This is a genomic window from Shimazuella sp. NTD250, assembly GCF_059510375.1.
The window spans coordinates 57,672-115,342 of sequence record NZ_JCAJZS010000008.1 but is presented as its reverse complement, the minus strand read 5'-3'; the positions used below and the strand labels follow the sequence as shown (position 1 = coordinate 115,342).

Here is a 57,671-nt window from a genome sequence, read left to right as displayed (position 1 = left end):
GTCGGTCCTTCATCCACATAAGCTTCTTTTACAACTAAGTTACCTTGATTTAAGTTAAAGTTATGCTCAGCATTTGCTACAGCAGAACTCAGTACTTTCTCGATAACTGGAGATGCAGCACGAGGTGTGAATTTTAGAATCGCCGCTGCTTCATCAATCGATTTACCACGAATCAAATCGATAACCAGACGAACTTTACGAGGAGCGATTCTTATGTTTTTAGCAACTGCAAATGGCGGGAAAACGAATTTCGTTGTACCACCTTTGGTAGAAGTGATGATCAAACCTAGTTCTGCAACATCTTTTGCTACGGCTTCCTCAGTTGCCTTGATGCCTGCATCTTGTAGACGCTCAGTCAACTCAGCAACGCTTGCGATGTCATGTTCTTTAATCAACTTTCTAATCTTGCGTTGGCGTACGACGTTCATGTTTACCCTCCTTTCTTTACATAAGAATAATTAGCGCTTGCGAGTTTTCTTATCGTCCCCAGCGTGTCCCTTATACGTACGGGTAGGAACAAATTCGCCGAGTTTGTGACCTACCATATCTTCGCTTACATATACAGGCACATGTTTACGTCCATCGTGAACAGCAAATGTGTGACCGACAAAATCAGGGAAGATGGTAGAGCGACGAGACCATGTTTTCACGATCTTCTTTTCGTTTTTCTCGTTCAAAACCTCTACTTTTTTCAGTAGATGAGCATCTGCAAAAGGCCCTTTTTTCAGGCTACGACCCATGCGATACGCCTCCTCTCATACCATAATCATCCAACATATCGCTCCCACGAAAGGTCCCTTCCGCGGGATAGGAAGAGGTTATTATTTTTTCTTGCGACGACGAACGATAAATTTGTCCGAAGCCTTGTTTTTCTTACGAGTTTTGTAGCCAAGAGTTGGTTTACCCCAAGGAGTCACAGGAGACTTACGTCCGATAGGAGCACGACCTTCCCCACCACCGTGTGGGTGGTCATTAGGGTTCATAACAGAACCACGAACAGTTGGGCGAATACCTTTCCAACGGCTACGTCCTGCTTTACCTACTGTGATCAATTCATGATCGAGGTTACCAACTTGACCGATGGTAGCACGACAGTCTGCAAGGATCATACGTGTTTCACCAGAAGCCAAACGAATGATAACATATTTTCCTTCTTCGCCTTTGTGTGCACCTTTACCCAACAACTGAGCAGAAGTACCAGCAGCACGCACTAACTGTCCGCCACGACCTGGTTTCAACTCGATGTTGTGAATCTCTGTACCAACTGGAATATTGCGTAGTGGCAATGCATTACCCACTTTGATGTCGGATTCAGGGCCAGACATGATTTCAGTACCAACTTTTAAACCTTTTGGTGCTAATACATAGCGTTTTTCACCATCAGCATAATGAATGAGTGCAATATTAGCAGAGCGGTTTGGATCATACTCGATCGTAGCTACTTTGCCTGGGATACCATCTTTGTTCCGTTTGAAATCAATGATACGGTATTTACGTTTATGTCCGCCACCTTGGTGACGCATCGTTAAACGACCTTGGTTGTTACGACCAGCTTTTCTCACTAAAGAAGTAGTAAGAGATTTCTCTGGTGTAGAAGTGGTAATCTCTTCAAAGGTAGAACCGGTCATATGACGACGTGAAGGTGTAGTTGGTTTATACTTTTTAATACCCATTTGCTATTTCCCTCCTTTACCCTTTGGATTTCTAGCTCTCAAATATTTCGATTTGCTTGCTGCCTTCAGCAAGTTTTACAATTGCTTTTTTCCATTCTGGTGTCCGACCGGAGTAACGACCATAGCGCTTTGTTTTGCCTGGTACACGCATTGTGTTTACACGGTCCACTTTCACATCAAAAATGGCTTCTAATGCCTGACGTATTTGAAATTTATTCGCACGAATGTCAACTTCAAATACGTATTTTCCTTCTTCCATCATGGCAGTCGATGCTTCTGTTACGATGGGTCGACGGATAATGTCACGTGGGTCCTTCACTGGCCAAACACCTCCTCTACACGACTTACTGCGTCAGTAGTAATGATCAACTTGTCATGTGCTAACACGTCTAATACATTTACTCCTTCAGCAGCAATCAATTTCACACCTGGGATATTGCGAACAGCACGAACTGCACCGTCTTCCAAATTATTGGTTACAACTAATGCTTTCTTTTCAGCGCCCAAGTTTTTCAAAACTTGAACCATTTCTTTTGTTTTTGGAGCAGATAGTGTTAATGCATCCAAAACAACTACGTCTTGATCTTCTACTTTAGTAGATAGAGCAGACTTGATTGCAAGACGACGAACTTTTTTAGGAAGCTTGTAAGCATAGCTACGAGGGGTAGGTCCAAAAACAGTACCACCACCAACCCAAATAGGGGAACGTGAGCTACCTGCACGAGCACGTCCTGTTCCTTTTTGTTTCCATGGCTTTTTACCACCACCGCGAACTTCGGAACGATTCTTTACATCGTGAGTTCCACTGCGCAAGGATGCTTGTTGCATCACTACTGCATCATGAAGTACAGCTTTGTTTGGGGTAATCCCAAATACTGCGTCAGCCAATTCTAATTCGCCAACTTGGGAACCCGTTACATCAACAACTGATACCTTTGGCATGATTGATCCTCCTTTCTGATGTTATTTAACGCCTTTTGCTGTGGAACGAATTACTACATAACTGTTCCGAGGTCCAGGTACGTTTCCTTTAATAAGCAGCAAATTCTTTTCAGAATCCACACGAACCACTTGCAGGTTTTGTGTTGTAATACGCTCTCCACCCATACGACCTGGTAAGGTTTGTCCTTTGAAAACACGGTTTGGAGCAATAGCACCTAAAGAACCGGGTCCACGATGATAGTGGGAACCGTGACTCATAGGTCCGCGGCTTTGGTTGTGACGCTTGATCGCCCCTGCAAAACCTTTACCTTTTGAAGTACCTGTCACGTCAACAAGCTCTCCTTCAGCAAAGAGATCTGCTTTGACAACAGTACCTAGTTCGTATTCTTCTGGGTTCATCCCGCGGATTTCTTTGATAAAGCTCTGTGCTTTCGCATTTGCTTTCTTCGCATGTCCAAGTTCAGGTTTGTTGGAACGGTGTTCCTTTTTTTCTTTAAACCCTAGTTGGATCGCTTCGTATCCGTCGGTTGTTTCATCTTTCCTTTGAAGAACAACACATGGTCCAGCTTCAACAACTGTTACTGTTACTGCTGTTCCATCTTCACGAAACAATTGGGTCATCCCAATCTTTTTCCCTAGAATTCCTTTCAATTGTTACACCTCCTGCCATTTTGAAATGGATAAATTATAGTTTGATTTCAATGTCGACGCCGGATGGCAGGTCGAGTCTCATTAGCGCATCAACTGTTTGTTGAGTAGGATTCACAATATCAATCAAACGCTTATGCGTACGCATTTCAAACTGTTCGCGTGAATCTTTATATTTATGAACCGCCCGTAAAATGGTATAAACTGCTTTTTCCGTAGGTAGTGGAATCGGACCTGATACACTTGCTCCCGTACGTTTTGCAGTGTCGACAATCTTCACTGCCGATTGATCCAAAACACGGTGGTCATACGCCTTCAACCGAATGCGAATCTTTTGTTTTGCCATCTTTAACCCTCCTTCGCTCATTTTGATAAATGAACTTCTCCGCGAAAATTTTCCGCCCGACCATGGCAAAGGGGCCGGGTGTGTCGGCAACCTTCCGCATCATCGCTGTTCACAGTACAACACCCGCTATTATATAGAAAAAGCAAATGGGATGCAAGAAAAAAAATAGCTTTCCTACTATTGGATAATATTTGCTAGTAGAAACCTCTTTTGTTGATGCACCAAAAGTTCACTTATTCATCGGTATTTTGAAAAGCCTAATAAGTAAAACATCCCATTCATGCAAATTTTTCTGTTGTCCTTTACACTAAACATTATTTACTTTCTAAGTACCTTATACAGGTAATATTTCCATATAACTCCAAAATTCTAGAAATCTCTGATTCTACATCCACTATGGCAATATCTGATTTATTTGACTAATTTTCTTGGAAAGTATATTCTAACTTTAGCAAAATAAAGTATCACAAAGGAGCTCCTATGCCAGCCGAAAAGAGACTAAATGAATGTGTGGTTACGTATAAAGACCAAGACACAAATGCCTTATATGTTATTCTCGATAATGGTGGCGTTTTCGAAGAACAAGCGGAAAACGTCTATAAAGCTACGACGGGACGTCTCTATGTACACTGTGTAAAATCAGATTTTAAACTATATCCAACTGATGATGAACCTGTTTTGGTACAGGTTATCAACGACTAAAATATATAAGTGATACGGGGCATTGATTAATCATGCCTCTTTTTTTATCATAGGAGATCACCTCATGAAAAGGATTGGAGCCATATTCGGACTCTGGGATCTGTATCCTGCATTTCAAGGTTATCCGTTCTATTTTTATTTCACGAAGGCCTACTAATATGCTGATTCTTCTAGTATGAAGGATGTGATGATAAGAAAAAAGCCATGATTCGTTTCATCATAGTCTGAAACTACGGCCACCTGTTTTCACAAAAATTCCTTCATTAACCTCACTTTAAGATCTTCAATCAACAACAATATATGATGTATTCCTCCCTTTACCAATCGAACGAATAGCACCTTTTTCCACAAGTCCTTTTAAAATTTTCACCGACAAACGTGGACAAGTGACACTGCCTAAATCGATTTTAGAGTTATTCCATCTGAATGAAGGAGATATATTGGAATTATCTGTCAATGAAAATGGAGAAATAACGATTACCCAATGATTCAAATTCCTGCTGATCAACAATGGTTTTGGACAAAAAAATGGCAAACAATGGAGAGAGAAGCTGACGAAGACATTCAAGCAGGGCGCATGAAATCGTTTAAAAATATCCATGATCTGATTAATGACTTGGAAAGTGATGAGGATTAGATTCGATGATTTTTGAACGAACGACTCGCTTCAAAAGAAGCTATAAAAAGTTAGATAAACAAACACAAAAAATCTTGAATCAAGCACTAATCATGTTAGCTGAAGATTTCACGCATCCGTCTCTACGGGTAAAAAAAATGAGAGGTTATCATCGCCCTAATGTCCGGGAAGCAAGTGCCAACATGGACTTGCGAATCACATTTGAAATCGAAAAACCTAATAAGCTCATTTTACACAACTGTGGCCATTACGATGAAACATTAAATCATCCATAGCTAGTCTTACCCTAGAAACCATTCATTCTCATCTATCGAAAAATTGTTAATGTAAATGAAGAATGTGTGGTCACTTATAAAGACTATTCTCGACAATAGTGGCGTTTTTGAAAAACAAGCGGAGAACATCCTAATAAAGATATGGGACACCTCTATGTAAATTTTGTATTTTAAACTATATCCAACAGATGAGAAGGCTAGAATGTTCGTCAAATCCTTTCATCTAGGACTACTATCATTAATCATATATAAACAAAAAAGCTGTCCTCCCACCCTAATAGGAGAACAGCTTTTCTAGTGTAATACATTCTATCTATTTTTCAATTACAGTAACTGCACCAGCACCAACGGTACGTCCACCTTCACGGATGGTGAAACGAGTTCCGTCTTCGATAGCGATAGGAGCAATCAATTCAACTTCCATCTCTACGTTATCTCCAGGCATACACATTTCGGTACCTTCTGGAAGTTGGATAACACCAGTTACGTCCGTTGTACGGAAGTAGAACTGAGGACGGTAGCTAGAGAAGAAAGGAGTATGACGTCCACCTTCTTCTTTGGAAAGAACATAAACTTGAGCTTTGAATTTGGTGTGAGGTTTCACACTACCTGGTTTTGCAAGAACTTGACCACGTTGGATATCTTTACGTTCTACCCCACGAAGTAGAGCTCCGATGTTGTCACCAGCTTGAGCGGAATCAAGAAGACGACGGAACATTTCTACACCAGTTACAACAGTTTTACGAGTATCGGTGATACCGATGACTTCTACTTCTTCCCCAACTTTTACAGCACCGCTCTCTACACGACCAGTAGCAACAGTACCACGACCAGTAATGGTGAATACATCCTCAACTGGCATCAAGAAAGGTTTGTCAGTGTCACGAATTGGTTCTGGAACATAAGCGTCAACAGCAGCCATCAATTCAAGAATTTTGTCAGCCCATTCTCCACTAGCTGGGTTTTCAAGAGCTTTCAAAGCAGAACCTGCGATTACTGGGATGTCATCGCCAGGGAATTCGTATTCATCAAGAAGTTCACGAACTTCCATTTCTACCAATTCCAATAGTTCTTCGTCGTCAACCATGTCTACTTTGTTCAAGAAAACAACGATGTGAGAAACACCAACTTGGCGAGATAGCAAGATGTGCTCACGAGTTTGTGGCATAGGACCATCAGCAGCAGATACTACCAAGATAGCTCCGTCCATTTGCGCAGCACCGGTGATCATGTTTTTCACATAGTCAGCATGTCCTGGGCAGTCAACGTGTGCATAGTGGCGGTTGTCTGTTTCATACTCTACGTGTGCAGTAGAGATGGTGATACCACGCTCTTTTTCTTCAGGAGCTTTATCGATTTGATCATAAGCAGTAGCAGTAGCGCCACCTTTTTGAGCAAGAACAGTTGTGATTGCAGCGGTAAGAGTTGTTTTACCATGGTCAACGTGACCGATTGTACCAACGTTAACGTGTGGTTTTGTACGTTCGAACTTGGCTTTTGCCATTTTAGGAATCCTCCTTCAAAGTAAGAAGAGTAATTTTTTATTTTTGGTACATTGATTTATAGGAAGCTAGAAGAGTGTGCTCTGCTAGATTCTCTTAAATTTATACAGTAGTAGCTTTTTTGATAATCTCTTCAGCTACACTTTTTGGAACTTCTTCAAAGTGGTCGAACTGCATGGAGAATACTCCGCGACCTTGGGTACGGGAACGTAGGTTAGTAGCATACCCAAACATTTCAGCGAGGGGAACCATTGCACGAACAACTTGTGCCCCACTGCGAGCTTCCATACCTTCTACACGGCCACGACGGGAGCTAGCATCACCCATCACATCACCCATGTATTCTTCAGGTACAGTTACTTCAACTCTCATGATTGGCTCTAAGATTACTGGATTACATTTAGCTTTTGCAGCTTTCAAAGACATGGAACCAGCAATTTTAAATGCCATCTCAGAGGAGTCAACATCGTGGTAAGAACCATCAACTAGTGTAGCACGCACGTCTACCAATTGGTATCCGGCGAGAACTCCGTTGAGCATGGATTCCTCAATACCTTTTTGTACAGCTGGGATGTATTCTTTTGGAACAACCCCACCCACGATTTTATTGACGAATTCAAATCCAGCACCTTCTGGTAATGGCTCATACTCAATCCAAACGTGACCGAATTGACCTTTACCACCAGACTGACGAATGAACTTACCTTCTACTCTAGCAGAAGAACGGAATGTTTCTTTGAAAGCTACTTGTGGTGCACCCACATTTGCTTCAACTCGAAACTCTTCTTTCAAACGGTCAACGATAATCTCAAGATGAAGCTCACCCATACCAGCGATAATCGTTTGACCTGTATCCTCATCTGTATGCGTACGGAAGGTAGGATCTTCTTCAGCCAATTTTGCTAGTGCTACACCCATTTTATCTTGGTCTGCTTTTGTTTTTGGTTCAATCGCAACTTCGATAACTGGCTCTGGGAAGGTCATAGATTCAAGAATGATTTCATTCTTTTCATCAGAAAGGGTATCCCCAGTAGTAGTAACTTTTAGTCCAACTGCTGCAGCAATATCTCCTGCAAATACTGTTCCAATTTCTTCACGGGTATTAGCATGCATCTGTAAGATACGTCCAACACGTTCCCGTTTTCCTTTGGTTGTGTTTTGCACATAAGAACCAGAATCAAGGGAACCAGAGTATACACGGAAGAAAGTCAATTTCCCAACAAATGGATCTGTAGCAATTTTGAATGCAAGAGCAGAGAAAGGCTCTTCGTCACTGGAGTGACGTACTGCCTCAGTACCATCTGGAAGTTCCCCTTGGATAGCTGGAACATCAAGTGGAGATGGTAGGTAAGCTACTACTGCATCAAGTAGTGGTTGTACCCCTTTGTTTTTGTAAGAAGAACCACATAGAACTGGAGTAATCTGTACTTCACAAGTTCCTTTACGAAGTGCAGCATTAATCTCTTCTACGGTCAATTCTTCCCCTTCTAGGTACTTCTCCATCAAATCATCATCGAGTTCAGCAACAGCATCGAGTAAGTTGGAACGATACTCTTCTGCTAGTTCTTTGTACTCTTCTGGGATTTCTCTTGCTTCTGAAGTTGTCCCTAGATCATCGGTGTAGATGATAGCTTTCATGTTGATCAAATCGATCATGCCTAGAAAAGTATCTTCTGCTCCAATTGGTAATTGAATTGGCACAGCATTCGCGGATAGACGATCCTTCATTTGTTCCACAGAACCAAGGAAGTCTGCACCAATGATGTCCATTTTGTTGATATATGCGATCCGCGGTACATTGTAACGATCCGCTTGACGCCAAACTGTTTCTGATTGAGGTTCTACTCCGCCTTTTGCGTCAAAAACCCCAACTGCTCCGTCTAATACACGAAGGGAACGCTCTACCTCTACGGTAAAATCAACGTGCCCCGGAGTGTCAATAATGTTAATCCGATGTCCTTTCCACTGTGCAGTTGTCGCAGCGGAAGTAATCGTGATTCCACGTTCTTGTTCTTGTTTCATCCAGTCCATGGTAGCTGCACCTTCGTGCACCTCACCAATCTTATGAACACGACCAGTATAAAACAATACACGCTCGGTAGTGGTTGTTTTACCCGCATCGATGTGAGCCATGATGCCGATATTTCGTGTATTTTTCAAGGAGAATTCACGTGCCATGAGAAACTTCTCCCTTCATATAACCTCAGTAGTTGATCTTTCCTAGCGCATAGCTTGGAAAGGAAATTACCAGCGATAGTGAGCAAACGCACGGTTTGCTTCTGCCATCCGGTGTGTATCTTCTTTCTTCTTGACAGCTGAACCACCGTTATTAGCAGCATCAAGGATTTCGTTAGCAAGACGTTCTTGCATACTCTTCTCATTGCGAAGACGTGCATAAGATACTAACCAACGAAGTCCTAGACTTGTACGACGCTCAGGTTTAACCTCGATTGGTACTTGGTAGTTAGCACCACCAACACGGCGTGCCTTAACTTCCAATACAGGCATGACGTTTTTCAAAGCTTGTTCGAATACTTCCATTGGGTCATTTCCAGAACGATCTTTGATCAACTCAAACGCATCATATAGAATACGTTGTGCCTTCCCCTTTTCTCCATCGTACATAAGACGATTGATTAGACGGGTTACGAGTTTGCTGTTGTAAATTGGATCTGGTAATGCATCACGACGTTCTACAGGACCTTTACGTGGCATTGGATTCCCCTCCTTTTCTCTATGGATGTACTTTTAACGAATTATTTTTTCTTCGCACGTTTTGTACCATATTTGGAACGACCTTGTCCACGGTTTTGTACACCTGCGGTATCCAATGCACCACGAACGATATGATAACGTACACCAGGTAGGTCTTTTACACGTCCGCCACGGACTAATACTACGGAGTGTTCTTGCAGGTTGTGACCTATTCCAGGAATATAAGCAGTTACCTCAATACCATTGCTCAAACGAACACGAGCATATTTACGTAATGCAGAGTTAGGTTTTTTAGGTGTCATCGTTCCTACACGAGTACAAACTCCACGCTTTTGAGGTGAACTTTGTGGGGTGCTCTCCTTGCGGAAACTGTTAAAGCTCAATTGCAATGCAGGAGATTTGGACTTTACGATCTTATTTTTACGTCCTTTGCGTACTAACTGATTAATTGTTGGCATCTCTTTCCACCCCCTCGATTTGAATTTAATTTAAAACAACAGATCCAGGTGGATCGTAATTTGCGAAAAAAATAGAGTAACCATTAGAAACATATATCGTATATAGTCGACATCTACACGATAAAAGCTCTAAAGTCATCTTCTAGTCTTTCAAAATGGCTACCGCAGCTGTACCTACTTGAATCCCACTAGCTTTACCTAACTCCCTCATGGAAGCTACATATGTATAAGCTATTTCCTTTTGCTCACAGAGTGATTGGATAGGGTGAGTAAGAATGAGATCAGCATCTTCGGCCAATACGACAAATGATACCAGTTGTCGGTCAATCGCTTTTCTCGTTTGTTTAACACCAGTAACGAGCCTTTTTGCTTGTCTCACTTTATCATAAGACATAGATACAGCCCTCCAAAGTGATACTCATACAAGCACAGGAGAAATCTTACCATCATGACACACAAAAGTCAATACTAGAATGAAACAAAATTATTAAAGCAAAAAAAGAGAACAGAGGCCCGATTTAGACCTCTGTGTATTAGTTGCGATTAGTCTATCAACACAGTTTCTTTCTCATCAGTCGTTTCCGCTACTTCATTCGCCAATTGCACATCTAATGTACGATAGCGGTTCATACCTGTACCTGCTGGTACAAGTTTCCCGATGATGACATTCTCTTTCAAACCTAGAAGTCGGTCTACTTTTCCTTTAATTGCTGCATCAGTAAGAACACGGGTTGTTTCTTGGAATGAAGCAGCAGATAAGAAGGATTCTGTTTCTAGGGATGCTTTGGTAATACCTAAAAGAACAGGTCTTGCTACTGCTGGTTCACCACCAACCAATAATGTTTTTCTGTTCGACGCTTCGTAGTCATGGATATCTGTTACAGATCCTGGTAGTAGGTCAGTTGTTCCAGCATCTGTGATACGAACTTTCCGCATCATTTGTCTGATCATTACTTCTACGTGCTTATCGTTAATTTCTACCCCTTGGAGGCGGTATACTTTTTGTACTTCTTGTAAGATATACGCTTGAACACCCTGCACACCTTTGATCCGCAGCAATTCTTTTGGATCGATCGAACCTTCTGTGAGAACATCTCCAGCAAACACTTCGTCGCCTTCCACCACTTTCAAACGAGAACCATATGGAATGGTGTGTGTTTTGCTTTCCACATCTCCCTCGATCTCCACCTCGCGGCGATCTTTCACTTCACGAATTTCGATTATTTTTCCATCGATTTCCGCAACTATGGCTTGACCTTTTGGATTTCGGGCTTCAAAAAGCTCTTGAATACGAGGTAGACCTTGGGTGATATCATCCCCTGCAACCCCTCCAGTATGGAAGGTACGCATGGTCAACTGGGTTCCTGGTTCCCCAATAGATTGAGCCGCAATAATACCAACAGCTTCTCCGATCTCTACTGGTGTTCCAAGTGCTAGATTTCGACCATAACATTTTTTACATACGCCATGTTTGGTTCGGCAAGAAAGCACCGAGCGGATCACTACCGTTTCAAGACCAGATTCCATGATTTGAGTTGCTGTTTCTTCATCGATCAATTCATTGCGATTGATGATCACATGATCCGTTTCAGGATGGCGAACGGTTTGGAAACTAACACGCCCGACAATGCGATCGTATAAATCTTCGATAATTTCATTGCCATCATGGATTCGTTTCACGAGCAATCCTTTATCCGTACCACAATCCTCATCCCGTACGATAACATCTTGAGCAACATCAACCAATCGTCTTGTCAAATAACCAGAGTCAGCAGTACGTAAGGCAGTATCCGCTAGACCTTTCCTCGCACCGTGAGTAGAAATGAAATATTCCAATACAGTCAGACCTTCACGAAAGTTGGTACGAATAGGTTGTTCGATAATTTTACCGGCTGGGTTGGCCATCAAACCACGCATCCCTGCAAGCTGGGTAATCTGAGAAACGTTACCTCGCGCACCAGAGTGAGCCATCATATAAATTGGGTTGTATCTACCCATGTTGCCCATCAATACTTCTGTGATACGATCTTTTGCTTTACTCCAAATGGAGATAACACGCTCATAACGTTCATCATCCGTGATCAAACCACGACGATATTGCTTCATAACTGTTTTCACTTGGTCTTCCGCTTCTGCCAAAATATCCTTCTTCGCTTCTGGAACCATAACGTCTGATACAGACATTGTAATCCCTGCTTTGGTCGAATAAGAATATCCAAGTGCTTTTACACGGTCTAAAATGACAGATGTCATCATGGTACCAAAACGGCGGAAACATTCTGCGATAATGGCACCTAGATCCTTTTTAGTCAATGCACCAGGCTCATCCAATTTTTGAATAAACTCAGGGATATTTACTCCTTTATCATAGATGAAATATTTTTCAGGAGTCGCAGTAAAGTTATTCTTACCAGGTTCATTAATATATGGAAAATTCTCTGGCAAAATTTCATTGAAAATTAATTTACCTGGTGTTGTTACGAGCAAAGATGATTGTTGTTTCTCCGTAAAAGTCGTTTTGTTAAGTGATTTTACTGGAATAGCAATTCGAGTATGCAAGGTGACATATCCATGATGATATGCACTGATTGCTTCTGCTATAGAGTAGAATACAGTACCTTCGCCTTTTTCACCTGTTTTCTGTATGGTTAGGTAGTAACAACCTAATACCATATCTTGCGAAGGAGTAACAACAGGTTTTCCGTCTTTTGGATTCAGGATGTTTTGTGCTGCTAACATCAAAAGTCGAGCTTCTGCTTGAGCTTCTGCCGACAATGGAACGTGTACAGCCATTTGGTCACCGTCAAAGTCAGCATTATAAGCCGTACAGACGAGCGGATGCAGGCGAATCGCTCTACCTTCGACCAAAATGGGTTCAAATGCTTGAATACCTAAGCGGTGAAGGGTTGGAGCACGATTTAAGAGTACAGGGTGTTCTTTGATGACTTCTTCTAAAACATCCCAAACTTCTGGATGTATTCTCTCTACTTTCCGTTTCGCACTCTTGATATTATGAGCTAGTCCTTTGGCTACTAACTCTTTCATCACAAATGGCTTAAATAGTTCCAAAGCCATCTCTTTTGGTAGACCGCACTGGTACATTTTGAGGTTAGGCCCTACTACAATAACGGAACGTCCGGAATAGTCAACCCGTTTACCCAATAAGTTTTGACGAAAACGACCCTGTTTCCCTTTGAGCATATGAGATAAAGATTTCAATGGTCTGTTCCCTGGACCTGTAACTGGACGTCCACGACGACCATTGTCGATTAGAGCATCTACCGCTTCTTGTAGCATACGCTTTTCGTTTTGCACGATAATATCTGGCGCACCAAGGTCTAAAAGACGTTTCAATCGATTGTTCCGGTTGATAACTCGGCGGTACAAATCATTCAAGTCAGAAGTAGCAAAACGACCACCATCTAGTTGAACCATAGGGCGAATTTCTGGTGGTATAACAGGAAGTACATCCATGATCATCCAATCTGGGCTATTGCCAGATGAACGAAATGCTTCCAACACTTCCAAACGTTTTACCGCACGATTGCGGCGCTGCCCTTGTGCTGTTTCCAGTTCTTCCTTTAGTTGTTCGACTTCTTTATCGAGATCGATTGAAGCAAGAAGGCGTTTGATCGCCTCTGCTCCCATCATGGCTACAAAACCATTGCCATATTTTTCACGGTAACTACGAAATTCTTTTTCTGACAACAGTTGTTTCTTTTCGAGAGGAGTAGCACCTGCATCTACGACTACATAAGAAGCGAAATAGATAACTTCCTCCAAAGACCGTGGTGACATATCCAATACCAATCCCATACGGCTTGGAATGCCTTTGAAATACCAAATATGTGAAACAGGAGCAGCCAGCTCGATATGTCCCATACGTTCACGACGTACTTTTGCACGAGTAACTTCTACACCGCATCGGTCACAGACTACACCTTTGTACCGAACACGTTTGTACTTTCCGCAATGACACTCCCAGTCTTTTTGTGGACCAAAAATTTTCTCACAGAACAACCCTTCTTTTTCAGGTTTTAATGTTCTGTAGTTGATTGTTTCTGGTTTTTTGACCTCCCCACGAGACCAAGACCGGATCTTTTCAGGAGAGGCTAAACCTATTTTCATATATTCGAAGTTATTAACATCGAGCATCGGGCTATTCCTCCCTTAGGATTCCATGGTAGAGCGAGTTTCCTGCTCATCCAGTTCAAAACCAAGTCGATCGCTAGAGGGCTCATCTTCATCATCTAGCTCACGCATTTCGATCTCTTCTTCGTTTTCGGCCAAAATCTTGACATCCATTCCAAGACTCTGAAGTTCTTTAATCAATACTTTAAAGGACTCAGGAACACCTGGCTCTGGAACATTTTCACCTTTGACGATAGATTCATATGTTTTGACACGGCCTACCACATCATCCGACTTCACTGTCAAAATTTCTTGCAAGGTATAAGCAGCACCATACGCCTCAAGTGCCCATACCTCCATCTCCCCAAAACGTTGTCCACCAAATTGCGCTTTACCACCAAGTGGCTGCTGCGTAACAAGGGAGTATGGTCCAGTGGAACGAGCATGGATTTTATCGTCTACCATGTGTGCCAGTTTGATCATGTACATCACACCGACTGTAACACGGTTTTCCATCGGCTCACCAGTACGTCCGTCATAAAGAACAAATTTTCCGTCTGCATTCAGACCCGCTTCTACAAGTGTTTCAAATACATCACTCTCATGAGCGCCATCAAATACTGGAGTCGCAATATGCAAGCCTAATGTTTTTGCAGCCATTCCGAGGTGCACTTCTAAAACCTGTCCGATGTTCATCCGTGATGGAACTCCAAGTGGATTAAGTACGACTTCAACTGGCGTACCATCGGGCAAGAATGGCATATCTTCTTCTGGCATGATCCGGGCAATAACCCCTTTATTTCCGTGACGGCCAGCCATTTTATCTCCTTCGGAGATCTTTCTCTTCTGAGCGATATAAACACGCACAAGTTGATTTACACCAGGTGGCAGTTCATCTCCATTTTCCCGGGTAAATACTTTGACATCCACTATGATTCCATCTTGACCGTGAGGTACACGCAAGGAAGTATCCCGAACTTCACGTGCTTTCTCGCCAAAGATTGCATGTAATAGACGTTCTTCCGCAGTCAGTTCGGTTACACCTTTAGGAGTTACTTTCCCAACTAAGATGTCACCAGCTTTGATCTCTGCACCGACACGGATAATTCCACGTTCATCGAGGTTTTTCAATGCTTCTTCCCCAACATTAGGAATATCTCTGGTGATCTCTTCTGGCCCAAGTTTCGTGTCTCTTGCTTCTGATTCATGTTTTTCGATGTGAATGGAAGTATAAACATCTTCTTTTACTAGCTTTTCACTTAAGAGAATCGCATCTTCGTAGTTGTAACCTTCCCAAGTCATGAATGCAACGACTACATTTCGTCCTAGTGCCATTTCTCCTTGTTCCGTAGAAGGACCATCAGCAAGTGTAGCTCCAACCTTAACACGCTCTCCCGCTTTAACAACTGGGCGCTGGTTGACAGAAGTACCTTGGTTAGAACGGATAAACTTGCTCAAACGATAACGATCCAAGTCACCTTTTACCAATCGACCATCGACTTCTGCTTCATGACGAACCAAGATTTCATCTGCTGTAACTCTTTCAACTACACCAGAACGGCGAGCTAGAATCATAACACCTGAATCCACTGCAGATTTATACTCCATACCAGTACCGATAAATGGAGCTTCTGGTTTTAGGAGTGGTACAGCTTGACGTTGCATGTTAGACCCCATCAGAGCACGGTTAGAGTCATCGTTTTCTAAAAATGGAATACATGCTGTAGCAACTGAAACTACCTGTTTAGGAGAAACATCCATGTAGTCAACACGATCTTTTGGCACAGCAATCGTTTCATCCCGATAACGAACGGTCACGGAATCTTGGAGAAAGTTACCTTCTTCATCAATCTGTGCATTCGCCTGAGCTACATAGTAGTTATCTTCTTCATCTGCAGTTAAGTAATCAATCTTGCTCGTCACTTGACCTGTTTCTGCATCTACACGGCGATATGGTGTTTCAATAAAACCAAATTTATTAATTCGTGCATAAGTAGATAGACAGTTAATCAAACCAATGTTAGGTCCCTCAGGTGTTTCAATAGGACACATTCTGCCATAGTGAGAGTGGTGAACGTCACGAACTTCCATCCCCGCACGTTCCCGAGTAAGTCCACCAGGTCCTAAAGCAGATAGCTTACGTTTGTGGGTCAACTCTGCTAATGGGTTTGTTTGGTCCATAAACTGAGACAACTGACTGCTACCAAAAAACTCTTTTATTGAAGCAATCACTGGGCGGATATTGATTAACGCCTGTGGCGTAATTGCATTTGCATCTTGGATGGACATTCTTTCTTTCACTACACGCTCCATCCGAGATAAACCGATACGGAATTGGTTTTGCAGGAGCTCTCCAACTGAACGAATACGACGATTACCAAGATGGTCGATATCATCGGTCAAACCAACCCCATGAAGGAGATTGATAAAGTAGTTGATAGATGCAATGATGTCTGCTGGTGTAATATGTTTGATCTCTTGATCTACTTCTGCATTGGAAATAACTTTGATTATTTGATCATCATTCGTAGCAGAGTGAATATTTACAGATTGTAGGCGAACCAAACCTTCTGTTGCTTTTGGCTCCATTTGAACTCCACCTCGAACGGTATATTCTTGTAGTCCAAATGGTGTTTCACCTACTAGATAAGGGATTACTTTATCTAATAAACGTCTTTCTAATAATTGACCTGCTTCTGCCAATACCTCGCCAGTCTCGCTATCTACGATATGCTCTGCTAGTTTTTGATTGAGAAGTCGATTTTTGATATGTAGCTTTTTATTCATTTTATAGCGTCCAACATTCGCAAGATCGTAGCGTTTCGGGTCAAAGAAACGAGAATATAACAGGTCACGAGCATTTTCTGCTGTTGGAGGCTCTCCAGGACGCAGACGTTCATATATCTCAATGAGTGCCTTTTCTGTATTTCCTGTATTGTCTTTATCGAGTGTATTGCGAATATATTCATCTTCCCCAAGAAGATCAATAATTTCCGCATCTGAACTATATCCTAAAGCGCGCAAAAGAACCGTTACAGGGATCTTTCTGGTACGGTCTATCCGAACATAAATAATATCCTTCGCATCTGTCTCCAGTTCCAGCCATGCGCCACGATTTGGAATTACTGTGGCAGTATAAGTTGGTTTCCCATTCTTGTCTAATTTCGTGCTATAATACACACTAGGTGAACGAACAAGCTGGCTGACGATAACACGTTCTGCCCCATTGTAAATAAAGGTGCCTGTCTCTGTCATCAAAGGAAAGTCACCCATAAATACTTCTTGTTCTTTTACTTCGCCTGTCTCTTTGTTGATGAGACGCACTTTTACACGTAATGGAGCAGCATAAGTAACTTGGTGGTCCTTTGCCTCCTCCAAGTTATACTTTGGTTCGCCTAATTTGTAATCAATGAATTCAAGAACCAAATTCCCCGTAAAATCCTCAATTGGAGAAATATCTTGAAACATTTCACGCAGCCCTTCTTCTAGAAACCACTCGTATGATTGTTGTTGGATTTCTATCAGATTTGGCAACTCTAGTATTTCATTAATTCGAGCGTAACTTCTTCGTTTACGTCGACCGTACTGGACAAGTTTACCTAGCAAATCGAGCTCCCCCCTCATAAGCCTATCCAAGAGAACCAAAAGAAATGAGTAAAAAAATACCATAGATGATACCAAAATAAAAACCTATTAACCTATCATAGCCAAGAAATAGGAAAAATAAACCAACACAAAACTGTTTAACATTCCAAAAGGATTTCTGCAAGTTATAACACTAGCACAAGCAATTATACGTGTCAATTGTTTTTTGCAAGAAATATACAATAACCTTTTTTCTGTGTTACTTGCTCAACGTGATCATATAATCGAACTAGCTCCTCTTTTGCAGAAGCTGCACCTTGTTGTTTTCGGATTACGAGCCATAGAGCGCCGTTATCTGATAGGTGTTTTCGCGCTTGTTGAAATAATTGATAGACAAAGGCTTTTCCCACTCGAATCGGAGGGTTACATAAAATCGCATCAAATTTTTGATCATTTAATTGTTCGAATCCATCACTTACTTTTACGGCAATTTGACTCAAAACTTGATTAATCCGAGCGTTTTCTTTTGCCAAAACAGTAGCCCGCTCATTTATATCAACCATCTGCACTTTTAAAGAAGGATAGGCTTTTGCAAGTGCGATACCAACAGGACCATAGCCGCATCCTAAATCTAAAATATGTTCTTCACCTGTTAGCTGGGTGGATTCGATCAATAATCTACTACCAAAATCTATTCCTTTTTTAGAGAAGACACCAGCATCCGATTGGAAAGATAGTTCATTCCCACACAACTGCGCTTTAATCCACCTATTTTCATGCTTTGATTCTGGTTTCGAAGAATAGTAATGATTAGACACGTGATCCCCCCAATAGGAAAAATAGACTCGCCAGTATTCGGCGAGTCCATTATCTTACTTCACTTCAACGCTAGCACCAGCAGCTTCGAGTTCTTCTTTGATTTTGTCAGCGTCTTCTTTGGATACTCCCTCTTTAACTGGAGATGGAGCACCATCTACAAGAGCTTTTGCTTCTTTCAAACCAAGACCAGTAATTCCACGTACTGCTTTGATAACTCCAACTTTGGAGGAACCAGCGCTTGTTAGAATTACATCAAATTCAGTTTTCTCAACAGCGCCTTCAGCTCCACCGCCGCCGCCACCTTGTACAACAGGTGCTGCTGCAGTTACTCCAAACTCTTCTTCAATTGCTTTTACCAATTCGTTTAATTCTAGAACGGTCATGTTCTTTACCGCTTCTAAGATTTGTTCGTTAGACATGGTAGAACCTCCCAATATATTTATCAGATTTGATTTGTAATTTTAATTCAATAATTTTGCTAGCAGAAAACTATCTTTCACGCTACTACTCTGCAGAAGCAGCTTCTGGCTGCTCCTGTTGTTCTGCAACTGCCTTTACAACATAAGCAAAGTTGCGCACTGGAGCTTGTAGTACGGAAAGAAGCATAGAAAGCAGACCTTCGCGAGATGGCAGAGAAGCGATCTCTTTTACTTTGTCAGGTCCAACTACTGCACCTTCTATGATACCGCCTTTGATTTCAAGATTTTTGTGCTCTTTTGCAAAGTTATGGAGGACTTTTGCAGGAGCAACTACATCTTCTTTACTAAACGCGATAGCAGTAGGCCCAGAAAGAAATTGATCCATTTCAGCAAGTCCAGCTTCTCCAGTCGCACGACGTACCAATGTATTTTTCAATACTTGATATTCTACACCAGCTTCTCGCAACTGTTTGCGCAGTTCTGTTACCTCTGCAACAGAAAGACCACGATAATCAGTTACCACTGTACTCACACTAGCGCTCAATTTTTCTTTTACCTCAGCTACTACTTGTTGTTTTTTCTCAAGTACTTTAGACATTCAAGACACCTCCTCGGGTGGAGTAAAATTCGTAAGCGCAGACTTACAGGCAAAAGAAATAGCCTTCGCAGACGGACGAAGGCCAGTGGCTTTCACCTCGGTAGGAAATTAAGCGCTATTGCGCACCTACTGTCTACGGTAAGAAAGATAGAATCATCTTCTTATTTTGTTAGAACAGTTCATTTGCCGATTAACGAGCGGTTAATGTAGAAGAACTCACTTGAACACCAGGGCCCATAGTGGAAGAAACGCTGATGTTCTTCATATAGGTTCCTTTTGCAGCAGCTGGTTTTGCTTTTGCGAGTGCATCAGACAAAGCTTGCAAGTTTTCGGAAAGTTGCTCAGTGGAGAAAGACACTTTCCCGATTGCTGCATGAATATTTCCGGCTTTATCTGCACGATATTCAATTTTACCAGCTTTGATCTCATTAACTGCTTTTTCTACTTCAAATGTCACGGTACCTGTTTTTGGGTTAGGCATGAGACCTTTTGGTCCAAGGATTCGTCCAAGACGGCCAACTTGTCCCATCATGTCAGGAGTAGCTACTACTACATCAAACTCAAGCCATCCTTTTTGGACTTTGCCAACTAGCTCTTCGTCTCCAACAAAATCAGCTCCAGCAGCTTCTGCTTCTTTCGCTTTTTCCCCTTTTGCAAATACAAGTACACGTTTGGTTTTCCCTGTTCCGTGAGGTAAAACCACTGCCCCTCTTACTTGCTGATCCGCTTTTTTCGTGTCAATTCCAAGGCGGAATGCAGCTTCTACTGTTTCGTCAAACTTAGCAGCAGAAATAGATTTTACCAGTTCCAATGCTTCGACTGGTTCATAAACTTTTTCACGATCTACTTTTTGGATCGCTTCTTGATATTTTTTCCCATGTTTTGCCACTTTCATAACCTCCTAATGTGGTGATAGCGGAAAATCCTCCCACCAGACTAATGATACGCGGCTGGATCATCAGTCTTTGATAACAATACCCATGCTACGTGCCGTACCTTCAACCATGCGCATAGCTGCTTCAACATCAGCTGCATTTAAATCTGGCATTTTCGTTTCAGCGATCTCACGAACTTTATCACGTGAAAGTGTAGCCACTTTGTTTCGGTTTGGCTCGCCGGAACCTGACTCAACCCCTGCTGCTTTTTTCAAAAGTACTGCAGCTGGTGGGGTTTTAGTCACAAATGTAAAAGAACGATCTTCATAAACAGTAATTACTACTGGAATAATTAGACCAGCTTGTTCTGAAGTACGTGCGTTAAACTCTTTACAAAAGCCCATGATGTTAACACCAGCTTGACCTAGAGCAGGCCCAACAGGTGGTGCTGGATTTGCTTTTCCAGCTGGGATTTGTAGCTTGACCACTTTAATCACTTTTTTGGCCATGCTTCTTACCTCCTTCAAATGTGGTAGCCCTTCCCATAAAATTATGGGGATATAGGGTCGCGGGTTTCACCCTCCCACGGTAACAAAAAACCGATCAGGCAAACATCTATTAAAATAACATAATATAACGCAAAAGAAAAGTTTTTTTGTTTGTTAAAGTTTTTCCACCTGTCCAAAATCAAGCTCCACAGGTGTATCTCTACCAAACATATCCACTAATACTTTTAGCTTTTCTCGATCTGCATCTATGCCTTCGATCTCACCAACTAAATTTTCAAATGGCCCTTCGATTACTTTCACACTTTCACCAAGTGCAAAATCAACGATTGCTTGAGCTTCTTCGACTCCCATTTGCTTAAGAATGGCTTGGACTTCATCTGGCAAGAGAGGAGTTGGTTTGGAGCCTGCACCAGCAGAACCGACAAAGCCAGTCACACCTGGAGTATTACGAACAACATACCACGAGTCATCAGTCATCACCATCTCCACAAGTACATAACCAGGGAAAACTTTACGCATGACAGTCTTTTTCTTTCCATCTTTATGCTCGATTTCTTCCTCCATCGGCACCATTACACGAAAGATCTTGTCCTGCATACCCATGGAGTCTAATCGCTTCTCCAAGTTTGTTTTTACTTTGTTTTCATAGCCGGAATATGTGTGCACCACATACCAATTCTTTTCCATACAACTAGGGAAAAAAACCCCTGTCCCCCCTTATGACGTCCATCTTACTTCTTAGTTATCAATTGGATTAGCTGTGCGATTCCCATATCTATGAGGAAGAAAAAGATGGTGAGGATTACAACAGCAGCAATCACAACAGTCGTATATTTGACCATCTCTTTGCGAGTAGGCCATTTTACTTTCTTAAACTCTTGGTAACTAGAGCGAAAGAAGCCAGTTGTTCCACTGACACTTTTCTTTATTCCACGTCCAATATTTGTGAGTACAGCCATCTATCTTCCCACCCCAATTTACTTCGTTTCCCGATGTAGCGTATGTGAGTTGCAACGGGGGCAATACTTGCGGAGTTCCATACGGTCTGGATGTTTCCGTTTGTTTTTGGTTAGCGCATAGTTGCGTTCACGACAATCCGTACATGCAAGCGTAACATTTACTCGCATATTAGCACCTCCTCTTCATTCGTGTTTTCATAAGCGCGATATCGATGAATACTCCCAAAACCTAAAAAGGTGTAGGTTTCTAACGTATCAAAACGTTAGCGGAGTTGACACGTTGACGGACTGGTTACCGTCCAACCCCTCTATCTCATTGGTCTAGCCTTTGAGACTGCTTTTATTCCCTTAGCCAAAATGAATCACATCAAAGTGTGTCTAGGCTAATTTATTTGTGGGGAATCTCTGTACAATTAGATAGAAAATACCCAAGTTAGGTTAACATAATAGCGTTCTCAGGTCAAATGTCAATAGCAACCTATTTACACGGCATCCACATTCACAATGAATGCTCCCCACTTCTGCTACGCTTAGAAGTGGGAATTCCCAACTTCTTTGATAAAAAATAAGGAGACTGGTGTTCTACCCCCGTCTCCGCTCTAAAACCTTTTGATTGATTACTGCTACTGAGGTCGGATTATTTATTTGACAACTCCACACGGCTAAAGCCGTTGGATTCTTGGGACGATAGCCTCATGACTATTTTTTACCAAGCTAACCCCGTGTGCCCCACGGTTTACGTAAGTTGATTTCTTTTTTGCCGCGAACAACTTCGTTTTCGTCTGCTGCGACTAGACATATATCACCATGCGAACTTTCGTTTGTAAAATTGCTTTTTTCAAAAGTTGGACTTGTGAAGAAAAATTCTTCCCTTTCATCCAACGCTCGCTTTCATACCGTGATTTAATTCTCGCTCGCAATGCTATAAATTAGATACTTTTCTCACCTGCAAAGAAAGGAATTTGTCCTTTTTTGTCGAATGTGTACAACATTGAAACTAACTGTTTTAAAGTGAGATTTCCTCAATATCTAAATACTTCTCTAACTTTCGTTTCACTCGCTGCAAAGCATTATCGATCGATTTGACATGTCGATTTAAATCGACTGCGATTTCTTGATAGGATCGACCATCTAAGTATAGCATAAGTACCTTACGCTCTAGATCGCTTAAAATCTGGGAAATCTTATCTTCAATGTCGCTATGCTCTTCTCGATTTATATATATTTCCTCTGGATTGGTACGCCCACCAGTCAAGGTATCATAGAGCGTCCGATCGGAGTCATCGTGACTTGGCTTGTCCAATGATACATACGAATTAAGCGGAATATGCTTTTGTCTCGTTGCCGTTTTGATAGCGGTAATGATTTGTCTTGTGATACATAGTTCTGCAAACGCTTTAAAAGAAGCTAACTTGTCCCCCCGGAAATCGCGAATGGCTTTGTATAAACCTATCATACCTTCTTGCACGATATCTTCGTGGTCCGCACCAATTAAAAAGTACGACCGGGCTTTTGCTCTAACGAAGTTTTTGTACTTATGAATAAGATACTCTAGAGCTTCCTGGTCTCCTACACGTATATCTCTAACTAGTTCCTCATCGCCCAACTGATGGTAGAGAACTCTCCTATCCAAATCTCTAGGACTGCTAGATAGTAGGTCAATGCTCAAAATATTTCCCCCTGACCAAGTCGCATTTCAAAATGGCAGTTCTTATTATATTGAATTGAAACAAAAACGTCAATTTTTCATCTATTTTTTTCTGCGCAATTTTTCCAGTTTATACCTGAGTGCTTCAGGAATACTTTCCCATAAAGGATTTTTTGCTGCTTTTGGTGTATGTTTAGATTGAAGCTGATTTGCTATTCCAGTCTTTGACTTAGCGAGCTGCTCGAGAAACTCCCGAGCAGAAATACGATAGGCACCTTGTCCAAAAACCATGCGCTGTTCCAAAAAATCGGAAGTAGCTACATAAATATGACGCTTGTCATCCTTATATTTACTAACAAAATGTTCAATCCATGCATCTGCTGTCTCTTCTTTATTGGTAAACACAATCTTGATTCTTTTTTCAGGGTCCTTCTCTCGTAGACCCTTCATCCGATATGCGTCAAACACAACAAATGTCTTCATCCCGGAAACCGCTTGATACTCCATTAAATCATGAATTAATTCTTCACGTGCAACTTCTATATCCTCACTATACATGGAATTGGCACGAATAATGTTGTATCCATCGACTACCAGCCATTCTTCCATCCTTACGCACCCTGTGTATCACGACTTTGGAGTACTTGATAAAGCATTACACCTGTGGCAACAGAAGCATTTAGTGAAGATACTTTCCCTTTCATAGGGAGATGAACAAGAAAGTCACACTTTTTCTTTAGCTGTTGGCCGATTCCTTGGCCTTCATTGCCAATAACTAAAGCTACAGGCATATTATAGTCAACGCTGTCAAAAGATTGCTTAGCTTCTCCATCTGTTCCAACTAACCAGACACCTTGCTCTTTCAGATATTCCGCTGTTCGATTGATATTGGTCACCTTTGCCACAGGAACATATTCGATCGCACCAGCTGATGTTTTTGCTACTGTTGCGGTGAGCCCTACAGCGCGTCTTTTAGGAATGATGACACCATGCACCCCAGTTGCATCTGCTGTCCGCAATACCGTCCCCAAATTATGAGGGTCTACAATTCCATCCAGCAACAACAAAAATGGAGTCTCTCCTTTTTTCTTAGCCGTAGTTAGAATTTCCTCTAACGAAGCATATTGGTAACTGCTCACTTGCGCTGCTATACCTTGGTGAGTTTGATTTTCTGCTACCTGATCGACTTTCGAACGGGGAACCCAGTGATAAGGTATTTTCTGTTCTTCCAGCTGTCGAACTAAGTCTTCTACACTCTTTTTCTTTAGTCCCTCTGCTAACCATACCTTTTCCATATCTCTACCCGCTGCGGTTGCTTCCAAAACAGCATGTTTGCCAAAAATCCAATCCGCCATTATTTGTTCATCCCCTTCTCTAATGGTCCAAGATCAATTAGCATCTGCATAATTTCTTGCAATCTATCTGCTTGTCCCATCAAATATAAATAACCAAGCAATGTCTCTAAACCTGTACCTTGGCGGTATTCTCCCACATCAGCTCGTCTAGAAATACTTGTAGTTTTGGCGTTTCGACCACGCTTGTATACCGCAATTTCATCTTCTGTCAATTGATCCATTATCTTCTGGATTGCATTTGCTTGTGCAGAAGCAGAAACATATCCAATGGCGATTTGTTGTAACTTTTGAGGTTTTACTTCTCCAGAAGCAACTAAATGGTGCCTGACATATAGTTCCTGAACTGCATCTCCAATATAAGCAAGAGTTAGTGGCGGGAGCTCATCAGGCTTACGCTTGAGAGCTCCTAGAGTACCTAGCAGAGTTTGTTCCATCATTTTTTCTTCCACCTGACACCTTGAGGTGTATCTTCTAAAATGATACCCGCAACTAATAATTGATCACGTATATCATCAGCTCGTTTGAAATTCCTCACTTTGCGTGCATCCTGCCGTTCTTGGATCAAACTTTCGATATCTGACTCCAACACATCTTCAGCATGTGTCTCCACTAAACCTAGTACACCTTCCCCATAAGTGGTAAACCAACTTAGCAAAGCATCGATTGATTCTTTACTCAAAACCGGCTGTGCCAACCATTCATTCGCCACTCGAACTGCTTCAAATAGAACAGTGATACCATTTGCAGCATTAAAATCGTCATTCATTTCTGCAACAAATTGTTCGGATAATTGATTCAATAGTGTGCTCAATGCGTCAGGAATAGTCCCAGAAAGCGAAATTTGCCGACGGTGCCGCAAATTATCTACCGCAGTCTGTAATCGCTCTGCACTTTGTTCTGCTTGTTTCATCACTTCAGAAGTAAAATTAATTGGGTTGCGATAATGAGCAGAAAGAAGGAAATAGCGAATTGCTTTTGGAGAATACATCTTACGCATATCTATGACACGCATGACATTTCCTAGGGATTTGGACATTTTTTCATTTTCCATATTGATAAAACCATTGTGTAACCAATAACGAACGAAAGGTTTATCATTTAATGCCTCACTCTGTGCTATCTCATTTTCATGATGCGGAAAGCAAAGATCGATGCCTCCTGCATGAATGTCTAGGGTTTCTCCTAAATATTCCTTAGCCATAACCGAGCACTCAATATGCCATCCTGGACGACCTGCTCCCCATGGAGTATCCCAACTAATTTCCCCTTCTTTGGCACGTTTCCACAGAGCAAAATCAAAAGGATGTTCTTTCCTTTCATTTACTTCGACTCGTGCCCCTGATTGCAGATCCTCCACCGATTGATGAGATAGTTTTCCATAACCATCTTGGCGAAGTGTACGGAAATATACGTCTCCATCCACTTCATATGCTTTACCTTTTTCGATCAAGGTTTGAATCGCATCGATCATCTGCGTAATATGCTCTGTCGCCTTTGGATGCATATCTGCTCGATGGACACCGAGTGCATCCATGTCTTCAAAATAAGCATCTGTGTATCGCTGAGCGATTTGAGCTACACTTCTCCCTGTTTCAATAGATGCTTTAATCAACTTATCATCTACATCGGTAAAATTTTGTACGTAGGTAACTTTATATCCAAGATGCGATAAATATCGTCTAACCACATCAAAAAAAACAAATACACGGGCATTCCCGATATGAATGTAATTGTAAACAGTTGGACCACAGACATACATAGAAATAGTCTTGTTCTTTGTTTCAAAAGTCTCTTTTTCTTTACTCAATGTGTTGTAAACTTTGACTGTCATCTGTTGATTTGCCCCCTGTGTGTCTCTTTAAGCCTTCTACTTCTTTGCGCAATTCATCTATCTCTTCTTGGATAACACGAAACATTTCAGCTACTGGATCGGGTATATTTACATGATCCATATCTGCTTGCACTCTAACTCCATCTTGGACAACAACGCGTCCCGGTACTCCTACAACAGTAGAATTTGCTGGAACATCTCGTAAAACTACCGAACCTGCACCTATTTTGGCACACCGTCCCACTCGAATGGAACCAAGAATTTTTGCACCAGAAGAAACCATCACATGATCCTCTAAGGTTGGATGTCTCTTTCCTTTTTCTTTTCCAGTCCCGCCCAAAGTCACTCCTTGGAAAATCGTCACATAATCTCCAATTTCACATGTTTCACCGATTACAACTCCCATCCCATGGTCAATAAAAACGCCTTTACCGACGGATGCACCAGGATGGATCTCAATTCCAGTAAAAAAACGACTTATTTGAGAAATAATTCTAGCCAAGAGGAATGCTTTGTGACGATAAAGAAAATGAGCGATACGATGAGACCAAAGTGCGTGAATGCCTGAGTAAGTAAGGATGACTTCTATTGTTGTCCTCGCAGCTGGATCTCGATCAAACACTGCTTGAATATCAGCTTGGATATTTCGTTTACAATTTCTCCACTTACTGAGAATGGACAAAATAACCAGTCCTTTCTAACAAAATAACCGCCCCTGTAGCAATGCTACAGAGACGGAAAAATCCGCGGTCCCACTCTGTTTGGAAAAAACACAGTCCCACTTTTGACTGATAACGGCAGTTACCGGATTATCCTACTTGTCTTTTCAGATAATCACTCATAGGTGCATTTCAAGCAGTCGACATAAAGCTTTGCATCAACCAGCTTCTTTCTAAAATGTCGAACTACTGTACTTTTCCTAGTCATCGTTTTCATTACATTCTATTCTGTTGTAGCTAAATATGTTTGTCAAGATTTTGACACTAATGAAACCACAGCCATGGATGCAATCCCTTCTTCTCTTCCTGTAAACCCTAGCTGTTCCGTAGTTGTGGCTTTTATATTTACTTGATCCATTTCTGCTTCTAGCAACTGGGCGATGCGTTCGATCATTTTGGGAATATAAGGAGCCATCTTAGGCTTTTGGGCAATGATCGTAGCATCTAAATTATTTAAGACATAACCTTTTTCCTTTACCATCAGCCATACATCACGGAGCAAGACAGCACTATCTGCTCCTTTGTAAGCTATATCCGTGTCTGGAAAATGCTTGCCAATGTCCCCAAGTGCAAGGGAACCCAATATTGCATCCGTTATCGTATGTAATAAAACATCTGCATCAGAGTGGCCAATCAACCCTTTTTCATAAGGAATGGAAATGCCTCCTATAATCAAAGGACCTTCGCCCCCAAGTTGATGTACATCAAACCCTTGTCCAAATCGAATCATGTTGTCTGTACGCTACCTTTCCTTCTTTTGGCCAATATTGCCTCCCCCAAAAAAATATCATCTGGGGTAGTTATTTTAATATTTGTATATTCCCCTCGAACCACTTTTACTGGATTACCGAGCATTTCCACAAGCATTGCATCATCAGTGGCTAATATATCTTGCGACTCTGCCTGCTGATGTGCCCCTAGCAGCAATTCTCTATCAAACATTTGAGGGGTTTGTATAATCCACAACTCTTTGCGATTTAATGTCTCTTCCACTAATCCAGATTCATTTACTCTTTTAATTGTATCTTTTACTGGAACTGCAAGTGTTGCCGCTGGTTGATTTTCGTTCACTGCTTGAATAAGAGCTGTTATCTCATCTGCTGTCACAAAAGCACGAACTGCATCATGCACCAATACCCACTCTGTAGGTGTTGCTGTAACACCAGCATAAACACTATTTTGCCTTTCTTTGCCACCAATCACAATTCGGTTTACTTTTTTTATATTATATTCTTGGATGAGATGCTCAACATGATTATAGCTAGCTTCATTGGTCACAACACTGATCTGTGAAATCGAGGGATGCTGCTCAAATACCTCCAATGGGTGTATCAAGATCGGCTTTTTAAGTAACTCCAAAAACTGTTTAGGAGTAGTGCTGTTCATTCGTTTGCCAATACCTGCTGCTAAAATCACTACACCAATTGCCACCGTACCTACTCCTTTTATCTATCTATTTGCACAAGAGGACTCCCATTTCCAAGGAATTGCGCTTTGCTTGGTTCGAAAATAAAAATTTTGCAATTCACCGTAATAATTACAGATAAACCCTGCCATAGCGGACCTCTAAGTCGGTGTTCACATCTATTCTAACACGCAAAGTATTCATAAAAAAAGGCAGTAACTCAACTGAGGATACCATACTTCTGACAAACATAAAACAAGCCCAGTATGCTAACTGGGCTATAAAGCACGTTCTAATAACTTCGGTTTAGCAAAAATCATACGACCTGCTGAAGTCTGAAGTACACTGGTAACTAAGACATCAATTTCATCACCAATAAACTCACGTCCACCTTCAATTACAATCATCGTACCATCATCTAGGTAAGCAACCCCTTGACCATGTTCTTTCCCATCTTTGATGACTTGTACATGAATCTCTTCACCAGGTAAAACAACAGGTTTCACTGCATTTGCCAGATCATTAATGTTTAATACTTTAACACCTTGCAGTTCACAAACTTTATTGAGGTTAAAGTCATTGGTAACTACTTTACCACCAAGTACTTTCGCCAACTTCACTAGTTTACTGTCTACTTCTTGAATATCTTCAAAATCACCTTCGTAAATCATCACTTTTACGTCCAATTCCTTTTGAATCTTATTCAAGATGTCCAAACCGCGGCGACCTCGATTTCGCTTCAACAAATCTGATGAATCAGCTATATGCTGTAACTCTTCCAATACAAAACCAGGTATTACGAGCGTGCCCTCTAAAAATCCAGTACGGCAAATATCTGCAATTCTCCCGTCAATGATGACACTCGTATCTAAGATTTTGTGTTCTTGTATAGCTGATCCTTGCTTTTCTCTTTGTTTTGCTTTATCTCTAGATTGTCTTCCTAAAGTAAAAACAGTAATTAGTTCATCACGCTTTTTATAACCTACACGAAAACCAATATAGCCGAGAAAACCGGATAGCACAAAAGGTAATATTCGTGACACTCCAGGTATAGGCAGTGAAGACAATGGCTGCTGAATTAAGAAAGCAATTATAAGTCCAAAGATGAGACCAAGCGCACCAAAAAGTCCATCTGCCGCAGGAATCTTTACTAGTCTTTCCTCAACCCATTTAATCCATGATACAATAGGGTCAGCCAACCAAATGGCTGCCACAAATAGAATGATTGCCCCAAGAATAGCTCCAATCAAATGCGGTACAGGAACTTCGCCAAAATTAAGAGGAGACCTGAGAAGCACCCCGAACAACTTTGGTCCTAAGTAATATCCAGCAGATGCTCCAGCAAGTGCGAAGGCGAGTTGTACGAAACGTTTCATCATGGGGCTTCACCCCCTCTCTTATCAACTCTAGTTGTTATCATTATAAACAAATCGTAGTCAGAATAATCGAATCCAAGAAAATTTATTTTTGTAAAATACATTTCCCTTGATCTTCAGACACAGACCGAACCTAACTAACCTTAAAGAAAAAAGCACTTGAAGTCTATACTTTTCAGAAAAAGACACGAAAAATTTTTATTGTTGCTCCTGGTTGGTCATTGCTCCGTCTATTAATTCAAAGGCCTGTTCTTCTTCTAAATCTTTTGCAAGAACAAACTCACTGATCAATATTTGCTTTGCATTGTCTAGCATTTTTCGTTCACCAGTAGACAAACCTTTTTCGCCATCTCTTTTCATGAGAGAACGAACAACTTCAGCAACATCATAGATGTCTCCTGTTTTCATTTTATCTAAATTTGCGCGGAATCTTCTGTTCCAGTTTGTTGTGTCATCATCTTCAAACTGTCTCATACGTTGCAAGACGAGCTCTACGGTGTTATCATCAATTACTTCACGCAAACCGATGGAATCCACATTTTTGAGTGGTACCATTACCTTCATATCCCCAATCGGCATCCGCATAATATAATACTGTTGACGTTCACCCAAAATTTCTCTCTCTTCGATTGACTCGATAACTCCAGCTCCATGCATTGGGTAAACCACCTTGTCACCTATGTTGAACAATTGGGCCACCTCCACAGACAATGTCTATTTCCAAGATATCACAAAGCGGGCCCTATGTCAAATCGAAACAAATAGAACATATTAGCACACTAATTAGAATGCGTCAACGATTTTTTTATGATTTTTCCCACAAGGAAAAGGAACATTTCACATCACCTTATGAAAAACCCTAAATCAGAGCATTAAAAGCGATTTGCATTCTATTTTGTAATTCATTTCTAAAAATAAATGAGAGTATGGGCTAAGTTCGACATACAATCTAGAGCAATTCATTCAAACAGGAAGAGCTCAGATACCTATGATTTCCGTTTAGTTTAGCAAACAATCTTGGAGATTATATGGAGATTCTCCCATTTGCGTTAGCAGATATTTCTAATCAAAAAAGCTTGTCGACCTCTAGTGTCGACAAGCTGATATCCTAATCTTCGACAGGCTCTTCATTTTTGTTTTGCCGTTTCTTCGTAATTGATTTTTTCAATCCGTAAAGAGCATAGAAAGCAAGTGGTACAAAGATAACGAGCGGTAATTCTGCTGGATAAAAAATAGCAGCAATTGCAATAGCAACAACAAATATAGCTGAAATCCATAGAAATGCTTTTGGTGTTTTCATTTTCTTAAATGCTGGATACTTGATTTGACTGACCATCAAGTAAGATAAAAATAACATCCCAAACACCATAATATAGTGATTATCCACATACTTATCATACAGCGCCATGGTAGCCAGTATTCCACCTGCTGCAGTAATCGGCAAACCAATAAAATACCCTTTTGGTCCCGTCTGAACATTAAAACGAGCGAGTCTGAGTGCTCCACAAATAGGAAATATCGCAGTTATAAACCATCCCTGCGCTCCAAAACCATTTAAAACAGAAACATACATAATAATTGCTGGGGCAATCCCGAAAGTTATAACATCAGATAATGAGTCCAGTTCTTTACCAAATTCACTCTGTGTGTTTAACATACGAGCTACTCTACCATCCAAACCATCTAGCAACATACCGATAATAACTGTGATAGCCGCATATTCCCAGTGGGTATTCATCGCTAATAGAATAGCCATGACTCCTAAAAATAAATTTCCCACTGTAAATAGATTGGGTAAAACTCTTGCGAACATAGTGCCTGCTACTAAAAAACAAAGAAAAATGCCTTTTCAAAATAAGCACTAAATCAAAAAGTTTATTCCTTAGGGAGGAAGACATCTTCCTAAAGTAGCAGGATTTCACCTCCTTTTCTTAAATTTGTTTTGAGTTAGGAATTTATTCTTCCCAAAACTCTCTACTTTTTATAACTGCTATTTCTACTAGTGATAGTAAATTCAATTCATTAGAGCATTTGGTTAAAGTATATGGATAAATGAGATGAAACAAGCTTTAAACTTTAGACTCTGAAATATCTTTCATGTATAAGGATTAGACAAAAACATTCTATCCCTTTCCCACATACATAAAGACATTTTATCACATTCACCAAAATATTCAATTTTAAACACAAATCTGCATAAAATCATAGATGGCGGTCAATAAACACCTGACTGCGTATTCGCTTTAAACCGTCTTGTACAGCTTTTGCTCGGACAGCCCCAATTCCTTCTACTTCGTCTAACTCTTCCATTGTTGCCAGCATAATTTGTGGCAACACTTCAAATCGCTCTACTAATTTTTGTATAACCGTACTAGGAATGCGAGGGATTTTTCCCAATATTCGATACCCTTTAGCAGATACAGACTCTTCTTGCAAATTGAGTGGACCTGTATAACCCAGCAGCTTGGCTACTCCTTGATGATCCAATAACTCATCTGCTGTTAATTGTTTAAGGGAAACAAAAACATTTTTCGGATGGTGCTGTTCCTGATCAAGGGCATAGTCTTTTACCAGTAAATATGCTTCCTGCTCCATATTGCCCATCAATTCATCCAATTGCATGCGAATGAGTCTACCTTCTGTTCCTAATTCATGGATATAACTATCAATTTCACGCTTTACGCGAAGAACCATCTCCATTCGTTGCAGGACATTCGTCACTTCGTCTAATGTAACTAATTCTTCAAACTCCAAAGCACTTAAATTGGTAGTCGCTTGATCTAAAACAGATTTATATTTTTCCAGTGTCTGTACTGCTTGATTAGCCTTTGTTAGAATGACACGAATATCTTTTAACGAATAGCGTACGGTTCCTCTATACAATGTAATGGTATTACGACGTTGAGAGATAGACACCACCAACTTACCAGTTTGTCTAGCAGTTCGCTGTGCTGTTCGGTGACGAATTCCCGTTTCGGTAGAGGGGAGTGTAGCACTGGGGACGAGTTGCGCGTTTGCATACAAAATACGTTTTCCATCATTGGATAAAATAATCGCACCATCCATCTTTGCCAATTCATATAAAAATGCAGATGAAAATGGACAATCGATATGAAAACCACCATCTACAATATCTGCAACTGCGTTATCATAACCCATCACAATGAGAGCACCAGTTTTCGCTCCTAATATATTATCCAAACCTTCTCGAAAAGCAGTACCTGGTGCTATTAGCGTTAACATATCATCAATATGTGCTGTTTTTTCCTCTCGCAACTTATTTACCCTCCCAATGCGACTTCCAATGCTTCTTTCAATGTTTTGACTCCAATTCGTGCAATTCCTTCTGGTGGATTCCATCCACGCATGTTTTTTTCTGGAATAATAACATTTGAAAAGCCCATTTGCCATGCCTCGGCAACCCGTTGTTCGATTCGACTGACGCCTCGTACTTCTCCTGTCAAGCCTATTTCCCCAATAAATAAATAATCTACCCCTATTGGACGATCACGAAAACTAGAAGCAAGACTTAAAGCAATCGCTAAATCGATCGCAGGTTCATCCAGTTTTACCCCGCCGACAACATTTAAAAATACATCTTGCTGATGGAGCGAGAAACCTAATCTTTTTTCAAGCACTGCCAACATCATGCTCACGCGGTGATGATCGACACCTGTCGCCATCCTTTTTGGAATTGCATTGCTCGTAGGTGTAACTAAGGCCTGTAATTCTACTAACACTGGTCTTGTTCCTTCAATACTAGCGGCCACTGCCGTACCAGGTACTCCTACAGGACGTCCTGCCAAAAATAATTCCGATGGATTTCCTACTTCCACCAATCCTGTCTCTTTCATCTCAAAAACACCGATCTCATTGGTAGACCCAAAACGATTTTTTACTGCTCGCAGCACCCGATATGTATGATGTCTCTCTCCTTCAAAATAGAGAACAGAATCTACCATATGTTCCAACATTCTCGGTCCAGCAAGCGCCCCTGTTTTGGTCACATGCCCTACAATAATAATGGTAACTCGCTTCTCTTTCGCAAGGCGCATCAATTGGCTTGTACATTCTCTCACTTGCGAAACACTTCCAGGTGCAGAAGTGATCTCTGGATGATACATCGTCTGAATAGAATCAATTACAACCAATTTTGGAGAACTCTCATCTACTAGTGTTTCAATAGCAAGTAGATCTGTCTCCGCAGCGATCAATAATTGATCAGACAATGCTCCCAATCTCTCGGCCCGAAGTCGTATTTGTTCCATCGATTCCTCCCCAGAGACATACAAAACTGGCATGCCGCCATCGGCTAAAAGATGAGTAGACTGTAACAACAGAGTAGACTTCCCAATACCTGGGTCGCCGCCTACTAACACCATAGACCCTGGAACCAATCCACCTCCTAGTACTCTATTTAACTCCCTCATGTGAGTATCATAACGAGGTGTTTCTAATTTCTCAACTTTCGTAATGGGTATAGCCTTTTCTTTCGACTTTCTACTCTCTCTACTCTTCGTTTGCTTGTTTCCACCTGTTATCACTTTTTCCTCAACTAAACTATTCCATACACCACAACCCGGACAACGCCCCATCCACTTCGGTAATTCATAACCACATTCACCGCACACAAATACACTTTTGCTTTTTGCCAAATTGATTCATTCCTTGTCCCATCTTTTGTTAATCATTATAGCATTGTGAGCTAAATCGTGGGGTGAAAGCGAGCGTTAGGCGAGGGGAAAGAATTTTCTTTCACCAGTCCAATCTTTGAAAAAAGCAAATTTGCAAACAAACATTCGTATGGTAATATATGTCTAGTCGCCCAGACGAAAACCAAGTTGTTCGCGGCAAAGAAGAAATCAAAATATTTAAACCGAGGGGCACGCGGGATTAGTTTGGTAATAAATAGTCATGAGGCTATCATCCCAAGAATCCAACGGCTTTAGCCATATGGAGTTGTCAAAACACCAAACACATGATGCTTTTAAAAATAACGTTGGGTGAGATAAACTATAAATATAAACCAAAGGAGGAATGAAAAAATGTTTATTGCACATTTACACTACCAAAGACCTATTGATGTAATAAATAGTCATGTTCAAGCCCATCGTGATTATTTAGACACACTGTATAGAACAGGCAAATTAATCGTTTCAGGACGAAAGACAGATCAAACTGGTGGGGTAATTGTATTTGCTACTGCTGATCGATCCAAGGTCGAAGCTATCATCGCAAAGGACCCATTCCATTCTCTTGACTTGGCTACATATGAATTAATAGAATTTGATCCAGTTAAATATGACTCTAAATTTGCAGATCTATATTTAAAATAAAAATACTATCATTTATTAAAAATATGATTCTCTTTTAAATCTATCATACTTACCGATGATTTTCAGCAACCTCTCTTTTATAGAAAAAAAAGCGGCTTTACGCCGCTTTTTTACGTTGTACTAACATTTGCTTTTTCAACGACTAATTCGCCATCTTTCAGATCAATTGTTACTTTATCTCCCCGAACAATGTTGCCTCTTAGCAATTCCTCTGAAAGTCTATCTTCTACATGTTTTTGGATAGCACGGCGTAGTGGACGTGCCCCATATGCAGGATCAAAACCTTCTTTTGCCAAATGTTTCGTTGCTTCAGGAGTCATCTCTACGTGAATATTTTGCTCTGCAAGACGTTTTCTAAGTTCTTCTGACATCAGGTTTACAATCTCACTAAGATGCTCTTCTTTTAAGGAATGGAACACAATCACATCGTCGATCCGGTTTAAAAACTCTGGACGGAAGCTTTTTTTCAATTCTTCCATCACATTTTGTTTCATCCGTTCGTACTCATCTTTGCTATTATCCCCGACTGTAAAACCAAGTTTCGTATTTTTGCCGATCGTGGATGCACCGACATTTGACGTCATAATGATGATAGTATTACGAAAGTCAACAGTACGACCCTTGCTATCGGTTAAACGACCATCTTCTAAAACTTGAAGTAACACATTAAATACTTCTGGATGTGCTTTTTCAACTTCATCAAAGAGGACAACCGAATATGGTTTACGCCGAACTTTCTCTGTCAACTGTCCACCTTCATCATAACCTACATACCCTGGAGGAGATCCAACGAGACGGCTAGTCGAATGCTTCTCCATATACTCAGACATGTCAATCCGAATCATGGCATCTTCATCGCCGAACATCGATTCTGCAAGTGCACGAGCAAGTTCGGTTTTCCCTACTCCTGTAGGTCCTAGAAAGATAAAAGAACCAATTGGACGTTTGGGATCTTTTAAGCCTGCGCGAGCGCGACGAATGGCACGCGCTACAGAAACTACAGCTTCTTCTTGACCGATCACTCGATTATGCAAGATGTCTTCCATTTTGAGTAATCTTTCTGTCTCTTCTTCTGCCAATTTTACTACTGGTATACCAGTCCAGTTTGCCACCACATCGGCAACATCTTCTGCTGTAACAGCTGAATCTGTTTTTCCTTGGTCTTGTCTCCAACGGTTTCGAGTTGTTTCTAATTCTTCCCGAAGCTTTTGTTCCTTATCTCGTAGGGAAGCTGCTTTTTCAAACTCCTGACTCTGAACAGCAGCATCTTTTTCTTTCTTCACTTCTTCCATCCGTTGTTCCAATTCTTTTAACTCTGGGGGAACCGTATAGGAAGAAAGTCTAACTTTAGAAGCTGCTTCGTCAATCAGATCAATTGCTTTATCTGGCAGAAAACGATCAGTAATATAACGATCTGAAAGTTTAACAGCTTGTTTAATCGCTTCATCCGTAATTTTCACACGGTGGTGAGCTTCATAACGATCACGAAGTCCTTGGAGAATAAGGATAGCTTCTTCTTTCGAAGGCTCATCAACGGTGATCGGTTGGAAACGACGCTCTAATGCAGCATCTTTTTCAATATATTTACGATATTCATCAAGTGTTGTCGCACCTACACACTGAAGTTCTCCCCGTGCCAATGCTGGTTTTAAGATATTGGAGGCATCGATCGCCCCTTCTGCTCCACCTGCCCCAATCAGAGTGTGCAATTCATCGATGAAGAGAATAATATTGCCTGCTTGACGAATCTCATCCATAATTTTTTTGAGACGATCTTCAAATTCCCCACGATACTTCGTTCCTGCTACTACTGTACCCATATCGAGTGTCATCACTCGTTTGCCACGGAGTGTTTCAGGGATATCCCCTTCGACGATGCGCTGAGCCAAACCTTCTGCAACAGCCGTTTTCCCTACTCCAGGCTCCCCGATGAGTACAGGATTGTTCTTGGTTCGACGAGACAGCACTTGGATCACACGCTCAATCTCTTTGCTTCTACCGATTACCGGGTCTAGGTTGCTCTCTCTAGCGGACTGGGTCAAATCACGAGCCAAACTATCCAATGTAGGTGTATTGGCACTCATTTGTGTCCCTCCTTGATGAGATGAAACTGTCTCTGTACTCCCGAGCAATTGTAAAACTTGGCCACGTGCCTTGTTCAAACTAACACCAAGGTTGTTAAGTACTCTTGCAGCAACTCCTTCTCCTTCACGAATCAAGCCGAGGAGAATATGTTCCGTGCCGACATACGTATGACCGAGTTTACGAGCTTCATCCATAGATAACTCAATTACTTTTTTCGCTCTTGGTGTATAAGCGATACTTGTTGGCTGACCGCTTCCGCGTCCAATAAGTGTTTCTACTTCTTTTTGAATTTTTTCCATGCCAAGCCCAAGTGCAACCAATGCTTTAGCTGCAATGCCATCCCCTTCACGGATCAGTCCCAACAGAATATGTTCCGTACCAATATTGGTATGACCGAGACGAACTGCTTCTTCTTGTGCTAAAGAAAGCACTTTTTGTGCTCGTTCAGTAAATCGTCCGAACATCATATCGCTTCACCTCTTCTATTTATCTTTTTACTCTCTTTCCATTCCAATTCTTTCCCGAATTAAGTCAGCTCGGCGAACATCTCGTTCTTCCGCACCTAATTTTTCACCTGCATATTGCTGTAAAAATCCTGGCTGGATCAATACCATTAATTCATTCATCACAGATGACGGAACTCCTGTCAACAAGCCCAAATCAATCCCCAAGCGAACATCAGATAGACGTCTCATCGCCTCTTTGGAGTCAATAATTCGGGCATGAGCTAGTATTCCAAAAGAACGGTTAACTCTATCTTCCAATTGGATCGAAGACATACCGAGCAATCTATCGCGAGCCTGTTTTTCATGATCGATCATTTGGCGTACTACGCCTTGCAATTTATCGATAATTTCCTCTTCCGACTGACCAAGTGTCACTTGGTTGGATACTTGGTACAAGTTGCCTAACGCTTCGCTTCCTTCTCCATAAATCCCTCGTACTGCTAAGCCCACTTGGGTAATTGCAGGAATAAATCGATTTAATTGCCCAGTCATCGCTAAAGCTGGCAAGTGGATCATCACGGATGCACGAATTCCAGTACCAACATTAGTAGGACAGCTGGTTAAATATCCACACTGTTCATCAAAAGCAAAAGTCACATGCTTTTCTAACCAATCATCTATTTGAGATGCCAACTTCCAAGCCTTCTCTAACTGAAAACCAGGAAATAAGCATTGAATTCGTATATGATCTTCTTCATTCACCATAATACTGACAGACTCATCTTGACTAAAGAGAACTGCTCCAGATGTAGATTCCTCTGCCAAGTGAGGACTAATCAAGTGTTTTTCTACCAAAACTCGCTTTTGAAGTTCGGTCAAGTCTGCCATTTCAATCAGTTCCGCATTCTCCAAAATCTCTGGAATATCATCTTTGGTCAATGCTTCTTTAATGAGATGAGTCACTTCTTCCAATTGGGAGGCGGTACTGAGCATCGGAAATGGCATTTGCGCTAAGTTACGTGCTATGCGAACTCTGCTGGAGAAGATCACATCGGACTCAGCACCTTTTACCTTCATCCATTCACTCACAGCATTTTCAAGAAATTGATTTAACGACATTTCTTATTGCCTCCTTACTCCGAGAGCCGTTCCTGTAGCGAACGAATTTGGTCTCGAAGTTGTGCTGCCTTTTCGAACTCCTCCAACTCTATTGATCGAACGAGTTGTTCACGAAGTTTTTCTAGATCTTTTTTGATTTTTAGTTCGCCTTTTGTACGTTCTGGAAACTTACCATGGTGAGTGGTAGACCCATGAATACGACGAAGAAGCGGATCTAAACGATCACGAAACGTTTCAAAGCAATCGCTACAGCCAAACCGCCCTATTTTACTGAATTGATTATACGTTAACCCACATGTCGCACATCTTGGAACGGTCTGCTGTGCAATATTGGGAGATTCACTTGATACCATATCAAAGTTTAATAATCCAGATAACAGATTATGAAACGAGAAGCCATTGTCAAATCCAGGCATATACTCGCCTTTTTCCTGTGCACAAACCTCACATAAGTGAGCTTCTGTCTTTTCTCCATTTACGATCTTCGTATAATGGAGGGTTGCTGGACGTTTTCCACACTCAGGACAAAGCAAGTTCATCTACCTCCTAACTTTCCAAACAGAATGGAGATCATCGATCGCAACATACGGGCCCTTACCTCATCGCGAATAGGAAGTGGCAGTTGGAGTGTTTCCCGGGAAATAATGCTTTTGATCAGAACTGCTTCACGCTCGGTCAACAGCTTATCTCCCACTAAACGACTGAGAACATGCTCTGCCGTCAGTTGAGGGATCGACTCTCCGATATGAAGCAATAGATCAGCAAAATACTCCTTTTGGGACTGAAGTCTCACGCGGCGAATGCGAATAAACCCGCCTCCACCTCGTTTACTCTCTACCAAATATCCTTTTTCGACGGTAAATCTGGTACTGATCACATAATTGATTTGCGAAGGAACGCATTGAAACTCATCGGCTAATTCACTTCGCTTGATCTCTACCATCCCGCTGTCACTTGCTGCTAGCATCTGTTGTAGATATTTTTCGATGATGTCCGAAATATTCCCCACACGGACACCCCCTTGCTGACTTTGACTAACTTTGACCTTACGATATTATTATACACCAACTATCCAAAATGGCAATGCTTTTTCTTATTTTGGGTCTATTTTTTGACAAATATACAAAAAAAGCTAACCCGCTCGGGTTAACTCGTTTTTCCATCATCTATATAAAAGTTCATTATTATTCGCACGGGGGCAGCAGATTGCTCGAAAGCGATCAGCGCCCCCCCTCCGGCAATAAGCCGGAGGGGTTTGACCGTGTGCGTGCGATGTGAGGAGTTGCGGTTCCTAGGCAGCAACCTTTACAGCGTCGAGGTACTCGTCCACCTGATCCCGGTTGACCCGGCCGACCTTCTCCAGCTTCTGGATCTGCTCCCCGGTGAGGGTCGGGTCCTTCTGCTCGAATCGCTTCTGGAAGTAGGAGTAGTACCTCTTCAGCGCCTCATTCTGCCGGCCGGTGAGGGTTCGGTCCTTCTGCTCGTTCCGCTTCAGGAGACCGGCGTAGTACTTCTCCAGTGCATCGACCTGATCCTCCGAGAGGATCAGGTCGTTCTTCTCGGTCCTCTTCAGAACCTCGAAGAAGTACTGTTCCAGCGACTCGATCTGCTGCTCCGACGAGCCGCCCTTAAGTTCCTCCAAGAGATAGAAGTAGTACTGCTCCTCCCTTGCTCCGTTGATCCGCCCGCTCCTCCTCAGCGAGCTGATTTGCTCGTAGGTGAGGGTCGGGTCGTTCTTCTCGAACCGCTCCATCAGGGGCAGCTCGGGACGGGCCTTGGGCTGGCGCGCTTCCTTGGGCGTTTCCAGGGAAGAAGCGGACTTCTCCCTGATCGCCAACAGTTCCTGCAGGTACTCGTTGTCCTCAAAGAGCCGCCGGTCAGCAGGAGTGAACTCTTCTTCCTCACCATCGAGAATCATCCTCGCGGCCTGCAAAGTGTGATTCCCTTCAATCTCCGCGTACTCCTCCTCGGTCAGCTCCCTGTACCTGATCTCCGCCAGATCCTTGAAGAGCTTCTTGAAGTGGTTCAGACGGAGATAGTCCAACTTTCGGGGCTTGGGCTTGTCCTGAGAGACGACGATCCGCTTCCCCTGATTCTTCAGGTCAGCGGGAGTGGGCTTCGGACGGGGGACGGGCTTCGATCCCGACTTGGTGACCTTCTGTCCGTCCCAGATCGCCTTCACTTCCTCCTGATTCTCCTCCGGGAGACCCTTGAAGAGATCCTCCATCTGCTGGGGAGTGAGGAGATCCTTGTAGAACTCCATCTGGGAGAGAATCTCCACCACGGTCTTCCACTGGCCGTGCTCCCCCCGCCTGATCTTCTCGCGACGGATCTTGACTTCCACGGGCAGATCTGTCTCGTCGACGGGCTTGACCTCGGGCTTCTTCGCCGGCTTGGGACCGGGCTTGGGTCCGGTGACCTTGGGCTCGGCTGCCTTCGGCTCGGTGGCCTTCGGCTCGGCTGCCTTCGGCTCGGTGGCCTTCGGCTCGGCTGCCTTCGGCTCAGTGGCCTTCGGCTCGGCTGCCTTCGGCTCGGTGGCCTTCGGCTCGGTGGCCTTCGGCTCGGCTGCCTTCGGCTCGGTGGCCTTGGGCTCGACGGCCTTGAGTCCCGTGGCCTTGGGCTCGACGACCTTGAGTCCCGCGACCTTAGGCTTGGCGGCCTTGAGTCCCGTGACCTTGGGCGTCTCGATGGACACCGTCGGTACGACCATCTGCACGCCGATGGACTGGGCCATCTCGCCCAGCTTCTCGCCTGCCTTGATCGTCCCTTCGAGCCACCAGATGTACTGCTGGATACCATCCTTGAGCTTATTGGCCTCGGCGAGCGCAGCTTTGAGGTTGGGGTTGCTGAACATGAGGGATACTCCTCGGGTTAGGTGCAAACGCACACGGTCGGTAAATCTTAACTTCATCTTACATTATTCGCAATTTACTGGTCAATAAAGAATAATGCTCTAAACCGCTCCATACAAAGGTTCTCAACGTCAATAAATTTGCTCCACACGAGTGATTCCTTCCATATGCTGCAATTCTTCCAACAACTCGGCATCTAAGTTCGTTCCTTTTATTTTAATTGTAAAAGTGATCTTTGAAGCATCATGACCATCTTCTTCAATTCGAAGCTTTTTAATAGAGATACTTTTGCTTTTTCCGATAATCTTTACCATCTCACTCAAACGAGAAACGTCATTATCTGTCCAAACTTCTAATACAGCTCTCGTCTTTTGGTTCCAAAACATCCGATCCAGCCATCTGCGGATAATGAGTCCAATAAATACGATCAATGTCGTAATGACTGATGGAAAGTAAAAACCAGCTCCCGTTGAAAGGCCGACAGCTGCTACTACCCAAAGTGAAGCTGCTGTAGTCAGACCGCTCACCGTAACTCCTTGTCGCAAAATAGTTCCAGCCCCCAAAAAGCCAATTCCACTGACAACTTGGGCACTGATCCGCGAAGGATCAAAAGTAAAGTGAGGAAGATGGACAAAGTCAGAAAATCCATAGATCGAAATGAGCATGATCAAAGCTGAACCTACCGAAACCAATATATGGGTACGAAAACCTGCTGGAGAATGGTTTAACTCTCTCTCCCAGCCGATTAACCCACCCATCAATGCAGCCATGAACAATCGCTCCGTCAAAATCCAATAGCTGGGGTATAAAACATCATACATACTCCCACTCTCCTTCTTTCCTACCATTATCCTTTATTAGTATATTTTTATACAAAAAAGTATTAAACATAGAAAAATTTTTTCCCTATTCGTGGTAATAGGTATTGCGTATAATAAGAATAGTGGAATCGTTAGAAGAGAATAGAGGTTAGTATGCTGATTTCTTCGAATGCGCTTTCAACAGAAGAGCTCCCTCAAGTTCACCACAATCTGCTTGTGAGAAGTGGACTCCCTCGTAGTCGGTTCCCGAAATTTGCTATTCTGTGTGAGGATCTGCGGGGAGAAAAACCCCCTATCAAAGATTCCTTCCTTGAAGCTATCGAGGAATTGGAACGCCTCACCACAGAGACAGAAGAAAAGCTACAAAAAGTACAAGAGGAACTGCAACGAGAGAAGACACCACCTTCTACTCCAAGAGAAGAACTCGAAAACGCAGAGAGAACCTACATGCAAGATCTCTTCTCGTTCCATGAACTCATCCCGCTTATCAGTGAGCTGTTCGAACAAGCGTATCGACAGCCTCTCGATGCGAGATGAAGTGACCGGCCGGGTATCTGAGGTAGATACCCGGCCGTCGGCTTTTTAAAGTAGATAAAGGAAAACAAATCCGTTATGATAGAATGGAATTTTTTTTGGCACACCATACGGCTAAAGCCGAAGGATTCTTGGGACAGTAGTCTGATGACTACTTCATTACCAAACTAACCCCGTGAGCCCCACGGTTCCATTACAGCATAGAATAGCCCTACTGCTTGGTTTTCGCATTTCAAACTATCCAAAATTTGTAATTGATGATAGTTTATCAGCAGAATGTATGTTTGTAGATATATTTTTTTAAAATAGTGTTGGATGAGAGAGTGCTGAACCCTCTCATCCAATCCTCGTTTCCATCCCACGATTCAACCGTGGGTTTTCTCACTCTCAATTCTATAAAGGGCTGAATTACTATGTCTACCAAACAAATTAAATGGCTTATCCTCTCTATCCCTACCCTGACGATTGGAGTATGGGAATATCTCCGCCACACGATCCTGCTCCCTCATGTTTCCATGGATCTTGGAAATTGGCTCTCTCCTATCATTATTTTCCTGATTACCATCGCCTTCCTCAATCCGCTCTTTCAAGCCTATGAACATTTATCAAAGCAGCTAAAACAAGAGCGGGAAAGCAAGCAGCTCATGGCCGAGAGAGAGAGGATAGCCCGTGAACTCCATGATGGAATCGCTCAAACTTTGTTTCTCTCCTCTGTGCAAGTAGAAAAATTAAAAGCAATCGCTCCTCATGAGCAATGGAGGGAACTGCAACATAGCTTGCACCATATCCAAGAATATGTACGAAGATCCATCCACACCCTCAAAACAGAATACCAATTAGCCTTATCGGCACAGCTTCAAACAAGTATCGAACAATTTCGTTTGGATACAGGAATCGATGTTCACTATAATTTCCAGTTTCAAGACAGCCACTTCTCCCAAAAAGAAGGCTGGGAACTGATAGCAATCGTCAATGAGGCACTGACGAACATTCGAAAACATGCATTTGCTACAACAGTATGGATAGAATTATCTTCCACAGAGGATAGTTGGAATTTGAAGGTAGAAGATAACGGTGCAGGTTTTGATGAACAAAAATTACAATCGGCAAATAAGTTTGGTCTTAGTATCATGAAGGAACGTGCGGAAGAGTGCGATGCGAAATTTTCTTTCTCGCGGGAAAAAAACAAAACCATCGTTCATGTTTGGAAAAGGGAGCTTTAAAAGATGAATTATCGAATTTTAATCGCTGATGATCATGAACATGCCCGTAAAGCCATGCGGATGATTCTCTCGGAAGATGACCGCTTTATCATTGTTGGAGAAGCGAAACGCGGAGATGAAATCTTACTTCTGACAGAGCAACTCATGCCAGATATGATTTTAATGGATATACATATGCCAGGCTTAAACGGTCTGGAAGCAACACGCCAAGTAAAGGAACAATTTCCGTATGTTAAAATCGTTATGGTTACGGTCTCCGATGATGTTACCAATTTGTTTGAAGCAATTAAAAACGGTGCCCAAGGGTACCTCGTGAAAAACCTCAATCCGACCATTTGGCTATCCTACTTACATGCATTGGCAACCGATACAGCCCCAATGCCTCAAGAAATCGCCAATCGAATCCTAGCCGAATTCACCGGAGTAAAATCAACGAATGACCATTTGTTGACTCCAAGGGAACAAGAGATATTGACAAGGGTCGCCCAAGGACTGAGCAATCGAGAAATCGCAAATGAACTGATTATCTCCGAACACACTGTTAAAAATCATCTCAAAAATATTATGCAAAAATTACACCTGAATAATCGAGTACAACTGACTCGTTATGCCTATGAACAAGGATTTATGGGAGGCAATACGTGAAAATAGCTCTTATGAGGGATGTTTTTTGTTCCTCTGTTTTTTACAATAATAAGGACGCTTTATGTAAAAATTGGAATCAAGATGTTTATACGTAATATTACAAAAAGAAACAAAGGGGTTCTAACGTTGAAGAAAATAGGATGGATGCTGTCATTGGGATTGTTTTTGGTCAGTGGATGTACTTTACCATCTTCCACTTCCACACCTCCAAGTGCACCTGCCTCAATCTCACTTCAGTTTGAAGTACAACCAACAAAACCAGTCCCAAATCAACCAATTACGCTGTCGGCAAAGGTAACTGGAGACAATAAACCCGTGAATGATGCGAATGTCGAATTTGAGATTTGGAATACAGGAGCAAAAAATCATTCTATGCTAAAAACAAAACGAACGGCTGAAGGAACCTATACCATCACAAATACTTATCCTATCGCGGGTAATTATAATGTCATTGTCCATGCAACAACCCCACAGGTGCATCAAATGATTTCGGAGACTTTTACAATTGGCGAATCATCAAATAAAGAACAGAGTCATCATAGTGGAGATAACGGATTGATGATGCATATCCAGCTACCTTCTAACGCCAAAAGTGGGCAGAGTACCAAACTCTTCGGGCATATCGCCCAAAACAATCAGGCCTTAACAGATGCAAATGTAGAGTTTGAAATCTGGAAAGAAGGTGAAAGCAACCACGATTTTACAGATGTCGCGGAAACAAAACCCGGTGAATACTATAGTACTTATCACTTTAAAACACCTGGAACCTATCATGTAAAGTTACATGTCGAAAAAGGGAAAATACACGACCATACCGAGCAATCGTTGACAGTTCAATAGGTATTCGAAAAAAGACCGCTAACAAAAAGTTAGCGGTCTTCTGTCAATAATGAATAGAGTAAAGCCATCCGAATCCACATACCATTTTTTGCCTGTCTAAAATATAGAGCACGAGGGTCCCCGTCTACATCAGGGGCGATCTCTTGGTTACGAGGAAGCGGATGAAGCACCATCGTATGAGAACTAAAACGACTCAACACATGTCTATCAATGACCATTTCTTTTACCTTTCCCTCACTTGCTGGCATTCTTTCTCTCTGCGTTCTCGTTTGATAAAGTACATCTACATCACTTGGTATATCACTTAAAGAAGAACATGCAATAAAACGCCCACCATGATCCTCCATATACTGAATATAATCATCACTTAGTTCTAAACCCGGCAATCCTACACCATAAATCGTTAAACCCTTAAATAAAGATAATATTTTCACCAAAGAATGAACGGTACGGCCATATCTCAAATCACCAATCACCGCAACAGACAGATGGTCTAACGATGATCGCTGTTCAAATATGGTGTAACCATCTAGTAATGCTTGGGTGGGATGTTCACCTGATCCCCCTCCTGCATTAATAATGGGGACAGAAGCTACTCTGCTCGCTTCCGCTGCTGCATCATTTTCATGGTGACGCATAACAATCGCATCCGCGTATCCTTCCACAATCCGAATGGTATCTGCAAGGCTTTCTCCTTTTACAGAAGAAGAAACTTCCTTCGCATTTTCGGTACTTATTAAACTTGCCCCTAGTCGCTGAATAGCAGACTCAAAAGAAAGCCGAGTACGTGTACTCGGTTCATAAAACAAAGTAGCCACCACTTTACCACGGAGTGAATCCTGATAGCGACTGGCATTTTTTTTGATATCAGATGTAAGAACAAACAGAGATGTTAGATCTTCTCTGGTAAATTGTGTACTAGAAATTACATGTCGCATGGAGATCCACCTTTTACTCACCAGTTATATTAATCGTTAGTTCTCCTTCTCCTCCTGGTCCAACCTTAGGTTCCATCAGGGACAGTTCAATAGAAGCAGGTTGCATTTCCAAGAAAGGAGTTTTAACTTTTACAATAGTAGTAGCAGCATATACAACAGGGTGTGAGAATAAAAATAAAGAACAAATAGCTAAGCCTAGTAGCTTCACACGCACTTTACCTTTCCTTTCTGGCAAACTATTTCATTGCCTGAGCACTTGATAGTCCATTTTGGTAGAGGCGGTTACTCGGTTCTAATTGGAGAGCTTTTTGAAAAGCTGCAACCGCTGCAGGTTTGTTCTTCACTGCCATATAGCAAACTCCTAGCTGGTAAGAATATTTCCCAACTTTAGGATCACGAACCACTGCCTTTTGTGAAGCTACAATTGCAGAATTATAGCTGCTAGGATGAGTCTTACCATTTATGTAGTAAGCTCGAGCCTTGTAATAATAGCCTTCTGCATTTGTATCATCGATTTGATTTACAGCGACAAATTGATCAAAAGCTAGATTGAGTAGCTCCTTGAGTTGTTTCGCCTTTACATCGGTTCTCAAGCTTTGATTTCGAAGTTTTTCATCTCTTTGTTTTAAATATAAAAGTCCAAGAGAAATATGATACTCGATACTCTTGTCATTCAACTTAACTGCTTTTTTCTCATTTTCCACTGCAGCTTCTATATTATTAGCTTGTAATTGAATAATAGCAAATTCATGAAAATACACTGCATTTTTTGGAGCTAGTGCAACTGCTTTTTTCATACTCTCTACAGCTGTGTTACTATCTTTTAAAATATTGTAGATTTTCCCTCGATGATAGTAAATACTAGCAGTTTTTTCATCTAGCTCTGCAGCTTTATCAATTGCTGTTTTTGCACTTGGATAATCACGTACATAATAATTAAAAACAGCAAGCTGATCAAACAACTTCGCATCATCTGTAAAATAAGCAGTTGCTGAATTCATCACGATAACGCCTGACTTATAATCTTTTTTCAATCCATAGAGATTAGCCAGGTGCACATAATACTGTTTACTCTCTGTATCCATTGCTAAGGCTTGTTTTGCAAATGTCAATGCTTTATCGATATCGCCTTTCTCATATGCCTTTACAGATTGATTATACAAACTGACAGCTTTGTTTGGATTTTGTTCGACTTCCTGTACAATTTTCGCTTCTACTAAAGGGGTAATATCTGGACCCGTTGTAACAATCAAGCGTGCTAAAAACAATAGAGCAACAATCCCAACAGCAACCCACGTCAACCATCCAGGTAACTTTTTCTTTGGTTTTACTGTGCTTTCCGCATCATTTTTTGTTTTATTGACACCAAAAGAAGCGAGCTTTGAACGTCCAGTAAAAAACTTGTCTACCAATGTATTGCCAGCTTTTTTCTGCTCATCTTTTAGAGCATCAATCCCTTTGGGCTTCTTACCACCAAATTCATGAGCCCACTTCCACAATTCATGTAAAGGTGGTCGCATCACTGGATCTGGTGAGACGCTCTTCATTATCCAAGACTCTAATTCAACTGGAGCATCAGATCGAAGCGATCGCAGTGGTCTCATCTTGTTTTTGTGCTGCTCTATATTTTCTCCTGTCAACATCAAAAACAACAACTCACCAAGTTGGTTTGCCAACTCCGCTTCGCTGTATACATTTTCCTTTTCCGAAGGTAATACAGAAGTAGGTCCACCGTACAAGAAACGAATAGTACCATCTTCATCGATGACCATGTTTTGGGGATCAATAAGGGCAAATTCACCTTGGGAATCGCACTCCATTAAGTGATCAGCAATTGTCTTCGTGATCTGAGAAACTTCTCCTAATGCAAGTGGAGCGTTTTGATAAAGGTATATCCCTAACAGGTTCCCTTCCATTTTCTCAAATACTTGATAAAGCACTCCATCTTCTACAAAGACTTCTTGCAACGGTACAAAAATACGTTCATTTCTCAAAGGTAATTTCGCAATCGTATCTTCATTTGGTTCAGATTGCAATTGTATTGCATGGATAAAACGTGTTGGTACTTCTTCAGGATCAAACGAATCATAAGTTGTGTAATACAGAACACCATCAACAAATGGAAATACACTGATTACTTGGTAACTTCGTTTTATTCGCTCTCCTTGTTGTTTTATCTGCATAACTTCCCCTCACTCTATCAAGCGGACATTTTTCATATCCCCTATTGTAACATGAAGTATCATTAAGGATGAATGTCATTTTCGTTATATCATCAGGCTATCCTAATTCTTGCAAATATATGGCAGGACAGTTATGTAAAATTAATCATATAATGATGTAAAAATATAACAATTATGCTGCTATTTTCTGTTTGAACAATATAATTTATAGTTTTCTCTGCCTGCTATATCGCAACTGCCTGCAAAATTCTTATAATAATGATAGTGAATCTTTTGTGATCATTACAACCCTACTTTTCATTTATTTTCATTCTGAATTAGTAACAGTTTTTTATTTTGAGATCGGAACTTTTAAGGGGGAACATGATGGACAAAAAAGTTGTACGTGCTTGGATATGGTATGACTGGGCTAACTCTGCTTTTGCCACTACCATGATTGCAGCTGTAATGCCTATCTTTTTTTCAGATGTTGCTGCTAAGAGCTTATCAAAGACAACTGCTACTGCTTACTGGGGTTATACGGAATCCATTTCTTTAGTCTTACTCGTTCTCTTATCTCCTATCCTTGGTTCAATTGCTGATCGAGCAGGACGAAAAAAGCAATTTCTCCGCTTTTTCACCTACTTGGGAATCGGTTCATCACTACTGATGGCTACAATTGATGAAGGTGAATGGAGATGGGCAGTTGTACTAGTGATTATAGGGTCTTTAGCCTTTGCCTGCAGTAACATTTTTTATGATGCTTTCCTGCCAGAGATAGCGGAGGAAAAAGATCGCGATATGGTGTCTAGTCGCGGATATGCCCTTGGATATATCGGTGGTGGTGTATTATTGGCACTGCAACTTGTCTTTATTCAGAAACCCGATTGGTTTGGATTAACGTCAATATCTGCAACTCAGATTGCTTTTGCATCTGTTGGTGTATGGTGGTTCCTCTTTTCCCTTCCCATATTCAGACATGTAAAAGAAAAAGAAAAAAAATCAACAGAGAGCTTCTTCCAACTGAGTAAAAATAGTACCCGGCAGGTAATCCAAACCATTAGGCAACTGCCAAAATACCCAGAACTCATGCGTTTTTTAATTGCCTTCTGGTTTTTTAACGATGGAATCAATACCATTATTAAGATGGCCACTATTTATGGAAGGGAAATTGGGATTGGTACAAGTGATCTCATTCTAGCTCTGCTCATAACCCAATTTGTTGGATTGCCTTTCACATTATTATTTGGAAAATTCGCTGGATGGTTTGGCAGTAAACGCACCTTGATCACCACAATTATTATATATTTGTTCATTGTCATTCTCGGTTATGGAATGACCACCTCTTTTCACTTTTATGTTCTCGCTATCCTAGTAGGAATGGTACAAGGAGGTAGTCAAGCTCTATCTCGTTCCATCTATAGCCAACTAGTCCCAGCCGAAAGAAACGCCGAATTTTTTGGTTTCTATGGTCTATCAGGAAAATTTTCCGCAATCTTTGGACCATTTGTCTTTGGTCTGGCGGGACAATTAACAGGGTCTAGTCGATTTGGTATTCTCTCACTCGCGATCTTTTTTGTCATCGGAATTTCACTATTATGGAAACTTAATCTAGAGAAGGGACAGCAAGAAGCAACTTCTAACTTAAGTAAAAAGTAATCTCTAAAAAAGGTCCTGATGGGACCTTTTTCTCTACCTAAATTTACTACTTCGAAGCCGCTTCTTCCTTACCACTATCGCTGTGGGCCAAACCAAAAGAACAGAAACAACTAGAGCAGCACTTGGATTATTATGAAGAACACCATAGGCGACATAGTTAATTATCAAATTCAGAACGACAATCAGTATATTTGCGAGGAAAACATGAAAAAACAACTGTGTATCCACATATTTTCCAATCCAAAATCCAACGGCAACTTGACCGATAATAAGTACTGGTAAGGTCAACAATATAAGGATCAAGCTGTAAATCAAAAACAGAATAGAAAAGTCCAGCTAGATACTCCAATGGAAACATAATGATCATTCCTAAACCACCAGCTTGCAAAATGCGCAACCGATTTAATTTCACTGCCTCTCCTCCATTTAAAAAGTTATAAAAATGATGCTCCCCTCTCAGTATAAAAAAGCATTTAAATAAATAAGATATCTATACACCTTAAGAAAAAAGGAAGCATTACCATAATTAATGGTCGCACCTCCTTTTTTTACCGTATAAAAAATCCTTTATTTACGGCGCACCAAAAGCGCCAAAGGAAATGATGGAATACAGAGAATCAAGGCTACTAGAGGCGCAAAGGCAGTAAACCAAAACGCATTTTGACCAACTATGAAACCGAACAGTACAAGGAACATAAACAATACGATATTTGCTAAATAAACATGAGAGAACAGATGGCTTGCACGTCCCCCTACCTTTCGCCCTAACCAAAACCCCATCACAAATTGACCGAACACTTGAATCGGCAAAAAATATGCGATGATTTGTTCATTTGTAAGATGTAACGGTGATACTCCTTTATAGGACATAATCGAACCTACTACCACACTTCCCAGTAACAAACTGACAAATGTTATTCCTACTGCTTGCAAAATACGAGCTTGGTTCATGCGTATAACTCCCTAAATTTCTGGCACTAATTTTGCAATAATGTTTATGAAAGTAGGATTGCGAAAATTACCAGATATCATTTTTTTGGCTGACATGACCGTAAGCAGTTTTAAGCCACTCAGCTTCCACATCAATAAGAATAACACACTCACCTTCTTGAACCCAATTTTTATGTCGCAAATATCACTTTTCATTTTTTACTTCTGTACGGAAAAAGCCTAGTTCCAATTTCCCAAAATGAGTTAAAACTAGAACAGAAATTCCCTCAGCCGTTTCAAATTTCAAACAAAAAACTAGAGGTTTCCCTCTAGCTCATGTAGGCTTTCGAACATAGTTACGATATAAGTTAATGATCAATACAATCGATAATACATAATTTACAAGATAGAAATAAAAGTTTATATTCCTGAAAAATGGATGATCTATAACAAAGTAGACAGGATTGACCATATATATAAAAGGCAGGATGGCAAATGGTAGAATAATAATAATTCCAAACCCTTTTAATTTTAAGCGAACAACCTCTAGCAAATAACCAAAATCTGTTCGTGTGCTCTTACCCATAACTGCCCATTGATAAATTCGATAGCGTGGTGTAAAAGTAGCAAAAATGTATAAGAGCGGTAGGAGACCGATCAATGAAACGTTTATCATACTAGGATTGTATTGTTGAATGAGAACTAATTCAGCAGCACTAACAAGCGCAAACAACCAACTTCCCGTGAATTGTCTCCCTTCGCGCTTTCGTATCAATGATCGAGATTCTTTGATTTGGGCAATCAAATCTTTGTCTTTGACACTTAATGCTGAAGCACGCTTCACATAAATATAAGCCATCGTTACATCTGCTTGAGAGGTTGGGTAGTAACCAGGATCTAACTGATCATGACCTTCCCCTACTTCTTTCCAAGTGCTAAAAGCAATGTCTAAATATGCGCGTACTAATTCCTTTTTGTATGTATTATTTTTAGGCTCTCGCTCCACACTTTTCTCAAGCAATTGTAGACCACTTTTGAAGTTACCATGTTGTATATAGAGAGACCCCAATTGGTATTGATACTTCATTTCAGTAGGTTTTAATGAGATAGCATGTTCAAATGCTTCTTCTGCTCGTGATAATCGGTTGCAAGATTGATACATTTGCCCCAACAAAAAAGAGTATTCCGCATTATTTGGTGCTAATTCGCATGCCTGAATCAAGTTTGTTATAGCTTCCTGTTTCTCACCTACAGCAAATCTAGCTTGTCCAAGTAGTATCCAAGCTTCTGCCCTGTCTTGTATATGCTCTGTCATTTTAATAGCAATAAACAGCGCATCTTCCGGTTGATTTGCTTTCAATAACCGAAACCCTTCTTCAAGTGCTTCGCTTATTTTTTTTTCGGGCCAGCCAATAGGATGATCTCGAAGCTGTCTATCATATATTTCTCTTTTTTCTTTATCAAGTAGAATGGCTTCAATCATCTCTAATTTGCTTAACATCTGTTCTGCTTCTTGTCGACGATTGATATGAGAAGCATTTGTACGAGCACTCCACAATCTGACTTGATGATGGATGAGTTTTTGAATCTCCTCCGAAGATGCATCTGCGGAGAGCTCTAAAAAACGATAGTAGTTCTCCATGTTGAAAATATCCTTTTTAGGCAGTTAGCTTATTGCCAATTTGGCAACACGTTTTTGTTTCTCTAGTACTTCGTCTTCTGTCAAGTTGGAAGTACGTTCAATATCTAACTCGCCAAGTAATGTACCTGCAGTGGAATCAATGACAGAAATATGAATAATCCCATCACTATCATATTCAAAAATAACTTCGATTGGAGCACCCTTTGGGTATTCAGGAAGATCAATCATACCTTCCCCAACTATTTTCACATAATCGAGGTCTACATCTTCACCTTCTGTCACTTGAATATGTAATTGGGTTTGTTGATCCACTGTAGTGGTATAATGATTGCTTACTCGGGTAGGTATTGCAGTATCCTTCTTCAATACAATAGAGTTTACTTCATTGCCACTTTCATCTAATGCGACAACACCCATGCTGTGAGAGTTAACATCTTGAACTTCCACCATTGGGAAAGCATGGTTGTCAACAAAATCATGACGTCCTTCCTTCAACATCAAGATCATTCCCTGAATGGCGGCACCTTGTGCAACAACTTCATCAGGATTGACATCAAGTGAAGGCTTCAATCCAGTAACTCGTTCAATCAATTCAGGAACAGCACGCATTCGAGTTGATCCACCAACTAGAAGAACACGATTGATATCATTCCAACCCAAATCAGCATCTTCTAATACAAATTCCATTATTTTCTGAGTTTGTTTTAGGAGATGGTGGGTTACTTCTTCAAAATTTTGGCGGGTGAGTGGAATTGTCACGTTCACACCGTTAGCAGATAGGAATACATTCGTGCGTTCTCTGGAAGATAGCGTTTTCTTGGCAATTTCTGCTTTATCTCGAAGATCTTGTTCTAGCATTGGATCTTCTAATAAATCTACTCCGCCAGCTTTGATAAATTGATCATTGAGATACTCCATAACTGCATTGTCCCAATCAAAACCACCTAAACTCTTCGCTCCACCAGTAGCCAATACTTTTAGGCCTTCTGGGCTCAAGTGCATGATGGTAACGTCAAAGGTACCTCCACCAAGATCGTAAACAAGAATGGTCTGGGTTTCGTCCATTTTGTTTAATCCATATGCAAGTGCAGCTGCAGTTGGCTCATTGATAATACGTAAAACATTGATTCCTGCGATTCGTCCAGCATCTTGTGTGGCCTTACGCTGTGCGTCATCAAAATAAGCCGGCACAGTAACAACAGCATCTTCAATTTTTTCCCCTAATAATGTCTCTGCATCTTCTTTCAAGCGACGAAGAATCATAGCAGAGATTTCTTCTGGGGTATATACTTCGGAATTTTCTGTGCGAAATTTCCAGCCTTTATCACCGATTTGTCTTTTTACAAACTGAATAACATTAAAAGGATTGGCCACCGCAGATCGCTTTGCGATGCTTCCTACAATCGGATCATCTCCATCAAACAAAACAACGGAAGGGGTAATTCTCTCTCCTTCACGGTTTGTCAATACTTCAGGTTTTCCATATTGGTTAACGATTGAGATCGCAGAGTATGTTGTACCTAAATCGATTCCTACTACTCGCGCCATCTTTTTTCACTCCTTCTTACCGCATAATGTCAGATGAACGCCAAGCTCGCTAGTTTTTTCAGAAGAAAATGAAAAGATGGTTGCCCATCTATTGGGAGAAAAAACAAAGAGGTTAGAGGGTTTCTTCATTTATAGACAGGTTGTATGTCCATACCATGTGAATCTCTCATGACTTAAAGTCACGAGACTTATCTACGAAGGTTGATAGCTAGGCTGGTTTCCTCATTCGTACAGGCGTATCCACTCCGCCTATAGCATAAAAGCCTATGAATTTCGTAAGATGTCTGTTTGTTAGGAGAAGAAATCTTTGGCGATTATCACATGTTTTCTCGCCACAAATATAAATATCCCCAACAATACTTATTCCTCTTCCCTCTTATTCTCCATAAACGATAGAGAGCAACGGCCTTATTTTGGTTGATATTTCTTTATAACTACTTTGGTTGGTCTTAAAATAACATCTTTGTATTTGAAACCATTACGAACGATGTCAACGATTTGATTATCTTCACTTGGATGAAATGTAGGTTCTATCTTCACTACTTCTTGATACTTTGGATCGAAGGTATAAGATGTGAGGATTATTGGTTCTACTCCACGACGGTACAGGATTTCCATCAGCTCACCATTTAGAGACTTCAGTAAATCTGCTAATTCAGGGGACAATACCCCAGAATCAATTGCATCTTTATAGATACTCTCCATACGATCATGAAATAAAATCAAATCAATATATAGTGGACGCAAGTGTGCAAGTTCTTGATCTTGTTTCAGATCATCCATTTCTTGATACAAGCGTTCAAAAGCTACTTCTTTGGTTTTGTCATAGCTCAACCGTTTCTCAACTAATCTAACAAGTGATGTGAAATTAGATTGTAGACCAGACAAAAAAGAGAGTACCTGTTGCTGTTGGCGATCGGGTGATTTTACCTCCTTCACTTCCTTTGAAGTTGCAGCACGATCTCTGGATAGAAAGCTCATCCGAGACGCTTGCTGACTTTTTTGCGGAAGCTGCGGAGCTTTACCGAAAAATCTCTGGCTCTCTTTTTTGGGACCCATAGATGTTCCTCCCTATTCATGAGTTTACATTTGTGATGATACTAGCCCTATTAAAACCGCAATTTTGGTCACGATCAGTCCCAACAAGATGAAAGGAGCAAAAGGTAAGGTAGTATCTTAATTCACTTTTTTACTATGAAATACCTTCCATTTCAATAGAAAAAACTTGCAGATAGATTTTGTGACAAGGATAGTATATTGATTGGCAGGAATTTTAGAGAAATTTTTAACTTAGAAAGTATTTTTTATATCGCCTCCGCTAATTGACCTATTCCCATGTAATTACCAGATAGTAGTCAATTAGTGTCACAAGACCTGTACCAATGTAGTTCCCGGAGAGGATCGACATATGAGGTTAATACAAGTCCTATTAGAATAACATGATAATAGATTAGGCGATATTTACTAATCTGTAAAACTAGCATAAAAGTTAGCAAGATAGAATTTAGATAGAGTTTCCTAACTTTTTCTAATAACCCAATATCTTTTATTATCCGGTTCTAGGATACAGGGCAATTATAGTATCTTTATAATGTTTAGACAAGCAAGGTAGAACTCTTATCTATTGACTATTTTTTATTATAACAGCTACTTTCAATACTAGCACTACTCAGTTATTCTACTGGCAATATTTGTATATGATCCAGTTGTTTTTGAGTTTATTGTTTTCATCTACTATCACTTCGGATTTGAAGTGATACCATTTTCGAGATTTTCGATCCTATTATTGTTTCCCCTACAAGTCCGCTCAAAGAGAAACATGCTCTAACAGAATGAATACCCTTTTATGCTCTACATGACTACAGTAAAAAACGATATCTTATGCACTGTGTTTCTAAGGGTTACTTCATAGGTCTCCCTTAGAGAGCAATATGCAAGTATAAACCTCCTTAATCGCACTTTGATTTGTACCCTAAATAAGTATACAAAAAATCAGATTAGTTTTAAAGACAATATAGGAAAATAGCCCCTACCTTGTCAAGATAGAAGCTATCTTTCCTATTGTTGTTCACGCATATGCGGAAATAGCAGGACATCACGAATAGAAGGGCTGTCTGTAAGCAACATGACGAGTCTGTCAATTCCGACACCAAGACCACCAGCAGGAGGCATGCCATGCTCCATTGCTTCCAAAAAATCTTCGTCGAGTGGTTGTGCTTCATCATTTCCAGCTGCTTTTTCGGCCATCTGCGCTTCAAAACGTTTGCGCTGCTCAATTGGATCGTTTAATTCTGTAAAGGCATTTGCATGCTCTCTGCCATAAATAAATAGTTCAAATCGATCTGTAAAACGATCGTCATCGGCATTTTGTTTAGCCAGTGGAGAGATTGCCACAGGATGTCCATATACGAAAGTTGGTTGAATGAGCAAGTGCTCAATTTTTTGCTCAAAAAATTCATTCACGATATGTCCAAATGTCATGTTAGGTGTCACTTCTACCCCGTGTTCCTTAGCTAATTGGTGTGCTTTTTCATCAGACATATGCTCGGTAAAATCAATTCCTACATGTTCTTTAATAAGATCCGTCATCGAACGGCGAGCCCAACCTGGAGAAAGGTCGATCTCTTGACCTTGGTATGTGATGAGAGATGTACCGCGAACCTGCTTCGTAATCGAAGCAATCATATTTTCCAGCAAATCCATAATATCCTCAAAATCAGCATAAGCCTCATAAAGTTCCATCATTGTAAATTCCGGGTTATGG

At 41.3% G+C, this 57,671-nt stretch carries 59 protein-coding genes, 2 pseudogenes and 2 other annotated features (2 of these 63 cut by a window edge); of the genes and pseudogenes, 10 read left to right on the top strand and 51 right to left on the bottom strand.

The window, feature by feature from the left end; translation table 11 throughout:
- The 8 genes and pseudogenes from rplV to rpsJ all read right to left on the bottom strand — a co-directional run.
- Window positions 1–230 (bottom strand): annotated as a pseudogene (rplV, locus tag AC5WOF_RS17465) (50S ribosomal protein L22); its annotated part reaches 91 nt to the left of the window's first position; the annotation flags it as partial.
- Window positions 231–248: 18 nt separating this feature from the next.
- Window positions 249–428, bottom strand: a pseudogene (locus tag AC5WOF_RS17460) (hypothetical protein); the annotation flags it as partial.
- 30 nt (window positions 429–458) lie between these two features.
- Window positions 459–740, bottom strand: coding sequence for a 30S ribosomal protein S19 (rpsS, locus tag AC5WOF_RS17455; RefSeq protein ID WP_028777703.1), 282 nt, complete (start codon window positions 738–740; stop codon window positions 459–461).
- A gap of 81 nt (window positions 741–821) precedes the next feature.
- Entirely contained in the window at window positions 822–1,673 is an 852-nt protein-coding gene (rplB, locus tag AC5WOF_RS17450) for a 50S ribosomal protein L2 (protein WP_496051220.1), read from the bottom strand.
- A 31-nt stretch (window positions 1,674–1,704) separates the two neighbouring features.
- The gene (rplW, locus tag AC5WOF_RS17445; protein ID WP_240876412.1) at window positions 1,705–1,992 is read right to left on the bottom strand and encodes a 50S ribosomal protein L23; all 288 of its coding nucleotides are present in this window, start codon (window positions 1,990–1,992) and stop codon (window positions 1,705–1,707) included.
- On the bottom strand, window positions 1,989–2,615 hold the full coding sequence (gene rplD / locus AC5WOF_RS17440; RefSeq protein ID WP_496051219.1) for a 50S ribosomal protein L4: 627 nt from the start codon (window positions 2,613–2,615) through the stop codon (window positions 1,989–1,991). The genes rplW and rplD overlap by 4 nt, the downstream gene beginning before the upstream one ends.
- A 21-nt stretch (window positions 2,616–2,636) precedes the next feature.
- Complete coding sequence (gene rplC / locus AC5WOF_RS17435; protein ID WP_496051218.1) at window positions 2,637–3,266, bottom strand: 50S ribosomal protein L3; 630 nt, start codon at window positions 3,264–3,266, stop codon at window positions 2,637–2,639.
- Between the two features lie 34 nt (window positions 3,267–3,300).
- The gene (gene rpsJ, locus AC5WOF_RS17430; protein WP_028777698.1) at window positions 3,301–3,609 is read right to left on the bottom strand and encodes a 30S ribosomal protein S10; all 309 of its coding nucleotides are present in this window, start codon (window positions 3,607–3,609) and stop codon (window positions 3,301–3,303) included.
- A gap of 480 nt (window positions 3,610–4,089) precedes the next feature.
- Between rpsJ and AC5WOF_RS17425 the strand changes: the two genes are divergently transcribed.
- The 4 genes from AC5WOF_RS17425 to AC5WOF_RS17410 all read left to right on the top strand — a co-directional run bounded on the left by AC5WOF_RS17425 (window position 4,090) and on the right by AC5WOF_RS17410 (window position 5,223).
- A complete protein-coding gene (locus AC5WOF_RS17425) occupies window positions 4,090–4,311 on the top strand; it encodes a hypothetical protein (protein ID WP_496051217.1) in 222 nt (73 codons plus the stop codon).
- A 296-nt stretch (window positions 4,312–4,607) separates the two neighbouring features.
- Entirely contained in the window at window positions 4,608–4,799 is a 192-nt protein-coding gene (locus AC5WOF_RS17420) for an AbrB/MazE/SpoVT family DNA-binding domain-containing protein (RefSeq protein WP_496051281.1), read from the top strand.
- Complete coding sequence (locus tag AC5WOF_RS17415) at window positions 4,796–4,948, top strand: hypothetical protein (protein ID WP_496051216.1); 153 nt, start codon at window positions 4,796–4,798, stop codon at window positions 4,946–4,948. Before AC5WOF_RS17420 ends, AC5WOF_RS17415 begins: the two co-directional genes overlap by 4 nt.
- 5 nt (window positions 4,949–4,953) lie before the next feature.
- The gene (locus AC5WOF_RS17410; protein ID WP_496051215.1) at window positions 4,954–5,223 is read left to right on the top strand and encodes a cytotoxin; all 270 of its coding nucleotides are present in this window, start codon (window positions 4,954–4,956) and stop codon (window positions 5,221–5,223) included.
- A gap of 313 nt (window positions 5,224–5,536) precedes the next feature.
- Here AC5WOF_RS17410 and tuf read toward each other — a convergent pair whose 3' ends face one another.
- The 28 genes from tuf to radA form a co-directional block, all read right to left on the bottom strand.
- The gene (gene tuf / locus AC5WOF_RS17405; protein ID WP_496051214.1) at window positions 5,537–6,727 is read right to left on the bottom strand and encodes an elongation factor Tu; all 1,191 of its coding nucleotides are present in this window, start codon (window positions 6,725–6,727) and stop codon (window positions 5,537–5,539) included.
- A gap of 100 nt (window positions 6,728–6,827) precedes the next feature.
- Window positions 6,828–8,903 carry an elongation factor G gene (fusA, locus tag AC5WOF_RS17400; protein WP_496051213.1) on the bottom strand — a complete coding sequence of 692 codons (2,076 nt, stop codon included), beginning with the start codon at window positions 8,901–8,903 and terminating at the stop codon, window positions 6,828–6,830.
- 66 nt (window positions 8,904–8,969) lie between these two features.
- A complete protein-coding gene (rpsG, locus tag AC5WOF_RS17395; protein WP_240876403.1) occupies window positions 8,970–9,440 on the bottom strand; it encodes a 30S ribosomal protein S7 in 471 nt (156 codons plus the stop codon).
- 41 nt (window positions 9,441–9,481) lie between these two features.
- Window positions 9,482–9,898 (bottom strand): 30S ribosomal protein S12, encoded by a 417-nt coding sequence (gene rpsL, locus AC5WOF_RS17390; protein WP_496051212.1) that lies wholly within the window; start codon window positions 9,896–9,898, stop codon window positions 9,482–9,484.
- A gap of 142 nt (window positions 9,899–10,040) precedes the next feature.
- Window positions 10,041–10,292 carry a ribosomal L7Ae/L30e/S12e/Gadd45 family protein gene (locus AC5WOF_RS17385; RefSeq protein WP_496051211.1) on the bottom strand — a complete coding sequence of 84 codons (252 nt, stop codon included), beginning with the start codon at window positions 10,290–10,292 and terminating at the stop codon, window positions 10,041–10,043.
- A gap of 149 nt (window positions 10,293–10,441) precedes the next feature.
- Complete coding sequence (gene rpoC / locus AC5WOF_RS17380; protein ID WP_496051210.1) at window positions 10,442–14,053, bottom strand: DNA-directed RNA polymerase subunit beta'; 3,612 nt, start codon at window positions 14,051–14,053, stop codon at window positions 10,442–10,444.
- A gap of 15 nt (window positions 14,054–14,068) precedes the next feature.
- A complete protein-coding gene (rpoB, locus tag AC5WOF_RS17375) occupies window positions 14,069–17,653 on the bottom strand; it encodes a DNA-directed RNA polymerase subunit beta (RefSeq protein WP_496051209.1) in 3,585 nt (1,194 codons plus the stop codon).
- A 176-nt stretch (window positions 17,654–17,829) separates the two neighbouring features.
- A complete protein-coding gene (locus tag AC5WOF_RS17370) occupies window positions 17,830–18,432 on the bottom strand; it encodes a class I SAM-dependent methyltransferase (RefSeq protein WP_496051208.1) in 603 nt (200 codons plus the stop codon).
- Window positions 18,433–18,486: 54 nt separating this feature from the next.
- A complete protein-coding gene (gene rplL / locus AC5WOF_RS17365) occupies window positions 18,487–18,852 on the bottom strand; it encodes a 50S ribosomal protein L7/L12 (RefSeq protein WP_496051207.1) in 366 nt (121 codons plus the stop codon).
- Window positions 18,853–18,937: 85 nt separating this feature from the next.
- Window positions 18,938–19,450, bottom strand: a complete 513-nt coding sequence (gene rplJ / locus AC5WOF_RS17360; protein ID WP_496051206.1) for a 50S ribosomal protein L10 — start codon at window positions 19,448–19,450, stop codon at window positions 18,938–18,940.
- A 46-nt stretch (window positions 19,451–19,496) separates the two neighbouring features.
- Window positions 19,497–19,607: a sequence feature (ribosomal protein L10 leader region), on the bottom strand.
- A 33-nt stretch (window positions 19,608–19,640) separates the two neighbouring features.
- Window positions 19,641–20,339: a 50S ribosomal protein L1 gene (gene rplA, locus AC5WOF_RS17355; protein ID WP_496051205.1), complete on the bottom strand. Its 699-nt coding sequence runs from the start codon at window positions 20,337–20,339 to the stop codon at window positions 19,641–19,643.
- A 69-nt stretch (window positions 20,340–20,408) separates the two neighbouring features.
- Window positions 20,409–20,834 (bottom strand): 50S ribosomal protein L11, encoded by a 426-nt coding sequence (gene rplK / locus AC5WOF_RS17350; protein ID WP_496051280.1) that lies wholly within the window; start codon window positions 20,832–20,834, stop codon window positions 20,409–20,411.
- Window positions 20,835–20,987: 153 nt separating this feature from the next.
- A complete protein-coding gene (nusG, locus tag AC5WOF_RS17345) occupies window positions 20,988–21,521 on the bottom strand; it encodes a transcription termination/antitermination protein NusG (protein WP_496051204.1) in 534 nt (177 codons plus the stop codon).
- 44 nt (window positions 21,522–21,565) lie between these two features.
- Window positions 21,566–21,793 (bottom strand): preprotein translocase subunit SecE, encoded by a 228-nt coding sequence (gene secE / locus AC5WOF_RS17340; protein WP_496051203.1) that lies wholly within the window; start codon window positions 21,791–21,793, stop codon window positions 21,566–21,568.
- Between the two features lie 18 nt (window positions 21,794–21,811).
- Window positions 21,812–21,961 (bottom strand): 50S ribosomal protein L33, encoded by a 150-nt coding sequence (rpmG, locus tag AC5WOF_RS17335; RefSeq protein ID WP_083964250.1) that lies wholly within the window; start codon window positions 21,959–21,961, stop codon window positions 21,812–21,814.
- Between the two features lie 838 nt (window positions 21,962–22,799).
- Window positions 22,800–23,462: an RNA polymerase sporulation sigma factor SigH gene (gene sigH / locus AC5WOF_RS17330; RefSeq protein WP_202404907.1), complete on the bottom strand. Its 663-nt coding sequence runs from the start codon at window positions 23,460–23,462 to the stop codon at window positions 22,800–22,802.
- An 81-nt stretch (window positions 23,463–23,543) separates the two neighbouring features.
- Window positions 23,544–24,050, bottom strand: a complete 507-nt coding sequence (locus AC5WOF_RS17325; RefSeq protein ID WP_496051202.1) for an NYN domain-containing protein — start codon at window positions 24,048–24,050, stop codon at window positions 23,544–23,546.
- 2 nt (window positions 24,051–24,052) lie between these two features.
- Window positions 24,053–24,796 carry a 23S rRNA (guanosine(2251)-2'-O)-methyltransferase RlmB gene (gene rlmB, locus AC5WOF_RS17320; RefSeq protein WP_496051201.1) on the bottom strand — a complete coding sequence of 248 codons (744 nt, stop codon included), beginning with the start codon at window positions 24,794–24,796 and terminating at the stop codon, window positions 24,053–24,055.
- Window positions 24,796–25,233 (bottom strand): Mini-ribonuclease 3, encoded by a 438-nt coding sequence (locus tag AC5WOF_RS17315; RefSeq protein WP_496051200.1) that lies wholly within the window; start codon window positions 25,231–25,233, stop codon window positions 24,796–24,798. The genes rlmB and AC5WOF_RS17315 overlap by 1 nt, the downstream gene beginning before the upstream one ends.
- Window positions 25,230–26,627 carry a cysteine--tRNA ligase gene (gene cysS / locus AC5WOF_RS17310; protein WP_496051199.1) on the bottom strand — a complete coding sequence of 466 codons (1,398 nt, stop codon included), beginning with the start codon at window positions 26,625–26,627 and terminating at the stop codon, window positions 25,230–25,232. Before cysS ends, AC5WOF_RS17315 begins: the two co-directional genes overlap by 4 nt.
- Complete coding sequence (gene cysE / locus AC5WOF_RS17305) at window positions 26,596–27,309, bottom strand: serine O-acetyltransferase (protein WP_496051198.1); 714 nt, start codon at window positions 27,307–27,309, stop codon at window positions 26,596–26,598. Before cysE ends, cysS begins: the two co-directional genes overlap by 32 nt.
- 45 nt (window positions 27,310–27,354) lie before the next feature.
- Window positions 27,355–27,563: a binding site (T-box leader), on the bottom strand.
- Between the two features lie 33 nt (window positions 27,564–27,596).
- Complete coding sequence (ispF, locus tag AC5WOF_RS17300; RefSeq protein ID WP_496051197.1) at window positions 27,597–28,076, bottom strand: 2-C-methyl-D-erythritol 2,4-cyclodiphosphate synthase; 480 nt, start codon at window positions 28,074–28,076, stop codon at window positions 27,597–27,599.
- Window positions 28,073–28,777, bottom strand: coding sequence for a 2-C-methyl-D-erythritol 4-phosphate cytidylyltransferase (ispD, locus tag AC5WOF_RS17295; protein ID WP_496051196.1), 705 nt, complete (start codon window positions 28,775–28,777; stop codon window positions 28,073–28,075). Before ispD ends, ispF begins: the two co-directional genes overlap by 4 nt.
- 252 nt (window positions 28,778–29,029) lie before the next feature.
- Window positions 29,030–30,130 (bottom strand): PIN/TRAM domain-containing protein, encoded by a 1,101-nt coding sequence (locus tag AC5WOF_RS17290; protein ID WP_496051195.1) that lies wholly within the window; start codon window positions 30,128–30,130, stop codon window positions 29,030–29,032.
- A 195-nt stretch (window positions 30,131–30,325) separates the two neighbouring features.
- Window positions 30,326–30,826: a CarD family transcriptional regulator gene (locus AC5WOF_RS17285; RefSeq protein WP_496051279.1), complete on the bottom strand. Its 501-nt coding sequence runs from the start codon at window positions 30,824–30,826 to the stop codon at window positions 30,326–30,328.
- Between the two features lie 409 nt (window positions 30,827–31,235).
- Window positions 31,236–31,940 carry a CDP-diacylglycerol--serine O-phosphatidyltransferase gene (gene pssA, locus AC5WOF_RS17280; protein ID WP_496051194.1) on the bottom strand — a complete coding sequence of 235 codons (705 nt, stop codon included), beginning with the start codon at window positions 31,938–31,940 and terminating at the stop codon, window positions 31,236–31,238.
- Window positions 31,941–32,329: 389 nt separating this feature from the next.
- Window positions 32,330–33,403 (bottom strand): DNA integrity scanning diadenylate cyclase DisA, encoded by a 1,074-nt coding sequence (disA, locus tag AC5WOF_RS17275; protein ID WP_496051193.1) that lies wholly within the window; start codon window positions 33,401–33,403, stop codon window positions 32,330–32,332.
- 5 nt (window positions 33,404–33,408) lie between these two features.
- On the bottom strand, window positions 33,409–34,782 hold the full coding sequence (radA, locus tag AC5WOF_RS17270; protein ID WP_496051192.1) for a DNA repair protein RadA: 1,374 nt from the start codon (window positions 34,780–34,782) through the stop codon (window positions 33,409–33,411).
- 390 nt (window positions 34,783–35,172) lie between these two features.
- Here radA and AC5WOF_RS17265 point away from each other — a divergent pair, with 390 nt between their 5' ends.
- Window positions 35,173–35,463 (top strand): YciI family protein, encoded by a 291-nt coding sequence (locus AC5WOF_RS17265; protein WP_496051191.1) that lies wholly within the window; start codon window positions 35,173–35,175, stop codon window positions 35,461–35,463.
- A gap of 110 nt (window positions 35,464–35,573) precedes the next feature.
- Here the strand turns inward: AC5WOF_RS17265 and AC5WOF_RS17260 are convergent, their stop codons facing one another.
- The 6 genes from AC5WOF_RS17260 to AC5WOF_RS17235 form a co-directional block, all read right to left on the bottom strand.
- Window positions 35,574–38,015 (bottom strand): ATP-dependent Clp protease ATP-binding subunit, encoded by a 2,442-nt coding sequence (locus AC5WOF_RS17260; RefSeq protein ID WP_496051190.1) that lies wholly within the window; start codon window positions 38,013–38,015, stop codon window positions 35,574–35,576.
- Window positions 38,016–38,042: 27 nt separating this feature from the next.
- Complete coding sequence (mcsB, locus tag AC5WOF_RS17255) at window positions 38,043–39,113, bottom strand: protein-arginine kinase McsB (RefSeq protein ID WP_496051189.1); 1,071 nt, start codon at window positions 39,111–39,113, stop codon at window positions 38,043–38,045.
- Window positions 39,114–39,127: 14 nt separating this feature from the next.
- Window positions 39,128–39,646 (bottom strand): protein-arginine kinase activator protein McsA, encoded by a 519-nt coding sequence (gene mcsA, locus AC5WOF_RS17250; protein ID WP_496051278.1) that lies wholly within the window; start codon window positions 39,644–39,646, stop codon window positions 39,128–39,130.
- A 2-nt stretch (window positions 39,647–39,648) separates the two neighbouring features.
- A complete protein-coding gene (locus AC5WOF_RS17245; RefSeq protein ID WP_496051188.1) occupies window positions 39,649–40,122 on the bottom strand; it encodes a CtsR family transcriptional regulator in 474 nt (157 codons plus the stop codon).
- Window positions 40,123–40,404: 282 nt separating this feature from the next.
- Window positions 40,405–41,967, bottom strand: coding sequence for a hypothetical protein (locus tag AC5WOF_RS17240; protein ID WP_496051187.1), 1,563 nt, complete (start codon window positions 41,965–41,967; stop codon window positions 40,405–40,407).
- Window positions 41,968–42,096: 129 nt separating this feature from the next.
- The gene (locus AC5WOF_RS17235) at window positions 42,097–42,786 is read right to left on the bottom strand and encodes an MgtC/SapB family protein (RefSeq protein WP_496051186.1); all 690 of its coding nucleotides are present in this window, start codon (window positions 42,784–42,786) and stop codon (window positions 42,097–42,099) included.
- A gap of 153 nt (window positions 42,787–42,939) precedes the next feature.
- On the opposite strand from AC5WOF_RS17235, the gene AC5WOF_RS17230 reads away from it, so the two are divergent.
- The 4 genes from AC5WOF_RS17230 to AC5WOF_RS17215 all read left to right on the top strand — a co-directional run bounded on the left by AC5WOF_RS17230 (window position 42,940) and on the right by AC5WOF_RS17215 (window position 46,028).
- The gene (locus AC5WOF_RS17230; protein WP_496051185.1) at window positions 42,940–43,323 is read left to right on the top strand and encodes a hypothetical protein; all 384 of its coding nucleotides are present in this window, start codon (window positions 42,940–42,942) and stop codon (window positions 43,321–43,323) included.
- Between the two features lie 410 nt (window positions 43,324–43,733).
- Window positions 43,734–44,543: a sensor histidine kinase gene (locus AC5WOF_RS17225; RefSeq protein WP_496051184.1), complete on the top strand. Its 810-nt coding sequence runs from the start codon at window positions 43,734–43,736 to the stop codon at window positions 44,541–44,543.
- A 3-nt stretch (window positions 44,544–44,546) separates the two neighbouring features.
- Entirely contained in the window at window positions 44,547–45,188 is a 642-nt protein-coding gene (locus AC5WOF_RS17220; protein WP_496051183.1) for a response regulator, read from the top strand.
- A 126-nt stretch (window positions 45,189–45,314) separates the two neighbouring features.
- Complete coding sequence (locus tag AC5WOF_RS17215) at window positions 45,315–46,028, top strand: FixH family protein (protein ID WP_496051182.1); 714 nt, start codon at window positions 45,315–45,317, stop codon at window positions 46,026–46,028.
- Between the two features lie 29 nt (window positions 46,029–46,057).
- Here the strand turns inward: AC5WOF_RS17215 and pyrB are convergent, their stop codons facing one another.
- Genes pyrB through AC5WOF_RS17200 form a run of 3 tightly spaced genes read right to left on the bottom strand, consistent with a single transcriptional unit; the run spans window position 46,058 to window position 49,149 of the window.
- On the bottom strand, window positions 46,058–46,966 hold the full coding sequence (gene pyrB, locus AC5WOF_RS17210; RefSeq protein WP_496051181.1) for an aspartate carbamoyltransferase: 909 nt from the start codon (window positions 46,964–46,966) through the stop codon (window positions 46,058–46,060).
- Window positions 46,967–46,979: 13 nt separating this feature from the next.
- On the bottom strand, window positions 46,980–47,180 hold the full coding sequence (locus tag AC5WOF_RS17205; RefSeq protein ID WP_496051180.1) for a hypothetical protein: 201 nt from the start codon (window positions 47,178–47,180) through the stop codon (window positions 46,980–46,982).
- 22 nt (window positions 47,181–47,202) lie between these two features.
- Complete coding sequence (locus AC5WOF_RS17200; protein ID WP_496051179.1) at window positions 47,203–49,149, bottom strand: tetratricopeptide repeat protein; 1,947 nt, start codon at window positions 49,147–49,149, stop codon at window positions 47,203–47,205.
- A gap of 366 nt (window positions 49,150–49,515) precedes the next feature.
- On the opposite strand from AC5WOF_RS17200, the gene AC5WOF_RS17195 reads away from it, so the two are divergent.
- On the top strand, window positions 49,516–50,787 hold the full coding sequence (locus tag AC5WOF_RS17195) for an MFS transporter (protein ID WP_496051178.1): 1,272 nt from the start codon (window positions 49,516–49,518) through the stop codon (window positions 50,785–50,787).
- A gap of 157 nt (window positions 50,788–50,944) precedes the next feature.
- Here the strand turns inward: AC5WOF_RS17195 and AC5WOF_RS17190 are convergent, their stop codons facing one another.
- The 6 genes from AC5WOF_RS17190 to lysS form a co-directional block, all read right to left on the bottom strand.
- Entirely contained in the window at window positions 50,945–51,199 is a 255-nt protein-coding gene (locus tag AC5WOF_RS17190; protein ID WP_496051177.1) for a hypothetical protein, read from the bottom strand.
- A gap of 155 nt (window positions 51,200–51,354) precedes the next feature.
- Window positions 51,355–51,738: a hypothetical protein gene (locus AC5WOF_RS17185; RefSeq protein ID WP_496051176.1), complete on the bottom strand. Its 384-nt coding sequence runs from the start codon at window positions 51,736–51,738 to the stop codon at window positions 51,355–51,357.
- A gap of 313 nt (window positions 51,739–52,051) precedes the next feature.
- Window positions 52,052–53,359, bottom strand: a complete 1,308-nt coding sequence (locus tag AC5WOF_RS17180) for a tetratricopeptide repeat protein (RefSeq protein WP_496051175.1) — start codon at window positions 53,357–53,359, stop codon at window positions 52,052–52,054.
- A gap of 24 nt (window positions 53,360–53,383) precedes the next feature.
- Entirely contained in the window at window positions 53,384–54,907 is a 1,524-nt protein-coding gene (locus AC5WOF_RS17175) for an Hsp70 family protein (protein ID WP_496051174.1), read from the bottom strand.
- Between the two features lie 408 nt (window positions 54,908–55,315).
- Window positions 55,316–55,966, bottom strand: coding sequence for a nucleotide exchange factor GrpE (locus AC5WOF_RS17170; RefSeq protein ID WP_240876363.1), 651 nt, complete (start codon window positions 55,964–55,966; stop codon window positions 55,316–55,318).
- Between the two features lie 999 nt (window positions 55,967–56,965).
- Window positions 56,966–57,671, bottom strand: the final stretch of a protein-coding gene (gene lysS / locus AC5WOF_RS17165; protein WP_496051277.1) for a lysine--tRNA ligase. It continues 782 nt past the right edge of the window; only the last 706 of its 1,488 coding nucleotides appear in the window; its start codon lies beyond the right edge, outside the window — the gene reads right to left on this strand; its stop codon occupies window positions 56,966–56,968.

Bases quoted from the DNA above. Each gene is read 5' to 3' on its own strand.
- rpsS (WP_028777703.1), bottom strand. From the start codon at position 740: ATGGGTCGTAGCCTGAAAAAAGGGCCTTTTGCAGATGCTCATCTACTG.
- AC5WOF_RS17415 (WP_496051216.1), top strand. From the start codon at position 4,796: ATGATTCAAATTCCTGCTGATCAACAATGGTTTTGGACAAAAAAATGG.
- fusA (WP_496051213.1), bottom strand. From the start codon at position 8,903: ATGGCACGTGAATTCTCCTTGAAAAATACACGAAATATCGGCATCATG.
- rpoB (WP_496051209.1), bottom strand. From the start codon at position 17,653: ATGAGGGGGGAGCTCGATTTGCTAGGTAAACTTGTCCAGTACGGTCGA.
- nusG (WP_496051204.1), bottom strand. From the start codon at position 21,521: ATGGAAAAGAATTGGTATGTGGTGCACACATATTCCGGCTATGAAAAC.
- AC5WOF_RS17185 (WP_496051176.1), bottom strand. From the start codon at position 51,738: ATGAACCAAGCTCGTATTTTGCAAGCAGTAGGAATAACATTTGTCAGT.
- AC5WOF_RS17385 (WP_496051211.1), bottom strand. From the start codon at position 10,292: ATGTCTTATGATAAAGTGAGACAAGCAAAAAGGCTCGTTACTGGTGTT.
- rpsJ (WP_028777698.1), bottom strand. From the start codon at position 3,609: ATGGCAAAACAAAAGATTCGCATTCGGTTGAAGGCGTATGACCACCGT.
- AC5WOF_RS17240 (WP_496051187.1), bottom strand. From the start codon at position 41,967: ATGTTCAGCAACCCCAACCTCAAAGCTGCGCTCGCCGAGGCCAATAAG.
- mcsB (WP_496051189.1), bottom strand. From the start codon at position 39,113: ATGTCGTTAAATCAATTTCTTGAAAATGCTGTGAGTGAATGGATGAAG.
- AC5WOF_RS17290 (WP_496051195.1), bottom strand. From the start codon at position 30,130: ATGATGAAACGTTTCGTACAACTCGCCTTCGCACTTGCTGGAGCATCT.
- rpmG (WP_083964250.1), bottom strand. From the start codon at position 21,961: ATGCGAGTAAATGTTACGCTTGCATGTACGGATTGTCGTGAACGCAAC.
- pyrB (WP_496051181.1), bottom strand. From the start codon at position 46,966: ATGCGACATGTAATTTCTAGTACACAATTTACCAGAGAAGATCTAACA.
- AC5WOF_RS17200 (WP_496051179.1), bottom strand. From the start codon at position 49,149: ATGCAGATAAAACAACAAGGAGAGCGAATAAAACGAAGTTACCAAGTA.
- AC5WOF_RS17195 (WP_496051178.1), top strand. From the start codon at position 49,516: ATGGACAAAAAAGTTGTACGTGCTTGGATATGGTATGACTGGGCTAAC.
- rpsL (WP_496051212.1), bottom strand. From the start codon at position 9,898: ATGCCAACAATTAATCAGTTAGTACGCAAAGGACGTAAAAATAAGATC.
- AC5WOF_RS17220 (WP_496051183.1), top strand. From the start codon at position 44,547: ATGAATTATCGAATTTTAATCGCTGATGATCATGAACATGCCCGTAAA.
- AC5WOF_RS17225 (WP_496051184.1), top strand. From the start codon at position 43,734: ATGTCTACCAAACAAATTAAATGGCTTATCCTCTCTATCCCTACCCTG.
- AC5WOF_RS17410 (WP_496051215.1), top strand. From the start codon at position 4,954: ATGATTTTTGAACGAACGACTCGCTTCAAAAGAAGCTATAAAAAGTTA.
- ispF (WP_496051197.1), bottom strand. From the start codon at position 28,076: ATGATTCGATTTGGACAAGGGTTTGATGTACATCAACTTGGGGGCGAA.
- AC5WOF_RS17170 (WP_240876363.1), bottom strand. From the start codon at position 55,966: ATGGGTCCCAAAAAAGAGAGCCAGAGATTTTTCGGTAAAGCTCCGCAG.
- rpoC (WP_496051210.1), bottom strand. From the start codon at position 14,053: ATGCTCGATGTTAATAACTTCGAATATATGAAAATAGGTTTAGCCTCT.
- rpsG (WP_240876403.1), bottom strand. From the start codon at position 9,440: ATGCCACGTAAAGGTCCTGTAGAACGTCGTGATGCATTACCAGATCCA.
- rlmB (WP_496051201.1), bottom strand. From the start codon at position 24,796: ATGGCGGATTGGATTTTTGGCAAACATGCTGTTTTGGAAGCAACCGCA.
- rplL (WP_496051207.1), bottom strand. From the start codon at position 18,852: ATGTCTAACGAACAAATCTTAGAAGCGGTAAAGAACATGACCGTTCTA.
- secE (WP_496051203.1), bottom strand. From the start codon at position 21,793: ATGGCTGTACTCACAAATATTGGACGTGGAATAAAGAAAAGTGTCAGT.
- AC5WOF_RS17235 (WP_496051186.1), bottom strand. From the start codon at position 42,786: ATGTATGATGTTTTATACCCCAGCTATTGGATTTTGACGGAGCGATTG.
- tuf (WP_496051214.1), bottom strand. From the start codon at position 6,727: ATGGCAAAAGCCAAGTTCGAACGTACAAAACCACACGTTAACGTTGGT.
- rplB (WP_496051220.1), bottom strand. From the start codon at position 1,673: ATGGGTATTAAAAAGTATAAACCAACTACACCTTCACGTCGTCATATG.
- cysS (WP_496051199.1), bottom strand. From the start codon at position 26,627: ATGACAGTCAAAGTTTACAACACATTGAGTAAAGAAAAAGAGACTTTT.
- AC5WOF_RS17265 (WP_496051191.1), top strand. From the start codon at position 35,173: ATGTTTATTGCACATTTACACTACCAAAGACCTATTGATGTAATAAAT.
- AC5WOF_RS17230 (WP_496051185.1), top strand. From the start codon at position 42,940: ATGCTGATTTCTTCGAATGCGCTTTCAACAGAAGAGCTCCCTCAAGTT.
- rplJ (WP_496051206.1), bottom strand. From the start codon at position 19,450: ATGTCTAAAGTACTTGAGAAAAAACAACAAGTAGTAGCTGAGGTAAAA.
- AC5WOF_RS17325 (WP_496051202.1), bottom strand. From the start codon at position 24,050: ATGGAAGAATGGCTGGTAGTCGATGGATACAACATTATTCGTGCCAAT.
- AC5WOF_RS17315 (WP_496051200.1), bottom strand. From the start codon at position 25,233: ATGATGGAACAAACTCTGCTAGGTACTCTAGGAGCTCTCAAGCGTAAG.
- AC5WOF_RS17180 (WP_496051175.1), bottom strand. From the start codon at position 53,359: ATGGAGAACTACTATCGTTTTTTAGAGCTCTCCGCAGATGCATCTTCG.
- AC5WOF_RS17260 (WP_496051190.1), bottom strand. From the start codon at position 38,015: ATGATGTTCGGACGATTTACTGAACGAGCACAAAAAGTGCTTTCTTTA.
- AC5WOF_RS17175 (WP_496051174.1), bottom strand. From the start codon at position 54,907: ATGGCGCGAGTAGTAGGAATCGATTTAGGTACAACATACTCTGCGATC.
- rplD (WP_496051219.1), bottom strand. From the start codon at position 2,615: ATGCCAAAGGTATCAGTTGTTGATGTAACGGGTTCCCAAGTTGGCGAA.
- rplK (WP_496051280.1), bottom strand. From the start codon at position 20,834: ATGGCCAAAAAAGTGATTAAAGTGGTCAAGCTACAAATCCCAGCTGGA.
- AC5WOF_RS17425 (WP_496051217.1), top strand. From the start codon at position 4,090: ATGCCAGCCGAAAAGAGACTAAATGAATGTGTGGTTACGTATAAAGAC.
- pssA (WP_496051194.1), bottom strand. From the start codon at position 31,940: ATGTTCGCAAGAGTTTTACCCAATCTATTTACAGTGGGAAATTTATTT.